Raw genomic sequence first — 56777 nt, 5'->3', positions numbered from 1 at the left:
GGCGAGTTCCAGGATGCGGCGCGGCTGGCCGTTCCAGTGCGCGGTGCGCACCGTGACCCGGTGCCGGTCGCCGTACGCCCCGAGATGGTCCAGGAACCGCAGTCCGGCGGTGTCCATGAACACGACGCCGCTCATGTCCAGGTCGATCCGGTCGATGCCGGCCGGCAGCCCGCCCAGCGTCGCGGCCAGCGTGTCCGCGCATCCCTGGACGAGTTCCCCGCGGGGCGCGAGCCGTGCCCGGCCCGCCTCCACACGGGCGTCGATGACCAAGGTGTTCAACCGTCCCGCCAGAGGGGTCCGTGCCGCTGAGGTCATGCCCTGCCTCGCTGCTTCCGACAGTCGTCACGTTCCGTCGCGTCGCGCCGCCGGTCCCGGCGGGGCGAGTGGGGGCCGGACCCGCGGGGCCCGAGGGTGTTGCCAGTGCGCCTGCCCGGCGCCCGGCGCGCTACACCCGGCAGGCGGAACGGCGCACGCGCACGGGGGGCAAGCGTGCCGTTGTTCCGGGTCGAGACGCGGTGCCGCGGACGGGAACGTGCTGTGCGAGGTGCGAGGTGCGAGGTGCGAGGTGCGAGGTGCGGGGTGCGGGGTGCGGGGTGCGGGGTGCGGGGTGCGGGGCACCTCGCCGATCCGCTCCGGCCGAGAGGACGGCCGAGAGGATGACGGGGGTCTCGGTCAGTCGGACATCGGGTCGAGCACCAGCGGTTCGATCTTGCCCTCCAGCATGTAGCCCAGCCCCTGCACGGCGCACACGTCCGGCCGTTCGGCGATGTGCACCGGGATCCCGGTGAACTGCCGCAGCATGTGGTCCAGCCCCGGCAGCAACGCGCTCCCGCCGACCATCATGATCCCGCGGTCGGCCAGGTCGGCGACCAGATCGGGCGGGCAGTCGCGCAGCACCTTGCCGATGCCGTCGAGCACGGCGGTCAGCGGGGTCTGGATGGCGTCGCGGACGGCGGCGGTGTCCACCCGCACGGAGCGGGCCAGGCCGGTGGCGACGTCCCGCCCGTGGATCTCGGTGGAGGTCGGGCCGTGCGGGGTGAGCCCGTTGCCGGACAGGGCCAGTTGCAGCGGCCGTACGGACTGGCTGGGCAGCATGAGTTCGTGCTGGTGGCGAAGGTGCTGCACGATCGCGTGGTCGACGGCCTCGCCGCCGACGGGGATGCGCTCGGCCGTCACGATGGAGCCGAGGGAGAGCACGGCCACCTGGGTGGCCGCCGCCCCGCACACCATGACCATGGTGGCCTCGGGCTGCTCCACGGGCAGTCCGCAGCCCACGGCGGCGGCGATGAGGGTGTCGACGAGTTCCACCCGCCGGGCGCCGAGCCCGACGAGCGTCTCGATCGCCGCGCGCTGGGCGAGCGGGTCGGCGTCGTACGGGGTGCAGGCCGCCGCCCGCAGCCGGGGTTTGCGGCGCAGTGCGCGGCGGATCTTGTCGCCCAGCAGGTGCCGCAGCATGCGCTGCGCCATCTCGATGTCGACGACGGTGCCGCCGGAGACGGGGCGCACGACACGGATGTAGTTGGGGGTACGGCCGGTCATCTTCTCGGCGAACTCGCCGACCGCGATCAGCGCGCCGGTGCGGGTGTTCACGGCGGCGACGGACGGCTGGTCGACGACGAGGCCGGCGCCCTTGACGTAGACGCGGGTCCGGGCCGCCCCCAGGTCGACGGCGAAATGGCAGCGGCGCAACCGCTCCAGACTGGCGGTCATGGCAGGGTCCTCCCGAGAGCGCAGGCCGTGTCCCGCCGGGCGGCGGGCCTCCCTGGCATCGTGCGGCGGCCGGGGAGCGGGCGCCTTTTGTAGGGGGCCGGGCGGGTCGCCGCTGAATGGGGGTTGTCGCGGCGCGGTGCTTGCGGGGCGGGCGTCTTTGGCGGGAACATGCCAGGCGGTTTCCGTCGCCGCCGGTCAACTCCCCGGCGGCGCAAGTCACATGACGCGCGACGGAAGAGGCCTGGATGAGCAGAGGACCAGTCAGACGCGGGGCGACCCTCCTGTCCGCCGGGCTGGTGCTGGCCCTGTCGCCGACGGCACGGGCAGCCGGGGAGACCGGCACACCGCCCCCCGCGCACCCGGTCCGCCACACGGCCCCTCACACAACCACCCACGCGACTACCCACTCGGCCCCTCACGCGACCACCCGCTCGGCCACTCACCCGGGCGCCCGCCCGGTCACCCGCGCGGGCTCCGGCCCGGGCTCCCGTGCCGTGGCCCGGACCGTGACCCTGGTGACCGGCGACAAGGTGACCGTCACCGACCTCGGGAACGGCCGCCGGACGGTCGCCGTCGCGCGGCCCAGGGGCGCCGTCGGCGCCGTGCGGACGCGGGTCTCCGACGGGCGGATCACCGTCGTACCGGACGAGGCGCTGCCGTACCTGCGGGCCGGCACCCTCGACCGGCGGCTGTTCGACGTCGACGGGTTGCTGCGGCAGGGGCTCGCCGACGGCCGCACCGGCGAGCTGCCGCTGATCGTGACCTGGGACGAGGGCGCGCGGGCGGTGGTCCCGCGCGGCTCCGAGCGGACGCGGACCCTGCGCAGCGTGCGGGGCATGGCCGTCGCGGCGGAGAAGGGGCGGACGTTCTGGCGAGCCGTCACCCGGCGGGACGACGGCAAGGGCCTCGACGGCGGCAACGCCGCCGGCGGTCCCAAGAGCGCCGGCGGCGCCGAGCGCGTCAACGGGGCAAGCGGCGCCAGCGGCCCCACCGGCGGTCCCACCGGCGTCAAAGGCATCAAGCGCGTCTGGCTCGACGGGCGCGTGCGGGCCGACATGGCCGAGAGCAACGCGCAGATCGGGTCGCAGGCCGCCTGGGACGTCGGACTGACCGGCGAGGGCGTCACCGTCGCCGTGCTGGACAGCGGGGTCGACGCCGGCCATCCCGACCTCGCCGGGCGGATCTCCGTCAGCAAGAGCTTCGTCGGCGGGGAGGACGTCGCCGACCGCTACGGGCACGGTACGCACGTCACCTCGACCGTCGGCGGCAGCGGCGCGGCCTCCGACGGCAGGGAGCGGGGCGTCGCGCCCGGGGCCCGTCTCGCCGTCGGCAAGGTGCTCGGCGACCAGGGCTCGGGCAGCGAGTCGCAGATCATCGCCGGGATGGAGTGGGCCGCCCGTGACGTGCACGCGCGGATCGTGTCGATGAGCCTGGGCACGTCCGAGCCGAGCGACGGCACCGATCCCATGTCCCAGGCCCTCGACACCCTCTCCCGGGAGACCGGGGCCCTCTTCGTCGTCGCCGCAGGCAACACCGGTGCGCCCTCCTCCATCGGCTCGCCCGGCGCCGCCGACGCCGCGCTCACCGTCGGGGCGGTCGACGCGGCGGACCGGCCGGCCTGGTTCACCAGCGCCGGACCGCGCGCCGGCGACAACGCCCTCAAACCCGACCTGTCCGCCCCCGGCGTCGGCATCCTCGCCGCCCGCTCCTCCCTCACCGGCGGCAGCGGCTGGTACACCGCCATGAGCGGTACGTCGATGGCGGTGCCGCACGTCGCCGGCGCGGCCGCCCTGCTCGCCGAGGAGCACCCCGACTGGACCGGAGCCCGGCTCAAGGACGCGCTGATGTCGACCTCCCGGCGGCTCGACGCCGACACCGGCGCCGACGCCTACCGGTCGGGGGCGGGCCGGGTGAGCGTGCCGGACGCGGTCGCCGCGGACATCACCGCCACCGCCGGCGCCGACCTCGGCTTCCGACGCTGGCCCTACGACGCCGGCACGCCGGTCACCCGGACCCTCACCTACACCAACTCCTCCGACCACGACGTCGAGTTGAGCCTCGCCGCGCAGGGCGCCCCGGACGGCGTCGCCCGGCTCGCCGACACCGCCCTGACCGTGCCCGCGCACGGCACCGCCGCCACGACCGTGACCGGGGACGTCTCCAGGGCGCCGGTCGGCGAGACCAGCGGGCAGATCGTCGCCTCCGCCGGCGGGACCCCCGTCGCGCACACCGTGTTCGGGATGGTCAAGGAGGACGAGCGGTACACGCTCACCGTCCACGTGACGGACCGGGACGGCGCCGCGACCGCCGCCGACGTCACCGTGCAGCCGCTCGCGCCGGGCGCCGACGCCCAGCAGGCGCACGCCGACGGCACCGGCACCCTGCGCCTGCGGCTGAAGCCGGGCACGTACAGCCTGACGTCGTTCCTCGACGTGCGCGGCGCGCACGGCGCCGACTCTCTCGGGCTCGGCTTCCTCGCCGCGCCGGAGGTCGTCGTCGACCGGGACCGCGAGGTCACCCTCGACGGACGGCGGCTGCGCGAGATCAGGGCCGAGGTGCACCGGCGCACCGAGACCCGGCAACTGCTCATGGAGTACGACCGCGCCGCCGACGGCGTCGACCTGTCCGGCGCGGTGATGGTCCCCGCCACCTACGACAGCGTCTTCGCCGCGCCCACCGGAGAGGTCACCCGGGGCACCTTCGAGTACCGGACGGTGTGGCGGCTCGGCAAGCCGCAACTGGAGGTGACGGGTGTCGACGACGCCGTCGTCCAGGCCGGCGGCACCCTCATCGAGGGGCGCACCAGCCTTCCCCTGACCGACGTCGGCGACGGCCCCTTCACCGGCGTGCGCGGCAAGGCGGTGCTGGCGCACCTGGCCGACGGCGCCGACCCGGCCGCCCTCGCGCAGGCCGCGCAGGACGCGGGCGTCCGGGCGCTGTTCGTGACGGACGACGCCCCCGGCCGGCTCCAGACGTGGTGGGGCACCGACGACAACACCGACCGGCCGCTGCAGATCGCCACCGTCGGTCTCGCCGACGCGGCCCGGCTGCGCGCGGTGGGCCGCGTCGAGATGACGGGCACCCGCGACACGCCGTACGTGTACGACCTCTCACAGGGGCACGCACAGCGGATCCCGGACGGCGACCTCACCTACCGGCCGGGCGCCCGCGACCTCGCCGTGCTGAGAACCAGGTTCCACGCGGCCGGGCCCATGAGCGGCAGCGAGTTCCGGTACTCGGTCACCGGCACCTTCCCGGTCGGGTTCGGCTTCCAGGAGCGGATCGGCCTCCCCGCCGAGCGGACCGACTACGTGTCGACCGGGCCCGGCCAACTGTGGCAGGAGTCCGCCACGGCCGGCGACGGCGCGCTGGAGGAACGCGGCGGACTCGTCGCCCACCACGGCGGATCGCACCGCACGCTCGACTGGTTCGGGCCCGTGTGGCACCCGTGGCTGGGCGGCGCGACCGGCCAGGGGCAGCAGCGCACCGGCGGCCGGCTGGCGTTCGACCTCCCCGGCTGGGGCGACTCCGGGCCCGACCACACCGGCTTCGGCGACGTGTGGAGCGACGACTCCGGCATGTCCCAGTGGACGGAGGCCGGCCTGGACGGCGTACCGGCCGACCGGCGCAGGGGCTCGGGCGCGTACCTGACGGACGCGCCCGCCGGCGAACACACCTACCGGGTGGTCACCGGCACCGCCCTCGACGCGGGCCGCTGGGGACGGGCCACCGAGGGCCGCTCCGAGTGGACCTTCAGGTCCGCGGCCCCGCCCGACGGCGGCCCGGTCACCCTCCCCCTGATCAACCTCGGCTTCGACGTCCCCACCGACCTCGCGGGCGACGTGCCGGGCGGCGGCCGGGTGCCGGTCGGGATCTTCGCCCGGTACGTGGAGGGCGCGCAGGACACCGGGACCATCGGCGGCGGACGGCTCGAGGTGTCGTACGACGACGGGCGGACCTGGCGGACGGTCGCGCTGAAGCGGTCCGGGACCTCGTGGCGGGGCGTGCTGACCGTGCCGCGCGGTGCCGCCCACGTGTCGCTGCGGGCCTCGGCGCGCGACGACCGGGGCGGCTCGGTGACGCAGCAGGTCGTCCGGGCGGCCGGGGTGAGGCGGTGACCGGGGCGAAGCGGGCCGCGGGACGCCGCCGGCTCACCCGGCCCGGACGTCCGCTCCGCCGGCTCCCTCCGCTCCCTCGCCCGGAAGGGAGACGCCCCGGACCACTCCCAGCTCCACCAGGTCCTGGGGGCGGACGCGGAGCTGGTCCGCCGTCGGCTCCGCCTGCGCCGGCGGCCGCTTGAGGATCGCGGCGGCCGCCTCCGGCGCGATGACGGAGAAGTAACTGTCCGGCGTGGCATACGTGTTGCCCGGCGCGGCCAGCGCCAGCGCCCCGCCGGAGCCGCCCTCGCCGATCACCAGCGTGGTCACCGGCGTGCGGGCGGCCGCCACCGCGCCGAACAGGTCCGCGATCGCCGCGCCCGCGCCCTCCCGCTCCGCCCGGGCGTCGTTGGCCGCGCCCGGCGTGTCCACCAGGGTCAGCACCGGTGTCCCGAGCCGGTCCGCGAGACGGATCAGCCGGGCGGCGGTGCGGTAGCCGGCCGGCCGGGTCGCGGTGCCGGTCTGGGCGGCGTAGGCGACCGTACGGCCCTCGTGCTCGCCGAAACCGCACAGCATGCCCGCGTCGGTGCCGCCGCAGCGGTCGCCGCTGATCGCCGCCCGCCGCGTGAAGTACGCGTCCAGGTAGGCTTCGGCGCGCGGGCGGCCGGGGGAGCGGGCGCGCCGCACCGCCTCCCAGCCGGTGGCGGGCAGGTCACCCGCGCCGAGGGCGGGCGGCACGGGGGCCCGCCGCGCCGGTGACGTCAGCAGCCGCAGCCACAGCCCCAGCGTCTCCCGCAGTTCCCCGGGCCGCACCAGCGCGTCGGCCGCGCCCGCCGCGACCTGCGCCTCGGCCGTGTACGCCGCCGGGTCGGCGTCCGCGGGGCGCACCCGGGAGCCCGCGAAGCCGACCTGGGCGCCGGGCAGCGCGAGGACGACGTCGGCGCCCGCGCCGAGCGTGGCCCAGCCGCCGCCGGTCGTCGGGTCGCGCACCACCGCGATCTGCGCCAGCCCGGCCTGCCCGGTCAGGACCGACTGCCGTGCCACTCGCTGCAGTTGGGTGAGCGCGAGCATGCCCTCCTGCATCCGGCTGCCGCCGGTGGCGACCAACGGCACGACCGGCAGCCGGTGTTCGCGCGCGTAGGTGTACGCCGCCTCCAGCCGGTCGCCGGTCCGCTCGCCGAGCGAGCCGCCGAGGTAGCCGAACTCGAACGCGATCAGCACGGCCCGGGTGCCCGCGACGCTCGCCGTGCCGCACACCACGGACTCCCGCTCGCCGGTGCGCTCGGCGGCGCGGGCGCGGGAGGCGTCGTAGCCCTGCCAGCCGAGCGGGCCGTCGGGCTCCGACCGCCTTGCCGGGTGAGGGAGTTCGGCGAAGCCGGCGTCGTCGGTGACGAGGGCGAGGATCTCGCGCGCGGAGTGCCGCTCAGTCACGGGACAGCGACCGCTTCATGATCTTCCCCATGTCGTTGCGGGGCAGCGTGGCGAGATGGTGCACCACCCGGGGCCGCTTGTGCGGGGCGAGCCGCCGGGCCACGTGATCGGCCAGCTCCTCCGCCCCCGGCGGCGACTGCGGGTCCGCCGGGACGACCCACGCCACGATCCGCTCGCCCAGGTCGGGGTCCGGCTCACCGGTCACCGCGGCCTCCCGCACCCCCGGATGCTCCAGCAGCGCGTTCTCGATCTCACCGGCCCCGATCTTGTAACCGCCGCTCTTGATCAGGTCGGTGGCCTTCCGGCCGACGATGCGCACGTACCCGTCGGGATCCCGCACCGCCATGTCCCCGGTGCGGAACCAGCCGTCCGCGGTGAACGCGGCCGCGGTGGCGTCCGGCCGGTTGAGGTACCCGGTGAACAGGTTCGGCCCGCGCACCTGGATCTCGCCCACGGTCTCCCCGTCCCGCGACGCGATGACCGAACCGTCCTCCTCCACCAGCCGCAGCTCCACGCCCGGCAGCGGCACGCCCACCGTGCCGGCCCGCGGCTCGCCGTCGGCACGGACGCTCGTGTTCATCAGCGTCTCCGTCATGCCGTACCGCTCGATGACCCGGCGCCCGGTCGCGGCCGCGATCCGCTCGTGGTCGTGCACCGGCAGCGCGGCGGAGCCGGAGACGAGCAGCCGCGCCCCGCCCAGCGCCTTGGCCAGCTCCGGGTCGTCGGGCAGCGCCTGCGCGATGCGGTGGTACATCGTCGGCACCCCGAACAGCATGGTCGCGCCGTCGTTCAGCTCCCGCGCCACGCCCTGGGGGCTGAACCGGCCCAGGTGCCGTACGCTGCCGCCGCGCCTGAGCGGCCCCAGGACGCCCAGCACCAGCCCGTGCACGTGGAACAGCGGCAGCCCGTGCACCAGCACGTCGTCGCCGGTCCACCGCCAGGCGTCGGCCAGCGCGTCCAGGGTGGTGGCGAGCGCGCGGCGGGGGATGACGGCGCCCTTGGGCGGACCGGTGGTGCCGGAGGTGTAGACGATCAGCGCCGGGTCCTCCGCGTCGGCGTCGGAAGCGGGGGCGGGGGCGGCGGGCCCGGCGCCCCGCAGGTCCGCGTCGACATCGACGCGGGCAACGCCCCGCAGCGGCGGGGGGAGTTCGTCGCCCGGCGCGGCCAGCACCAGCTCCGGCGCGCTGTCGGCCAGGATGTGCCCGAGTTCCTTCTCCCCCGACTTCGGGTTCAGCGGCACGGCGGCCGCCCCGGCCTGCAGCACCGCCACGACGGCCACGGCGGTCTCCAGCACCGGCGTCGCCCAGACGGCCACCCGCCCGCCGCGCGGCAGCCGCGCCGCCAGGGCGCCGGCCGCTCCGGCGAGCCCGGCGTACGTCAGGGACCGCTCACCGAAGCACAGGGCGGGGCGCTCGGCCGGTCCGCCCGTCAGGGCGGGGAAGAGAGAGGACACGCGGCGCACTCCTTGTCGTCGGGCTGTGGTCGGGGGGCGGAACACCACCACCGTTCCTACACCAGGCGCCCTACCCGCCCGCACCGCCCCTCAGGCCGCCGTCTCCACCACATCCGCCACCACACAGCTCACGTTGTCCGGACCCCCCGCGCTGTTCGCCGCGCCGACCAGGGCGCGTACGGCCATGTCAGGGTCCGGGCAGGAGCCGAGGAGGCCGCGCAGGCGGGCGTCGGGGACGACGGCCGTGAGACCGTCGGAGCAGAGCAGATACCGGTCACCGGGCGCGGCGTCCCGCAGTCCCAGGTCCGGCGTGCCGGTCGTGAGGGCCTTCAGCAGCAGTGCCCGCTGGGGGTGGGCCGCGGCCTCCTCCGGCGTCAGCCGGCCCTCGTCGATCATCGACTGCACCACCGTGTGGTCGTGGGTGACGCGAAAGAGGGCGCCGTCGCGCAGCAGGTAGGCGCGGGAGTCGCCGATGTGCACCAGGGCGAGGCGGGAGCCGGTCAGGAGCAGGGCGGTGAGGGTGGTGCCGGTGTCGCCGGTGTCGTCCGCCGCGTTCCGCGCCGCTTCGGTCGCCTCCCGGACGGCTTCGTCCAGCACGCCGAGGACGCCGCCCGCCGGCAACTCCCGCGTGTCCAGGAAGCGCAGCGCCTCGACCGCCGCGCCGCTGGCCGGTCCGCCCGCCGGGCCGTACCCGTCGGCGACCGCGAGCAGCCGCGCGCCGGCGTACGCGGTGTCCTGGTTGGCGGGGCGGACCCGGCCGGTGTCCGAGTGGGCGGAGTAGCGGAGTTCCAGCATGGTGGTGTCCTTTCCGGACTGTTCGGACTTTCCGAACAGTCCTGGCTGTCCTGGCTGTCCTGGCTGTCCTGGCTGTGCTGGCTGTGCTGGCTCTGGTGGCCGCTCGGCCGATCCGGTGCGTCCTGCCAGGTGGTCGACGAGGAACGCGGCCAGGTCCCGCCGCACCGCCGTCTCCGTCTCGACCCCCGCCCAGTAGGCGCGGATCTCGCGGCCCGCGGCCGCCGGGTCGCCGGAGCACAGATCGCACACCTCACGGATCCGGGCCAGCGGCATCCCGAGCCGCCGCAGCCACGCCACCAGCCGCGCCCGCTCCAACTGCCCGGCCGCGTAGTACCGGTAGCCGGTGTTCGGGTCGACGCGCGCCGGACGCAGCAGGTCCAGTTCGTCGTAGAGCCGCAATGCCTTGGGGGACAGCCGGCACGCCTTGGCGAACGCGCCGATCGTCAGCATCTCCCTGTGCATCCCTGTGCGTCCCTTCCGTGTCCCGCCACCGATGCTGGGGCTTCACCGAAGGGGAGGGTCAAGCGTGCTGGCCCGGTTGCCGGGGCGCTGGTTAGCCTCGGGCGGATCGCGTCCGCAGCAGAACGGAGACCCGCCGTGCCCCGAGTCGCCCTCGTCACCTACGACCCCGGGCCGGAGACCGGCCGGGATAGGGACCTGCCCGTGCTGGTGGGCGCGCTGCGCGCGGCCGGCGCCGGCGCGGACGCCGTCTTCTGGGACGACGCGTCCGTCGACTGGGCCGCGTACGACCTCGCCGTCATCCGCTCCACCTGGGACTACAGCTGGCGGGCCGCCGAGTTCACGGCCTGGGCGGACCGGTGCGCCAAGGCCACGCGGCTCGCCAACCCGGCCGAGGTCGTGCGCTGGAACACCGACAAGCGCTACCTCGGCGACCTCGCGGCGGCCGGTGTGCCCGTCGTGCCCACCCGCTACCTCGCCCCGGGCGACGCCCCCGCCCTCCCGGACGGCCACGAGTACGTCGTCAAGCCCACCTCCGGCGCGGGCGCCCGCTACGCCGCCCGCTACACGCCCGGCGACCACGACACGGCCGTACGGCACCTCGCGCGCCTGCACGCGGAGGGGTTCACGGCGATGGTGCAGCCGTACATGCGCGGCATCGACGCAGGCGGCGAGCGGGCCCTGCAGTTCTTCGGCGGCCGCCTCCTGCACGCCAGCCGCAAGCGCGCCGTGCTCGCCCCCGGCACCGCCTACGACGCCGACAAGGTGCCGCATCCCGGCCTGGAGCCGTGGACCCCGACACCGGCCGAGCGCGCCGTCGCCGAGCGCGCCCTGGCCGCCGTGCCGGACGCGGCCGAGCTGCTGTACGCGCGCGTGGACCTCGTCGACGGGGACGACGGGGAGCCCAGGGTGATGGAGCTGGAACTGGTCGAGCCGAACCTGTTCCTCTTCCTGCACCCCGGCTCGACGGCGGCCGTCCGGGACGCCATCCTGGCGGCCGCGCGGTAGCCGCCGGGGGCGCCGGTTCAGCCGGTGACGGCCGTCCGCTGGAGCAGTCCCCAGGTGAACTCGGCGACGACCTCCCGCCGCGCCCCGCGCCCGTCCGGGGCCGTGAAGGCCAGGCCCCAGCGGGTGGGGGCGGTGCCCTGGAGGGGGCGGGCGGGGGCGAAGGCGCGGGCGGCCTCGTCGACCGTGCAGGACCAGGGGATGAGGTCGTCGAGGGTCCGCAGGTCCGGGCCGGCGGCTCCCGGGGCGCGGATCAGCCACTCGTTCCAGACCGTGCCGTCCGGGGCGAGGAGGACCTCGAAGCGCAGGTCGGGCCAGAGCGGGACGCGCCACAGGCGGGCCTCGCAGTCCAGGTCCCCGACCCGGCGGGTGAGCGTCGCCTCCGGCTCGCCCAGGACGCCGCGGTACCGGGCGGCGGCCCCGCGCGCGCGTGGCGAGTGCAGCATGGCCTGCCAGCGCCGGTTGGCCTCCCGCATGTCGGCGACCGACGCGCCCAGCGCACGGCGGGCGTCCTCGACCGGCCCGGGATTGTGGTCGGCCATACGGCGCAGCAGGACCAGCTGGAAGTCCAGCGGGGTGAACGGGGTGAACGGGGTGAACGGGCTGGCGGGACGCTTTCCGGACGGCATGTGCCCCATGGTGGCCCACGACGGGTCCGCCGGGGGAGGCGGTCCGTGCAGCACCATTGCCCGGTCAAACCGACTGTGACTAGCCTGTGGGCGTTCGCCATGCCGATCGTCTGTTGAAATTTCGAACACAGACGCCCAGATAATCAAGGGAGGGGGCCGGTCGTGGGACGCCTTGTACCTGCCGTGACCCGGGCTCTCGACATTCTCGAGCTCTTCCTCGACGGGGACGGGACGCTCTCCGCCCCCGACATCGTGCGCAGGCTGCAGCTGCCGCGCACCACCGTGCACGAGCTGGTGACCACGCTCGCCGCCCGGTCGTACATCGTGCAGGTGCCGGGTCAGCCCGGACGGTACCGGCTCGGGGTACGGCCGTACCAGCTCGGCAGCCGGTACGCCGAGCAGCTGGACCTCGCCGCCGAGGGCCAGCAGGTGGCCCGGTCCGTCGCCGAGACGTGCGACGAGACCGTGCACGTGGCCATCCTCGAGGGCACCGACGTCATCTACATCGCCAAGGTGGACTCGACCCACGCGGTGCGCATGGTGTCGGCGGCCGGCCGCCGGCTGCCCGCGCACTGCACGTCCGTCGGGAAGATGCTGCTGGCCTCCCTTCCGGAGCAGGAACTCGCCGCCCGCATCCCGGACGGCGCGGAACTCGTCGCGATGACGCCGAACAGCATCACCGACCCGGCCGCCCTGCGCGAGACCCTGGCGGGGATCCGCGAGCGGGGCATCGCCGTCGAGAACCGCGAGTCCAACCCGGACGTGAGCTGCGTCGCCGCCCCGGTGCGGGACCGTGCCGGACAGGTCGTCGCCGCGCTGTCCATCTCCGTGCCCATGATCCGCTGGAGCGACGAGCGCCGCGCCGCGCTGGAGCAGCTCGCCGCCAAGGGCGCGGCCGAACTGTCGGAGCGCCTCGGACACCGGAGCGTCGCATGACGTACACCCATGAGGTCGCCGTACTCGCCGAGGCCGCCCTCGGTGAGGGTCCCACCTGGGACGCCGACGGCGAGCGGCTGATCTGGGTCGACATCCTCGGCTCCCGGGTGCACACCTACCACCCGGCGACCGGTGCCCGTGCCGTGCGGGTCGTCGAGCAGCACGTCGGCGCCGCCAAGCCGCGCGCCGGCGGCGGGCTCGTACTGAACCTGCGGGACGGGGTGGGGCTGGTCGATCCGGACGGCGCCTTCCGCTGGCTGCACCGCGAGGCCGTCCCCGGCCGCCGCGGCAACGACGCCGCCGTCGCCCCCGACGGCTCCCTGTGGGCCGGCACCATGCGCTACGACGAAGCCCCCGGCGGCGGCACGCTGTCCCGGGTCACCGGGGACGGCGCCGTGCGGACGGTGCTCGACGACGTGGCCGTCAGCAACGGCCTGGGCTGGAGCCCCGACGGGCGGCTGATGTACTACATCGACTCGCCGACCCGCCGCGTCGACGTCTTCGACCACGACGGCGACGGCACCCTCACCGGCCGCCGGACGCTGGCCCGGATCGAGGACTCCGCCGGGTTCCCGGACGGGCTCACCGTCGACGCCGACGGATGCGTGTGGGTCGCCCTGTGGGACGGCGCGGCGGTACGCCGGTACACGCCCTCCGGCGAACTGGACCGCGTCGTCGGACTGCCGGTCCCGCGCCCCACCGCGTGCGCCTTCGGCGGCCCGGACCTGACCGACCTGTACATCACCACCGCCCGCACGGGCCTGACCGCGCCCCTGGCGCTGTCCGGCTCCCTGCTGGTGGTGCCGGGCGCGGGCAAGGGCCTCCCGCAGCCGCCCTTCGCGGGCTGAGGCGCGGGGGATGAGGAGGCGCGGGGGTGAGCCGCCCCCGCGTCACCTCGTGGTCCTGCCGCCGTTATCCCGCAGCGCTGCGGCCGTCATCCCGCGGTCCTGCGGCGTCACCCCGCGGCCCTGCCGCCGTCACCCCGTCGTGTGGTCCAGGGCCCGGAGGATCTTGTGCTCGGCCTCCGACAGCGGTGGCCGGGTGGCCGGGGGCAGCAGGGGGCCGTTGAGGGTGGCGAGCAGGGTGCCGGGGCGCAGCAGGCGTGCCGGTCCCGCGGTCAGGCTCGTGACGTCCCACAGGGCGGCCGCCGCCGGGTAGGAGCCGGTGGCCGCCTTCGTCAGGCGGCGCGAGTACGCGGTGACCAGGCGCTCGGCCGGTCCGCGCCGCCCGCCCCGCGAGCCCGGGTACCAGATGTCCTGGCCGACCGCGACGGCCCACGCCGCCTCCACCGGTCCGGCGATCCCCCGCTGCACCCGGCGGGCGAGCCCCGGCGCGGTCGGCCCCGCCTGCCGCAGTTCCTGCCGCAGCACCAGCGCGCCCAGCGCGGCCACCGACATGCCCTGACCGTAGGCCGGGTTGAAGGTGACCAGCGCGTCGCCGAGCACGACCAGGCCCTCCGGCCAGTCCCGCGCCTTCTCCAGGTAGCGCCGCACATTGCTGGTGCTGCGGCTGAGGTGGATGCCGGTGAGGGGTTCCGCGCCGGATATCAGCCGGCCCACGATCGGGTCGGGCAGGTCCAGCGTGTAGCGCAGGAAGCCCTCCGGGTCCGCCGGGGGCTCGCCGCCGCGCGTGCCGCCCAGGCTGACCATCCAGCGGTCGCCCTCGATGGGCATGACCATTCCGCTGCGCCCCGGCCGCCCGACGTACGGATCGGACTGCACCATCGTCAGCGGGAACCGCTCGGCGCCCGCGGGCGTGCGGTAGATCCGGGTGGCGTTGACCAGACCGGCGTCCACGGTCCGCTCGCGGATGCTCGAAACGCCGAGCGGGTCGAGCCACCTGACGATGCGTGAGCCACGCCCGCTCGCGTCCACCACCAGGTCGGCGGTCAGCTCCGCCCCGGTCCCGGCTTGGTCCCCGTCCGCCCCGAGGCGGACGCCGTGGACGCGCCCCGCGCCGCCCAGCAGTCCCACCGCCTGTGCCGTGCGGATGTCGGCCCCGGTGCGCTCCCGCACCACCTCGCGCACCACCCAGTCCAGCAGCGCCCGGCTGCAGCTGATCATGCGGGGCCCCGGATGGCGCCAGCGCCGGAACCAGCCCTCGGGCGTGCGCACCACCATGTCCTGGCCGAGCGAGATCTCCCGGGCGCCGCGGTCGAGCAGGCGCCGCCGCAGGTCCGTGCCCGGCAGCAGTTGCTCCATCGCCGCCAGGCCCCCGGCCATGAGGAGGTGGGCGTGGCGCCCCTGCGGAAGGCCCTTGCGGTGCTCCGGCCCCTCGGGCAGGTCGTCGCGGTCGAGGACGATCACCTCGTCCACGGCGGGGGACACCGCCGCCGCGGCCAGCATGCCGGCCAGTCCGGCACCGATGACGACAGCTCTACGCGACATGGGGCTCCTCGCACTCGGCGACGGGGACACACGGTCCACGGGTTTTCGGCCACCTGGCAATCAGCCGGGGGCGGTCTTCACGGTACCTTCACCCGCCGTACGGACGGCGGGAGTTGCGGCCAGGGCCGGCGCCAGCGCCTGCGCCAGCTCCACCAGCCCGCCCGGGCCGGGGACCTCCGTGGCGTGCAGGCGGTACGCGCTCGGCGTGCCGGGCGGCTCCTCGCGCGCGGCGGCCCGGCGCGCCGCGTCGGCCACCATGGCCGCCTCCGCCGTCACCCGCGCCTCGTGCGGCGGCCGGCCCGCGCGCTCCGCCGCGGCGCGGGCCCGCTCGCGCACCCGGTCGTCGAAGTAGGGGGCCAGCGCCAGCAGGGCGTCGTGAATGGACACCTCCCGCCACTGCAGCCGGGCCAGCGGCGGCTGCCACCAGGAGGCGGGAGGCTCGGGCGCGGTGGACACGGAACGCACCAGGGACCACAGCGGGCCCAGCCGCCGGTGGTCGCCCAGACTGTGCCAGTGGGCGGCGAGCCCGGGCAGCACCCTGGGCAGCACGAAGCCGGCCGCGGTGACCAGACCGCCGAGCGACGCCAGCGGCGGGGCCAGGTCCGTGGACAGGAAGTCCAGGTCGTGGCCCGTCCAACGCGCGGTCACGGCCGTGTACTTGGCGAGCTGGAAGCCCACCCCGTCCAGCAGCGCGCCGACCAGGATCAGCCGCAGCCCGGTCCTGAGCATGCCGGTCACCTCACGGCCCCACCGCACGCACACCACGCACAGCGCGACGACGGCCGCGGTGTGCCCGAGCAGGTACAGCAGGATCATCTCCCGCATGTACGGCGTGTTCGCGTAGTAGGTGTCCAGGTCCCGCAGCCGTTCGGCGGGCGCGTCGGCCCGGGCGAACAGCACCACGATGGCGGCGACCAGCACCCCGTAGGCGGCGACGCAGCTGAGCGCCGTGCGCCGGACGCGGGCGGGCGGGCCGCCGCGCCAGTTGACCAGCAGGATGAACAGCGAACAGCTGTACGCGCAGAGCATGCCGTACGTCAGCGGGGCACCGAAGTTGGCGACGCCGGTCAGGTCGTTGACGGCGGCCAGGGTCAGCGGCGCCGAGCAGACGAAGACCAGCGCGCCGAGCACCACGGCCGCGCAGGTGGACACGGTCAGGCCGTCGAACGCGGCGCTGCGCGGGCGGCGGCACAGCAGCGCGGAGGAGACGGCGAGGGCGCAGGCCGCCAGGTACACCACGAGGCTCATGCGGTGCCCGTCGGCGTGGCCCCGCGGCGCACCCGGGCCGCGGAGACGAGCGGCGAGCCGGCCAGCGCGTCGGCGATGCGGACCAGGGCGGCCGGTTCGGGAGCCGCGCCCGGCAGCCACCCGGCGGCGTCCGGCAGCAACCGGTCGGACTCGTCGCGGACGGCGGCGGCGACGACCGCCGCCCACGCGGTGGCCTCGGCGCGCGCCGGGTCGCCGGTGGCCTGCAGCGCGGTGTCGTGCGTACGGTCGTACAGGGACCGGTCGAAGTAGGGGTCCAGGTGGCTCAGGCCGTTGTGGATGCTGGTCTGCCGCCACACCAGCAGGGTGGTGGGGGAGGCCCGGCGCGGGCGCGGCAGCCGCAGCGCCCGGCGGGTGAGGACGCCGTCCAGCTCCCGTTCGAGCGGTTCGAGACGCACGTACGTCTGCCAGGACCGCTGCCACTCCGTCAGCCGGGGCCCGGCCAGCGGGATCAGCACGCCGACCACCGTCAGCAGGGCGCCGAGCCCGGCGGCGGCCGGGGCGATCCGGGTGCCGATCACCGACCAGTCCCGCCCGCCCCAGCGGGCCGCCACGGCCACCAGCTTGGACACGCTGTACCCGGCGTTGCCCAGCGTCCCCACGCCCAGTGTCAGCAGGCTGACGCGCAGCCAGCCGTCCACCTCGCGGGCCCAGCGCAGCGACGACACCAGGGTGACGCCGGCGGCGGCGAGATGGCCGGCCAGGTACAGGACGATCATCTCGGCGATGTAGGGGGTCGTCGCGTAGTAGGTGTCCAGGTCGGTGCGGCGCTCCACGGGGGCGTCGCCGAGGGCGAACGTCACGGCGATGCCGAGCAGGACGAAGGCGTAGCAGACGACCCAGCGCCGCGCGGTGCGGTGCACGTGCGGCCCGCCGCGCCAGTAGACGATCAGGACCTGCGCGGCGGCGCCGTAGGCGGTGATGGACGCGTAGGTCAGCGGCGCGGCGAGGTTGGGCACGCCGCTGACGCCGTTGACGCAGGCGACCGTGGGCGGCGCGCCGAGGAAGAAGCACAGGCCGGCCAGGCCCAGCACCCAGCAGATCGCCCGCAGGTACGGGTCGTGCCGGTGGCGCACCAGGTCCGGGGCCTTGACCACCAGGCCGAGCCAGAGCGCGCCGCAGCTGATGTAGTTGATCGTGCCGTTCACCGGCGCCTCCCCCGGTGGTTGAGCGCGGCCCCGATACGGCCGGCCAGGTCCGGGGGGCCGTCGCCGCGGGCGGCGAACACGGAGTCCTCCGAGGCCTCCAGCCAGGTGCGCAGCCGACGGCCCATCAGCATGCCGAACAGGTCGGCCTCCTGCTCCTCGGCCAGGCTGAAGTCGGTGCGGGCCGCGCTCGCGGCGCCGCGGTTCATGTGCCACACCTCGTGGCAGAAGATCACGAGCTGGTGCCAGGGCGCGGCCCGCCGGTCGACGACGACGTCGTCGTGCGTCTCGCGTTCCAGCCACAGCCCGCTGGCGGTGTGCGGCGGGAAGACGGCCCGGTGGACGACGACCTCACGGCCGCGCCAGGCGCTGACGGAGGCGACGAGTGCGGCGAGCAGGACCTCGGGGTCGGCGGGGACCGGAACGCGTATGGGGTCGACGAGGGCGTCGGCGAGGCGACGCATCTCCCTGTTGGTCCGCACCACGACAGACTCTCAGATGTCCCCGTGATCCGTGCAGTCCTTCGCGCGTTCCGCCTTCTCAGGGCGGGGTCGGGCCGCCGGCCACGCGCACGCCGGCGTCCCGGGCACCGGCGCGCAGCGCCAGGAGGTCGTCGGTGCGGCGCAGGGCCCGGGAGACGGCGCCGATCTCGCGCAGCAGGTCCGTGGTGTCGGGGTCGCAGCCGGGTTCGCAGCCGCCCGCGCCGTCGTCCGGCCGGCGGCGCGCCTCGACGGCGTCCTGGATGGCCAGCGCGGACGCGAGCGCCTTGGCCCGGCCCGGCTCGTGACCGAGGGCGAGCGCGGCCTCGTACGACCGCTGCCGCCGGTCGTCGTCGATGTGGCGGGCCAGCGGGAGCAGCACGTCGCGGATGAACGTCTCCCGGCGGATCAGCCGCAGCTCCGCAGTGGAGCGCAGCACGAACGGGACGCCGCTGCCGTTGGCGGTCCGCATCAGCAGGTACAGGGGCCGCAGTTCGTGGTGGGCGAGCCGCACCCGCCAGCGGTCGTGCAGGTACTGGCCGGCGTGCGGGAGGATGAACCCGACCGCGATGAGGATGGCGGACAGGCAGGCGATGGGCGGTGCGACGCCGGTGCTGAGCCAGTCGAGCCGGCGCCCGCCCCAACGCGCCGCAACGGCGGTCAGTTTGGCGGCGTCGAACAGCAACTGGATGGCGTAGCCCACGCCGAGGAACTTCAGGCCCCAGCGCAGCCAGGCGTCGAGCCCGTCGGTGCGCACCCAGTTCCAGATCAGGCCCGAGGTGATCACGGTGGCCACGGTGTGCGCGAGGAGATAGAGCAGGATCATCTCGCGCATGTACGGCGTGTCGGCGTAGTAGGTGTCCAGGTCGCGCAGCCGCTCCACGGGCGCGTCGGCGAGGGCGAACAGCACCCACAGCGCGGCGATCACGCCCGAGTAGACGGCGACGACCCAGCGCGTGGCGCGCACCGTCTGCGCGGAGCGGTCGGACAGTCCGTTGCGCCAGGCGATGATGAGCAGCAGACACGATCCGCCGAACGCGGTCAGCAGCGAGTACACCCAGGGCGCCGAGATGTTCGGCACGCCCGTGACCCGGTTGACCAGGGCGATGGTCGAGGGCGCCACGAACACGAACACCGCGCAGGCCAGCACCAGCAGGCCGCCGACGGCGCGCAGCATCGGGTCGGCCCACAGGCGGATGATGGTGGGCAGCTTGATCGCCAGGGCGGCGGTCAGCACCCCGGCCGGGATCCACCAGAAGGACGGGTAGAACTCGCTCACGAACCCCGTCGGCGTCAGCGCCAACTGGGCCTGGGCGGGGGCGAACGCGGTGGTGGCGAGGGCCACGGGGGCGAGTACGGCGGTCACCGCGCCGGTCCTGCCGGCCCGCGCGGGTCGCGGTAGCCGAGGGACCGCTGGAGCGGACCGGGGGGAGGGCCGGCGGGGCGCGGGGACAGCAGCGGCCGCAGCGCGGCGGCGAGCCGGTGGCCGAAGTCGTCGGCGGCGGCCTCGTCGGCCGCGCGGGAGCCGTCGCGCGCGGCGACCGACAGCGCGACGTCCTGCCAGTCGGACCGCTCGGTCAGTGCGCCGTCCTGCCAGTCGCTCCGCTCGGCCAGCGCGCCGGCCGCCGCCGCGCCGGCCGGGTGATGGTGGTCGTGACCGGCGTGCATGTGCCACAACTCATGGCCGAGGATGACGAGTTGCTGGACCGCCTCGGCCCGCTCCTCGACGATGACCAGGTCGAAGTCCGGCAGTTCCACCCACAGGCCGGTCACCTCGATCTCGTCGGGGAACCGCTCGAAGCGCAGTTCGATGGGGCGCCCGCCCCGGCGCGCGCTCATCTCCGCGCACAGCGCCCGGCACAGCCCGCGCGCGTCGGCGGGCGGCCGGGGTCCGGCCCACAGCGCGGATGCGAGGCCGTCGGTCAGCTCGCGCATCCTGGAGAACTCCCGCGAGCGGTGCCGCCAGGCGGAGATCCGGGCCGCCTTCCTCCGTGCGCCCGCGATGTCCATGACTCCCCCTCTCGCCGCCGCACAGCAGGCCGTTCGAGATTACGCGGCCGGTCGGGCCCCCGTCATGTGAACGTGTGGCGTCGGCCACTCCGCCAACGGTGCCGTGGCTGGAAAGTCCCGTCCGGACCATTGACTGGGGGGCGCCCACTCCTTACGGTCCCGTTCGAAGTTACGGGTGTATTTCGATATGTCGAACGGTAGGGGTGGGGGCATGGGGCGATCCGACCCGAACCGCAGGCCCCTCACGGGCGGACGCGGAGGACCGCTCGTCGCGGACGGCTTCGGCGTCCCCGCACCGGGCACCGGCCCCGGTGCCGCCGCCGTGGACGCCGCGGGAGGCCGGTCCAGCGCCGGGGACGCGCGCTCCGCCGACGCCGGGTCCGACTACGGCGCGATTCCGCTCCCGCCCGCAGCCGGCGGACAGACCCCCCGCGCGCAGTCCCGCTCCTTTGTCCGCTCCTTCGTCCACTCCTTCTCCCAGCCGCACCGCCACCAGCACGTCCTCCAGGCAACTCCCGTCCCGAAAGGCACCCATGACCGAGAGCACCGCCCGCTTCACCCTCGACCCCGCCTTCACCGTCGGCGAGGTCGACCCCCGACTCTTCGGATCCTTCGTCGAACACCTCGGCCGCTGCGTCTACACCGGAATCTTCGAACCGGGTCACCCCACCGCGGACGAGGCGGGGCTGCGTGCGGACGTGCTCGGCCTGGTCCGCGAACTCGGCGTCACCGTCGTGCGCTACCCCGGCGGCAACTTCGTCTCCGGCTACAAGTGGGAGGACTCCGTCGGCCCGGCCGACAGCCGCCCCCGCCGCCTCGACCTCGCCTGGCACTCGACGGAGACCAACCGCTTCGGCCTGTCCGAGTACATCGGCTTCCTGCGCAAGGCCGGCCCGCGGACCGAGCCGATGATGGCCGTCAACCTGGGCACCCGCGGCGTCGCAGAGGCGCTCGAACTCCAGGAGTACGCCAACCACCCCGGCGGCACCGCCCTGTCCGACCTGCGGGTCGCGCACGGTGACAAGGACCCCTTCGGCATCCGCCTGTGGTGCCTGGGCAACGAGATGGACGGCCCCTGGCAGACCGGCCACAAGACCGCCGGGGAGTACGGCCGGGCCGCCGCCGAGACCGCCCGCGCCATGCGCCAGCAGGACCCCGGCGTCGAACTGGTCGCCTGCGGTTCCTCCAGCCGGTCCATGCCCACCTTCGCCGCCTGGGAGGCGACGGTGCTGCAGGAGACGTACGACCTCGTCGACTACATCTCCCTGCACGCCTACTACGAGCCCGTCGGCGGGGACGTGGACTCCTTCCTCGCCTCCGCCGTCGACATGGAATCCTTCATCGAGAACGTGATCGCTACCTGCGACCACGTCGGCGCCCGCCTGAAGTCGAAGAAGCGGATCAACCTCTCCTTCGACGAGTGGAACGTCTGGTACCTCTCCCGCCGGCAGGAGCAGGCGACCACGATCGAGCAGGACGACTGGCCCGAGGCGCCGCGCCTGCTGGAGGACGACTACAGCGTCACCGACGCCGTCGTCTTCGGCTCGCTGCTGATCGCGCTGCTCCGGCACGCCGACCGGGTCAGGGTCGCCTGCCTCGCCCAGCTCGTCAACGTCATCGCCCCGATCATGACCGAGCCCGGCGGCCCCGCCTGGCGCCAGACCACCTTCTTCCCCTTCGCCCAGGCCTCCCGGTACGGCCGCGGGCAGGTCCTCGACGTCCGCGTGGACTCGCCGACGTACGAGACGGAGAAGTACGGCGAGACCGCCCTGCTGCACGCCACCGCGGTGCGCGCCGAGGACGGCACGGTCACCGTCTTCGCCGTCAACCGCGGCCGCACCGGACCGCTCCCGCTCGAAGTCGCCCTGGGCGGACTCGGCCTGACGTCCGTCGTCGAACACAGCGCCCTCGCGGACGACGACCCGGACGCGCGCAACACCCTCGACGACCCCGAGCGCGTCACCCCGCACACGGTCCAGGGCACCACTCTGCGGGACGGCACGCTCACCGCCGTACTGGAACCGCTGTCCTGGAACGTGATCCGCCTGGCCTGAGACCCTCACGACGAAGGCACGAGATCCCGCACGACTTCCTGCAGGGCATCCGCGGAGACATCCGCGGACACCTCCGCCGCGCCGGCGCCGTCGACAGCGGGCGCGGCGGAGGCGGGGGTTACCCCCTCGTTCCGGCAGGGACGGGGTCAGTCCTGCGCGCCCCCCAGGGCCAGCGTTCCGGCGTAGCCGGAGGAGGCCGAACCACCCAGCGCGGTCGTGGTCAGGAGGCCGGAGGAGGCGCCTGCGTCGTCGTAGACCCCGTCCTCGGCGAGGGTGGTGCGCGGGACGGTGTTGGCCGAGTACGGCGAGATCGCGGCGACCTCGGCCCTGATCGACTCGTCGACGAACAACTGCCCGGTGTGGATCTCCTGGCCGCCGGTGAACGAGCCGTCGGAGGTGAGCATGACGTTCGTGTGCACCTTGACGTGGATGTGCACGCAGCGGCCGCGGTACCAGCCGGGGTAGATCGCGGTGATGCCCGCGACGCCGCCGACGTCGGTCAGCACGCCGCCGCGCAGGAAGTGCCGAGGGACGGGCGCTGTCGATGAGCTGTCAGTCAGGACCGTCGGGTTGGGTGTGCACGACGGGCGTGTCTGGGGTTGCCGGAGATCTCCTCGCATCTGTCTCAGTGGGCTCATGAAGTCCGGGATGGTGAGCCTGCGAACACGTCCTCACCTCAGCGACTTTCGAACTGCGTCGACCAGTGAAGCCGCCCGCACATCGTCGGTTCCCCCGATGATGTTGTTCATCACGTAGCCGAAGGCGACGCCGTGCTCCGGATCCGCGAAGCCGAGTGAGCCGCCTCGTCCGGTATGGCCGAAGGAGCTTGGACCAGTCATGACGGTGGTCTCGGTAGGGAGCATGTATCCGGAGCTGAATCGGCTCGGGATCAGCATTACTCGGTCCTTCCCCCCGGCCTGCTCCTTCGTCGCCGATGCCAGGCTTTCCGGAGTGAGCAGGCGCACACCGTCCACCTCGTCGATCAATGCGGCGTACAAGCGTGCCACTGCGTGTGCGGTGCCGATGCCGTTGGAGGCGGGGAGTTCCGCGGCCTGTACCTCGGGCGCGCCGAAGTCGATCTCCGCGGGGTGGGTGACCGCGTACGCCCTGTTGGTCAACGAGGCCGGGTCGCGCCAGGCGGCGGCCAGTTCGCGGAGTTCTTCGGGAACCGACTCGGTGGGTACGGTGGTCAGGTCGATGTCGGGCCGCTGATACACCATGCGGCTCACCCGGTCACGCTCGTGTGTCGGCAACCCGATGAAGAAGTCCAACCCGAGAGGGGCGGCGATCTCGTCGGCGAAGAAGCCGCCGGGCGTCCGGCCGGACACCCGGCGGATGACCTCGCCCACGAGCCAGCCCCAGGTCCGGCCGTGGTATCCATGGGCCTCACCCGGAGTCCACAGGGGACGCTGAGCGGCCAGCGCGGCAGTCATGGGGTGCCAGGCCAAGGCCTCCTTCAGAGGGACCGGTCGGTCCAGAGCGACCAAGCCGGCCTGGTGGGACAGCAGCCAGCGCACGGGGATGTCGGCCTTGCCGTTCGCCGCGAACTCCGGCCAGTACTCCGTCACCGGTGCGTCCAAGTCCAGCGCGCCGCGTTCGGCCAGCATGTGCGCCGCGGTCGCGGTCGCGCCCTTGGTGGCCGAGTAGACGAGTTGCAGCGTTTCCCGCGTCCACGGACGACCCGTCTCGGGATCAGCGACGCCACCCCACAGGTCCACGACCGGTCGGCCGTACCGGTACACGCACACCGCCGCGCCTATGTCCCCATGCTCGGAGAAATTCGCCGCGAAAGCTTCACGAACCAGTTCAAAACCGGTCGCAACCTCGCCGTCGATCGTCGTCATGCCGTCCATCCTGGCACCGGGGCTGTCGGCTCCGGCGGGACGGGCCGCTCGCGGAGCGCCAGACAGTGGCTGTCAGGCCGTGGCACGCAGCGCCTGAAGGCGTTCCCGGAACTCACGCACAGTGGGGACGGACTTGCGCGGTTCGAGCCGTGCGGAGAACTCCTTCAAGCGGTCCAGAGCCCGTACGGAGCTGACGCTGTTCTCCAGGAGCTGAGCGCCGTAGTTCGCGGCATCGAGCGCCCCTTCCAGGTCGCCACCAGCGAGCCGCGCCTCGGCCAGGCGACTGGACCGTACGGCCTTGTCCCGAGGAGCCGCGCTCGTCACAGAAGCCTCCAGGGAACCTGTCGCGCGCTCCACCTGCCCGGAACGCAACAAAACCTTGCCCTCGGTCGAATTCAGCTGGGCGTCGCCGAACCAGCCGAGCCAGTCCGGGTTCTCTTCCGGCGTGTGGCGCTCCCAGAGAGATATTGCACGGTTGAGAGCCGCTCCGGCATTCCGGTGGTCACCGTCGCGCGACAGTGCCTCGGCCTTGTGCAGATACAGGAAGGACTGGGTGTACGGCGACAGCGTTCGCGGGGCGTTGTCGATGGCGGTCGGCATGAGGTCGACACGCTCGGTGGTTCGTCCGGCCTCGGAGACGTGGACGCCCATCTCCGCGAGGACGAAGGCTCCGAACGCGTCGTCTCCTGCGGTACGAGCGCTGCGCAGGGCCCCGATGTAGTAACGCTGGCCGGCGGACCGTAGCCCTGCGTCGTAGGCCATCCACCCGGTCAGGTGTGCCACCCGGGCTGCCAGGCCGTAGAGGCGGACGCGCACTTTGTCGGTGTACCGGCCGGTGCTCAGGAGACCGGTCACCAGGGCGAGATCACCTCGCGCTTGCTCCAGGAGCGTGACGCCTCCGAGTGCATCGTCGAGAGTGCGGAGCGTGCTGATGCGCTTCTCGAGCGTCGAGACCATCGTGTCTGTGACCTGATCCCCGTTGAAGGCCGCGGATAACGCCGAGGGCGCGTCCACCCAGCTCTCCGCGAGGCCCGTCAGAGCGGCGCCGGTGATGGTGAGAAAGCCCCGGCGATCCATGCGGCCACTTCCCACGAGTTCGCACAACGCTTCGACGGTACCGGCCTCGGTCCACGGAGCGGTGAGCCCCGTGACCTCCCAGACAGGGAGCCACCGGGGCCATCGCTCCTTCCGAGCCTGCTCGTACGGGACGCGCAGCAGGTCGGCGAGTACGCGTTGGGCGTCCGCGTCCGGTTCCTGCCCCTGCTCCCACTTCCAAACAGTCGTCCGGTTGGTCGCGAGCGGGACTCCCAGTAACCGCCCGTGTGCCTGCATGAGCCGGGCGAACTCGGCCTTCCCCCATCCGCGCGTCTGGCGGAGGAAGCTCAGCGGATGGACCGCCAACGGCTCACCAAGCACGTCACCACTCCCGTCATCCCTTCAGAGCGTAGTTGGGAAGCTACTGCACGTTGCGACCTGGTGGGAGGGCGCCCCCATGAGAAACCCCCTGGAAACGTGCCGGCCTGCTCACTGAGGCCGTTGACTGAGTATCAGCCGTCCACGGAGCACGCTCGGGGTGTCTCCCGGAACGGTTCCCAGAACGGCGGTTCCGTCCCCGTTCCCCGTCGGGGACGGAGCCGCTCTCCAGTTCTTCGGAGGCCCCCGCCATGTCCAGGCTCGTCCATGTATTCGTCCTCGCGAGTGAGGAGAGGGAGGTGTCCCTCGCCCGGCGCAACGTCGTCGACAAGGTGCGCGCGTGGGGCGTGCTGTTGGACGACGAGACAGCTGACGCCATCGGCCTTGTCGCCTCCGAGCTCATCACCAACGCCGTGATCCATGGGGAGGGACCCGTCACGGTCGCGCTGTACCACCGGCCCGGTCGCCTGGTGATCGAAGTCCTCGATCACAATCCTTCCACTCCTCGGCCTAGTTGGGCCCAGGTCGATGAGGAGAGCGGGCGTGGCCTGGCACTGGTCGGACTTCTTGCTTCGCGGTGTGCCTGGGAGTCCACCGGTCGCGGGAAGCGCGTATGGGCGGAGATCGTGCTCCCCATGGCGGCACCCGCTGCTCGATCCGGCGTCCTGCGCCAGTTGGTCGTGCCACGGCCGAAGCACGGGGCCGGATCCGAGCTTGGGCTGCTTGCCGAAGGCCGAGGAGAGCTCGACCGCGGGCGTCCGGCCGATGAATCGCGGACCTGCCGCCTGCCGGTGTAGGACCACGGCTCATATCGCGACTCCCGATGACCGCGGCTCCACGGCAGCCCTCTCCCACGGCCGTGAGGCAGGCCATCGACCTCCCGCCAGAGCCCTGGCGGGAGAACCGAAGAAGAAGGAGTACGAGGTGACGGAGCGCAAGGCACCACCTCCGGCCCGAAGTGGCCTCCTGGTGGCCGTTGAGGAACTGACCGCTGTTCACGACCGGTACGACAGCCTCCGGTCGGACAACGCCGGGAGTTCCGGCGACGCGCCGTGGCCGGGCGGCGACGGCAACCTGCACGAAAGCGAGTAGGCACCGAGCGGTGGGGGCAGGCGCAGTTGGTCGTGCCGGCCCCCGCCGCGTCCCAATCAGATGGCCGAACCCGTGGAGGACGCAGCGGTGGAACATCGGTTGATCAGCGCCATTGAGACAGCACTCGGATGGAGCGGAGCGGAGGCGTTGGGCAAGGGCTTCGTCCGCGGGAGCATGGACGACCCCGCACTCGCCTCCCGCATCATGACTCCGAACCGCCTGCTCGACATCGTGATGCGCAGGAGCCTGAACCGTCCGCAGTTCCGGTGTTTCCGGGAGGGCGAGGAGGTTCATCCGGCCATCTACTACACCGACAGCGTCAGCCCCCGGGGCCAAAGCATTCCTGCGGTCAATATGCGCAGCCTGGGCAGGCTCCTGCGGGAGGGCGCGACGGTGATCCTGGACCAGGCCAACGTCTTCGATCCGACGATGGAGGTCGCGTGCCGGGCCATGCAGTGGTGGTCCCGTGAGCGGGTGCAGGTCAACGCCTATCTGACGACGAACGACGCCGCAGGTTTCCCCCTGCACTGGGACGACCACGATGTCTTGATCGTCCAGCTTGCCGGAGAGAAGGAGTGGGAGGTGCGCGCGGCCTCTCGCAACGTCCCGATGTACCGGGACTCTGACCCCAACAACACTCCGAGCGAAGAAACCATCTGGTCCGGTGTCATGCGGACCGGTGACGTCATGCACATTCCCCGAGGCCACTGGCACCAGGCGACACGGACCGGCAGCGGCGTCGGCAAGAGTCTTCACGTCACGTTCGGCATCACCAAGCGCACGGGTGCGAGCTGGCTGGCATGGCTGGCCGACTGGTGCCGCGAGCGCGAGGTCTTCCGTCATGACCTGGACCGCTGGCACGGAAGCGGTGGCCAAGCCCTGACAACGGCTGCCGCCCAACTGGTCGGCGATCGTCCCCCGGCCGACTTCCTGGCCGCGTACGAGCAGGAGACGACGCTGCCGCGGCATGTGCCGTTCCTCGACATACTGGGGCCGTTGGAGGCAGTGGTGTGCGCCACCCACTTCCCTCCTCGCATACAGGAAAGCGAGGCGACCGTCGACGTCGTGGCCTCCGGGAAGAGGCTCACCCTCGCGGCCAAGGCGCTGCCCGCACTGCGTCTGCTGCTGAGCGGCAGGCCGGTCCATCTGGAGCGTGCCGAGGTCGTCGTCGGGGCCGAAGTGACGGAGGTCGCCGAGATCCTGGTGAAGGAGGAGCTGTGTGCGGTGCTGACCCCCGAGTTGTCCTCGGGTTACACCGGTCTCGTCACGAGCGCCGTCTCCTGACCGGGGCGCTGGACCTTGGCGTCACCATGCTCGACACCAGCACCAACTACCTCGGCTTCCGCTCGCATCAGACTTTGGCGCGGACAGCTGGTGACCTGCTGCCGAAGTTCACGGTCTCCACCAAAGTCGGCTACTTCCCGGGGCCGGACGGGGCGGAGCACTCCCTGGATCCCGTACGGCTGCAGCGGGCTGTCGAACGGGCGGCCATGAATCTCGGTCGTGAGCCGGACCTCGTGTTCCTGCACAACCCGGAGCATTCACTGCGCGAAGCCACCCTTCACGACCGGGATGCGTTGGCGCAGGCGTGCACTGCCATGGATGCCGCTGCGGCGAACGGACTGTGCGCCGCCTGGGGCGTCGCGTCCTGGGACCCGTCGCCGCTATTGAGCCTGATCGACCAGACCGCACCTAGGCCATCGGTCCTCATGGTCCGCGCCGGCTTGCTTGTCGGAGCCGGAACCCTGGATGCCACGGATGCCCTCACCAAGGCGTGGGACCTGTACGACGGTGGGGTATGGGGGATGAGCCCTTTCGGAGGCAGCACCACCGCCCCGGTGTGGGACAGGATCGACCCGCGCGTCTTCGTCCGGGACAGCACCCGACTTTCCCGTGTGCAGGCGGCGTTCAGAACGGCCTACCACCTCCCGGAGGTCGAGTCCGTTGCCGTGGGCACCGATGACCTCGCCCATCTGAGTGAGCTTGTCGGTGCCCTGGCCGGCGAGGTCGAGAAGCGGACCATCCAGGAGTACCGCCGCCTCCTGCGGGACCGCTCCAGCAGTCAGCCCGACTGAAGCTCCTTGATGACCTGCTCGGACGTGCGCCGCGCGGGTTCCAGTCGAGGGTCCTCCGGGTGCGCGTCCGGCCCGAGGATCTTCGAGCAGACGAACAACGTCATCAACTTGCCGTCCCGGCTCTCGAAGTCGGACCGGCGCTCGTGCCGTACGCGATCGGCCAGAGCCGGAACGGCGAGGGAACTCGCCCACAGCGAAGCGGAATCCAGGCCGAGCGGTGCGTTCCCCCAATCTTCCCAGTCGAAGAGACTGAACACCGGAGCGGTCACATTCGCCCAATTCAGATCCGCGTGGGCCGGCACCCACCGCTCGACGGACGTATCGAAGTCGTCGGCGAAGACGCCGCGGATGGACTCGGTGACAAGGGCTTGGGTGATCGTGACGGTGTCCGGCGTGGCGACCCGCCCGGTGTCCTGTGCCGCCAGAGCGTCCAATGAGGCGTTCAACGCGTCCCACCAGTCGTCCGGCAACTCCGGGGCTTCACTGACAACGGCGCTTCCGACGGGATTCCCCGGCAGGAGTTCGGTTTCGTCGGCCCGCCACATCACAGGCCCGTCCGTGTCTCGCCAGACCACGCATCCGTGCCATTCGGGCCGTGCGATGCCTGCCAGGCGCGCGGCGCTTTCAGTGCCGTTCCACCCCTGATCGGGGATCTTGTCGATCAAGCGCCGCTCGATCCGCACCCACGTGTCGAGGTCAGTTCTGGCCCCCACGGACCGGCGCTTGCGGACCACCGTGTCCGGGAGCAGGCGCACCTGCAGAGACCGCTTGACGCGATCAAGAACCTCGTCAACCGGCTGCACCCGTAGATCAACAGCCTGACTCGTGGAGACCGAGAGCGTCATGGACGTGACCGTAGCAGCGGTGCGGATGTCCTGTTCCCGCCTGATGCAGCCGGTGGATTCCAGTACTCCGAGCGGGTGGGCGACGGCGTTGCGCGGGCGCTCCAGGGCGGCGCCGATCTTGCTGGGGGTGGTGGCGCCCCGCGCGATCGCGGTGAGGATGTCGTAGTACAGCGTGTGCTGTGTGATCCTCGGGTCCTCACGCAGCAGGTACTCCGTCTCGGTACGCGAGTACACCGCCCGCCCCGGGTCGAGCAGGGTTCGGGCGAGCCAGGTGTCGAAGCCGTCGTCCGGATGCGGTCGGGCGGCCACCGGCCGGTAGCCGGGGGCCCCGCCGAGGACCGCGTGCACCTTCAGCGCGGTCAGCGGGTCGGCGATCTGCCAGAAAGCCCTGCTGCTCCGGTAGTCGAAGGCGCCCAGCCGCAGATCGACCACGGCACGGCCTCGCAGTGGCTTCGTCCCCGGGAGCAGTTCGTGCATGACGCTCATCGCCGAGCCGCACAGGATCAGCCGTGGTCCCGGCCCGGCGCCGGGCCGGGCACCCCGCTGGCGTTCGTCGTAGAGCTGTTGCAGCAGGCCCGGGATCTCCAGTGAGTGCTGGAGCAGGTACGGCAACTCGTCGATGACCAGGAGCGGATGCGACGAGCGGGCGGTCACGTCGAGAGCGCTGGACAGGACGTCACGCCAGTCGGTCAGGCGCAGGCTTCCCGGCCGCAGGCCGGCGTGGGCCGCGACCGCGTCACTGAACCGCTGGATCGCGGGCAGCCGCCCCTCCTCCCGGACCGCCGTGACGTACAGACCGCCGACCCGCTCGGACAGGGCCTGCAGCAGGTACGACTTGCCGTGCCGCCGCCCCGACACGATACCCAGCCGCATGGCCGGATCCGGATCGGTGAGGAACTCCCCGAGGAGATCCCACTCCCGGTCCCGGTCGACCACGTCGTCCGGTTTGGTCGGCAGGCTCTTCCTCACTCGCCCTCCTCCACGTCGACCGACTGATCCTGTCTGAGTCGATAGGAATCCTCGTACTGGAGTTGACGGCAGGAAGGAGAGGCGGCCGTTGCGGCGGGGGTGGGGCTAGCCGGTGATGTCGAGGGCCGTGCCGTACAGGCGGCCGACCTTCAGCCGGATGACCACCCGGCGCTCGGCGACCATCTGCTCCAGGAACGCGCCTTCGTCCTCCGGCTTCGCGGCTCGCGGGATCATCTCGAGCAGTTCCCGGCCGACGGCGTCTCCGGGAGCGGTCGTGCTCTCGGAGACCTCGGCCTCGCCTTCGGCGACGGCGAACGACCAGACGTCGCCGCCCTGGACGTGCAGCGCCGCGCGCGGGTTGTTGCGCAGGTGGCCGACCTTGACCCGGTCGGCGGTCGTCGAGAACCGCACCGTACGGGTTTCCGGGTCCCACCTGTACAGCATGGTGGTCAGGTGGGGGTGGCCGCTGCGCCTGACGGTGGCGAGCGTGCCGAACTGCTGCCCTGCGAGCAGGCCGGAGAGGGCTTCGTCGGACAGGGGGCGAGGTGCTGGTCCTTGGCTCATGACGGGATCAACGACTCCGGCGGCACGGCGTTTCGTGGCCTGAGCCGCATTCGTCGGAGACGCCGTCGGTCGGCCGGGGCGCAGCCGCGGCCGGGGCACCCCGTGACCGGGGTATCCCGTGACCGGGTCACCCCCGGCCCGGGTCAGCCCGCCTGCCCCATCCCGGCCGCGTTCGGCCAGTTCTGGGCGCTGGGCCAGCCGGCCGCCGGGGCCGGGGCGAGGCCCGGGCCGGTGGTGCCGCGGACCTGGGCGGCGGTGAGGCCGCCGCGGGCCGGGACGCCGGGCGGGGTCGGGCCCGTCATCGGGGCCGGGGCGGGTACCGGGGCCGGTACCGGGGCCGGGAACGGGCCGCTCATCGGCGCCGGGGCAGGCGTCGCGGCGGGGGCCGGGGCGGCCGGGGCCGGAGTCGGGAAGGGGGCCGGGAAGGGGGCCGGGGCCGGGGGCTGGGGTGGGGCGGCGAGTGGCTGCGGGCCCAGCCGCGCCGCCGCCGGCATCGGCATCCCGGCGCCGTTCGACGGCCCCGCCGGGACCGCGGCGTTCGACGGCCCTGCCTGGGCCGCGGCGTTCGACGGCCCTGCCTGGGCCGCGGCGGGCAGCGGCATGCCGGGGCCGACGGCCGGGGCGGCCGGGGCGGCCGGGAGCCCTGGCGTCCCGGCGCCGACGGCCTGGGCGGCGAGGCCCCGCACGCCGGCCCCGTTGGTGGCGCTGACCAGCCGGTCCACGGCCGCCGTGCCCGAGCTGTAGCCGGTCCCGGTGCCCGGCTCGGGCACGGCGGCTCCCCTCCTGGTTGCGTAGAGCACCTGCTCCAGGCCGGACACCAGGCGACGCACGTCCACCTGGGGGCGCACCACGAGTCGCAGGAAGCGACTGGACGAACCGATCTTGTTGCCGCACTCGCGGACCAGGATCCGGTGCTCGGTGAGCATCCGGTCCCGGACCACGGTGCCCTCGGCGCCCACGGGGAGGCGCACGAAGAGGAAGTTCCCCTGCGAGGGGTAGACCGTCAGGCCGGGCAGCGTGGCGAGCTGGGTCGCCATGTCGAGGCGGTCGCGGCGGACCTGCCGCAGGCTCCGCGCGTACTCGGCGCCGTGCTCCTTCAGCATGAACACCACGTGCTCGGCGAGAGAGTTGAGGTTCCACTTGGGCAGCATGGAGCGGACGCGGCCCGCCAGCGCCGGGTTGGCGACGAGGTAGCCGAAGCGGATGCCGTGCAGGCCGAAGTTCTTGCCCAGGCTGCGCAGCACGACCACGTTCGGGCGGAGCATCGCCTCCTGGACGACGGACGGTTCCACCTCGGCGTCCGCGAACTCCAGGAACGACTCGTCGATCACCACCAGGTCCAGGTCCGCCATCGCGTCCATGAACTGCACGACCGCCTGCCGGTGCAGGAAGCCGCCGTCGGGGTTGTTGGGGTTGCAGACGACCGCGACGCGGGTGCCGCGGGCCCGGATGAACTCGGCGTACTGCGCGAGGTCCAGGGCGAAGCCGCCGGCCTCCTGAAGCGGGAACATGTCGACCCGCTTGCCGGTCTCCATCGGCTGGTCGGTCCAGCGGCCGAAGGCGGGGACGGGGACGGCGAGGGACTCGCGGACCAGCAGGTGGTCGATCCAGGTGATCAGCTCGGTCGAGCCGTTGCCCATCGCCACGCACTGCGGCGGAAGCCGGAGCAGGTCGCACAGCTCGGCCGTGATCGTGTCGGCGCTGCTCGGGTAGTACGTGATGATGTCGCGCAGCCGCGCCGCCAGCTCCTCGAACATGGCCGGGGTGGGGAAGTACGGATTGCAGGGGATGCAGAAGTCGACCGGCCCGGCCCCGTCGCCGCCCTCCCGCGCCGGCGCCGCCATCGACGGGCTGTGAGCCGCGGTGCTGCGGAACAACGAGGTGACGTTGTCGGCCATGGAACCTCCGTACCGGGCGGGCCCTGGCGGGGACTTCAGGGTCCGTCGTCCTTGGGTGGCCCGCGCGGGGGAGCGCGGGCCACCCATACATACGGGGCCTCAGCGGGTGTTGTTCAACCCGTGTGAAGAGATGGTGCGCGACGGTCCGGACCGGTCAGCGGCCGAACGAGTGGACCGTGGTCGTCCGGTACGTCTGCCCGGGCCGCAGCACCGTCGACGGGAAGTCCGCGTGGTTCGGCGCGTCCGGGAAGTGCTGCGTCTCCAGGCACAGCGCGTCGCCCTGCCGGTAGGTGCGGCCGGAGGTGCCGGTCAGGGTGCCGTCGAGGAAGTTGCCCGAGTAGAACTGCAGGCCCGGCTGGTCGGTGGCGATCCGCAGGGTGCGGCCGGAGCGCGGGTCGCGCAGCGTCGCGACGTGCTCGGGCCGCTGCGTGATCCCCTTGTCGAGGACCCAGTTGTGGTCGTAGCCCTTCGCCATGACCTGCTGCTCGTGGCCCGCGCGGATGTCCCGGCCGATCGGCTTGCCCTTGCGGAAGTCGAAGGGGGTGCCGGAGACCTTCGCCAGCTCGCCCGTGGGGATCAGCCCCGAGTCGGTGGGCGTGTAGCGGGAGGCGGCGATCGTGAGCTCGTGGTCCTCGATCGTGCCGCTGCCCTCGCCGGCCAGGTTCCAGTACACGTGGCTGGTGAGGTTGACGACCGTGGCCTTGTCGGTGGTGGCCTCGTAGTCGATGCGCCAGTCGCCGTGCCGGGTGAGGGTGTACGTCACCGTCGCCCGCAGCGTGCCCGGGTAGCCCATCTCGCCGTCGACGCTGGTGTAGTGCAGGCGCAGGCCGACATCGGAGCCCTGGGCGAACGGCTCCACGTCCCACACGCGCTTGTCGAAGCCCTTGGCGCCGCCGTGCAGGCTGTTGTCGCCGTCGTTCACCGACAGCTGGTAGGCGGTGCCGTCCAGGGTGAACCGCCCCTTGGCGATGCGGTTGCCGTACCGTCCGACGATGGCGCCGAAGTACGGGCTGGAGGCGACGTAGTCGTCGATGCTGTCGAAGCCGAGGGAGACGTTGGCGTAGCGGCCGCGGTGGTCGGGGATCTCCAGGGAGTGGACGATGCCGCCGTAGGAGAGGACCCCCAGCCTGGTGCCGCCGTTCTCCAGCGACCAGAGGTGGACCTTGGTGCCGTCGGCGAGCTTGCCGAAGAGCGTCCTCACGGGCTTCCTGCCTCCCGGGGCGGCCTGTGCCGTTCCGCCGAGGGCGGTCGCGGCGACGCCCGCCGCCGCCGCGCCCGCGATGACCGTGCGTCTGTTCAGTTCCATGTGCGGCTCCCGTAATGGGTGGGGCCCCGCCTTCCGGCGGGGCCCGAGCTGACTTACGAACCGGACTTGCGCTTGTTCCACACGTCGAAGCCGACGGCCGCGAGCAGGGCCAGGCCCTTGATGACCTGCTGCCAGTCGGTGCCGACGCTCAGGAGGTTCATGCCGTTGTTCAGCACGCCGAGGACGAGACCGCCGATGATCGCGCCGAGGACGGTGCCCACACCGCCGCTCATGGACGCGCCACCGATGAACGACGAGGCGATGGCCTCGAGTTCGAAGTTCAGGCCCGCCTTCGGAGATGCCGCGTTCAGGCGGGCGGCGACCACCAGACCCGCCAGGGCCGCGAGCACGCCCATGTTCAGGAAGACGTGGAAGGTGACCTTCTTGTCCTTCACGCCGGACAGCTTGGCCGCCGGCAGGTTGCCGCCGATGGCGTAGATGTGGCGGCCGAAGACGGCGTTGCGCATGACGTAGCCGTAGCCGACCACCAGCACGCCCAGGACGATCAGGATGATCGGCGCGCCCTGGTAGCTGGCGAGCAGCATCGTGACGGCGAGGATCGCCGCCGCGATGGCGGCCAGCTTCAGCAGGAAGGCGTTGCGCGGCAGCACGTCCAGTGAGAACTCCTGCTCCCGCCTGCGGTCCCGGATCTCCTGGTAGAGCGCGAAGGCCAGCAGCACGATGCCGAGGAGCAGGGTCAGGTTGTGGTAGTTGGTGTTCGGGCCGACCTCCGGCAGGAAGCCGTTGCCGAGCTTCTGCAGGCCCTCCGGGAACGGGCCGAGGGTCTGGCCCTCCAGGAGGATCTCCGTCAGACCGCGGAAGAGCAGCATGCCCGCCAGGGTCACGATGAACGACGGTATGCCCAGATACGCGATCAGGAAGCCCTGCACCGAGCCCGCGACCGCGCCCACCACCAGGCACAGCACCAGCGCGACGGGCCAGGCCACGTCGTGCTGGACGGTCAGCACCGCCGCGAACGCGCCCACGAACGCGGTCAGCGAGCCGACCGACAGGTCGATGTGCCCCGCGATGATCACCAGCATCATGCCGATCGCGAGGATCAGGATGTAGCTGTTCTGCAGCACCAGGTTGGAGACGTTGCGCGGCAGCAGCAGGTCGCCGCCGGTCCACACCTGGAACAGTACGACGATCAGGCCGAGCGCGATCAGCATGCCGTACTGGCGCATGTTGCGGCGCAGGCCGTTCAGCATCAGGTGCAGCAGGCCCTCGCCGGAGGCCGCGCCCCCGTTCTTCCTGGGCGGCGCCGAGGCCGGGACCTTGTCCGTCACATCCGTGCTCATCGGGTTACCTCTTTGTCCTTCGTCATCTGACGCATCAGCACTTCCTGCGTGGCCTCCGCCCGCGGAACCTCACCCGTGAGCCGTCCGGCGGCCATGGTGTAGATGCGGTCGCACATGCCGAGCAGCTCCGGCAGCTCGGAGGAGATGAAGACGACCGCCTTGCCCTCGGCCGCCAACTGGTCGATGACCGTGTAGATCTCGTACTTCGCGCCCACGTCGATGCCGCGGGTGGGCTCGTCGAGGATCAGCACGTCCGGACCCGCGAAGATCCACTTGCTGAGGACGACCTTCTGCTGGTTGCCGCCGGACAGCTTGCCCACCGGCTCGAACACGGTCGGCGCCTTGATGTTCATGGACTTGCGGAAACGCTCGGCGACCTGCCGCTCCTCGTGCTCGTCGACCACCCCGCGCCGGGCCACCTTGCCCAGGGCGGTCAGCGAGATGTTGCGGTTGATGGTGTCGATGAGGTTCAGGCCGTAGTGCTTGCGGTCCTCGGTGACGTACGCGATGCCGTGCCCGACCGCCTCCGAGACGGTCTTCGTACGGATCTCACGGCCGTCCTTGAGGACCGTGCCGCCCGCGTGCCGGCCGTAGGCGCGCCCGAAGACGCTCATCGCCAACTCGGTGCGGCCGGCGCCCATCAGGCCCGCGATGCCGACGATCTCCCCGCGTCGCACGGTGATCGACACGTCGTCGACGACCTTGCGGTGCTGGTCGATGGGGTGCAGCACGGTCCAGTTGCGGATCTCCAGCGCCGGTGCCGCGCCCACCTCGGCATGGTGCGGCGTGCGGTCGGGGAAGCGGTGGTCGAGGTCGCGGCCGACCATGCCGGAGATGATGCGGTCCTCGGTGGTCTCCGGCGCGTTGACGTCGAGGGTCTCGATGGACCGGCCGTCGCGCAGGATCGTCACCGAGTCGGCGACCCGCCGGATCTCGTTCAGCTTGTGGGAGATGATGATCGAGGTGATGCCCTGCTTCTTCAACTCCAGGATGAGATCGAGGAGTTTGCCGCTGTCCTCGTCGTTGAGCGCCGCGGTCGGCTCGTCGAGGATGAGCAGCTTCACCTTCTTCGACAGCGCCTTGGCGATCTCCACCAGCTGCTGCTTGCCCACGCCGATGTCGGCGATCCGGGTCTCCGGGTGGTCGGTCAGACCGACCCGGCGCAGCACCTCGGTGGCGTGCCTGAGCGTCTCGTTCCAGTCGATGAACCCCGCGGAGGCGTGTTCGTTGCCGAGGAAGATGTTCTCCGCGATCGACAGGAACGGCACCAGCGCCAGCTCCTGGTGGATGATCACGATGCCCCGGTGCTCGCTCGCCCGGATGTCCTTGAACTCGCAGACCCCTCCATCGAAGAGGATCTCGCCCTCGTAACTGCCGTGCGGATGGACGCCGGAGAGCACCTTCATCAAGGTGGACTTCCCGGCGCCGTTCTCACCGCAGATGGCATGGACCTCGCCCTGACGGACGGTCAGAGTGACGTTCGACAGCGCCTTCACACCGGGAAAGGTCTTGACGATCGAGCGCATTTCCAGGACGGGTCCCGCCATGGTCGTGCCCTTTCGGTCCGTAGGAATGGCCGTAGGAACGGCTGTAGGAACGGCTGTAGGAATGACCGTAGGAACGGCTGTAGGGATGGCCGGGGGGCGGCCGTAGGAACGGCCGGGGAATGGCCGGCCTCCGGCGACGAGGGCTACTTGAGCTCGTCCGCCGTGTAGTAGCCGGTGTCGACGAGTTCCTTGGTGTAGTTGCTCTTGTCGACGCTCACCGGCTGCAGCAGGTAGGCGGGCACGGTCCTGACGCCGTTGCTGTACGTCTTGGTGTCGTTGACCTCGGGCTTCTTGCCGTTGAGCACGTCGTCGACCATGGTCGCGGCGACCTCGGCGAGCTTGCGGAGGTCCTTGTAGACGGTCTGCGTCTGCTCGCCGGCGATGATCGACTTCACCGAGGCCAGCTCCGCGTCCTGGCCGGTGATGACCGGCAGCGGCTTGCTCTTGGAGCCGTAGCCGTCCGACTTCAGCGCGGACAGGATGCCGATGGAGATGCCGTCGTAGGGCGAGAGCACCGCGTCGACCCGGCCGGTCTTGTACGAGGAGGTCAGGATGTCCTCCATGCGCTTCTGCGCGGTGGTGCCGTCCCAGCGCAGGGTGGTGACCTGGGTGAGCTGGGTCTGGCCGGACTTGACGACCAGCTTCTTCTTGTCGATGTACGGCTGCAGCACGCTCATCGCGCCGTTGAAGAAGTACTTGGTGTTGTTGTCGTCGTTGGAGCCGGCGAACAGCTCGATGTTGAAGGGGCCCTTGCCGTCCTTCAGTCCGAGCCTGTCGACGATGAAGCCGGCCTGCAGCTCGCCGACCTCGGTGTTGTCGAAGGAGGCGTAGTAGTCGACGTTCTTCGTGCCGAGGATCAGCCGGTCGTAGGAGATCACCGGGATCTTGGCGTCCGCGGCCTGCTGCAGCACGTTGTTCAGCGACTTGTTGTCGATGGCCGCGATGATCAGGCCCTTCACGCCCTGCGTGATCAGGTTCTCGATCTGCGACACCTGCTGGTCGGGGTCGTCCTCGCCGTAGACCAGCTTGGTCTTGTAGCCCTTGGCCTCCAGGTCCTTGACGACGTTCTTGCCGTCCGAGATCCAGCGCTCGGAGGACTTGGTGGGCATCGCGATGCCGATGGTGCCCCCTTTGGCGCTGCCCTTGTCCTCCTTGCTGCCGCCCTCGCTGTTCTGCCCGCAGGCGGTCAGGGTGAGGGCGAGGGAGGCGGCTCCGGCCATGGCGGCGAGTGCGGCTCTGCGAGTACGCATGGCGATCAGTCCTTGTTCTTCTCGTCGTGGAGAGCGGTCAGGCTTCGGTGGGGAAGCGGTTCAGCGGGCCGGGCAGCCGGGAGCCGAGCGGCGCCATGGCGCCGTCCGCGCCGTGCCGGGCGAGCAGGTCGAGAGCGAGCCGGCCGCGCCGCACCCGCTCCCGGGCGGTGTCCAGGGTCAGATCCCTCAAGTGGGTGCCGTAGGGGTAGATGCCGGGCGATCTGGACAGGCCGAACTTCAGGTAGAGCGGTGCGCCGCGCCGGATCAGCTCGGCGACCTCGTACATCCGGATGTAGCCGCCGAGGTCGTCGGGCGCCTCGATGTACATGTCCATCGGAGCGGCTGAGATCCGGCGGATCTCGGTGAGGTGATCGAGCGTCAGGTCGCTGGGCACGTTGAGGGAATCGGCGCCCAGCCGCTCGTAGACCGCGTAACTGGCCGGGTTGACCGGCCCGATGAGCGCGGAGACCTTCAGGGTGGTGTCCGCCGGGATGACCCCGGCGGCGCGCGCCCGGTGCAGCGTCCACAGCACGCCCTCGTCGGCGACGAGCAGGCACTTGACGCCCAGCTCCGTCGCCCGTACGGCGTCCTCGACGCAGCCGGCGACGGCGTCGTGCCCGCGTGCGCGCAGTCCGGCCCCCCGCGAGTCGGAGCGCACCGAGCCGCCGATGTCCCAGGTGCCGCGCGGGCCGGTGAACAGGCACAGCTCGATGTCCCGTTCGCCGGTGGCCTCGACCATCTCGGTGATCTCGGCGTCGGTCAGCATCCACACGCCGCTGCCCTGGCTGATCCGGTGGATCGGCACGTCGAGGCGCGAGGACTCCTTGAGCACGACGGCCAGCGCCTCCGGTCCCTCGCAGGAGGGGATCTCGGTGCGCCAGCGGCCGCCGCCGGGGAAGGTGTGCGGCGAGGCGTCGGCGGGGTCGAGGGCGGGCGCGCCCAGGCCGAGGGTGGTGAGCGCCGGCTCACCCGGCCTGCGGGCTGCCGTGGCGGAAGCGTCGGTGGTCACAAGCTGTCCTTAGTGTTCGGTATTTCGGACGGAGTTCGCGGCTCAGGGCGTGCCTCGGTACGACCGGGTGCGGGGAAGGGGCCAGGTGTGCGCCGGTACGGGGGCCGTCAGGTCGCCCCCGTACCGGCGTACGGCTAGGGACGGAGCAGTACCTTGCCGACCTTCGGATCGCCGGACCCGACCAGCTCGATGGCCTCCGGGAACCGCTCCAGCGGCAGCTCGTGGGTGACCAGCGGCAGTGGATCGAGCAGTCCGGCCCCGAACACCCGCACCGCGTGCGCCCAGGCGTCCGGCGGCGCGCCGAAGACGGTCGCCACCTCCAGCTGCCGTACCACCAGGTCCGTCGGGTCCAGCCCGTCGGCGCCCGGCGCCGGGATGCCGGTCAGCACCAGACGGCCGCCGCGCCGGAGCAGCCCGGCGGCGGTGCGTGCCGCGGACGCCGATCCGGCGGTCTCGACGACGACGTCGAAGTCGTCGGGCAGGTGCTGGTCGCGGGTGCGGAAGTCGGTGGCCCCGAACCGCCGCGACAGCTCGGCCCGGTCGGTCCGGGTGCCGACCACCAGCAGCTCGGCCGGCGAGTTCGCCTTCAGGAACTGCACGGCGAACATCCCGAGCGTGCCGGTGCCGACCACCGCGACCCGTTCGCCGGGCAGCGCGTTCGCCTTGATCGCGGCGGCCGCGATGCAGGCGGCGGGCTCCAGCAGGGCGGCCGCCGTCAGATCGGCGTCGTCCGGCAGGAGGTGCAGCAGACGGGCCGGCAGGGTGAGCGTGGTGGCCATGGCCCCCGGCTGGGTGAACCCGGTCTCCTCGTACCCGGCCGTGCACAGGGTGGTCTCGCCCGCGTGGCAGCGGTCGCACACCTGGCAGTTGCGGAAGCCCTCGCCGACGACCTTCCGGCCGACCAGCGCCTCGGGGACGCCGGCGCCGACCGAGCGCACCGTCCCGGACCACTCGTGGCCGGGCGTGAGCGGGTAACGGACGTACCCTTCGGGCCGGTTGCCCTGGTAGACCTCGCGGTCGCTGCCGCAGATGCCGACCGCGTGGACGCGCACCAGCGCCTCGCCGGGCTCCGGCTGCCGTGGCTCCAGCGAGGTCAGCCGGTGCTCGCCCGGCCCCTCGACGACGACCGCGGTGCTCACTTGGAGCCCTTGGGCCTGCGCTGCTCCCAGCCCTCGGCCCACAGGTCGAAGCGGGCCTGCTGCTGCGGGAACTCGGCCGCCGCGTCGACGTCCAGCTCCACGCCGAGGCCGGGCGCGTCGGAGAGGTGGAAGCAGCCGTCCTCCGGGTCCACCTGCGGGGCGCCCTTGACCACCTTCTTGATCTCCGCGTCCGCGAAGTCGTTGAAGTGCTCCAGGATCTTGAAGTTGGGGGAGGTGAAGCCGACCTGCAGGGAGGCGGCGGTCAGCACGGATCCGCCCACGTTGTGCGGGGCGATGAGCATGTAGTGCGTCTCGGCGGTCGCCGCGAGCTTCCGGGTCTCCCAGATGCCGCCGAGGTGGCCGACGTCGGGCTGGATGATGTCGACGGCCTGGCTGTCGAACAGCTCGCGGAACTCGATGCGGTCGTGGATGCGCTCACCCGTGGCGACGGGTACGTCGACCTTCGCGGCGACCTTCTCCAGCGCCTTGAGGTTCTCCGGCGGGCACGGCTCCTCCAGCCAGGCGGGGTTGAAGGGCGCCAGCTCCCTGGCCAGGCGCACGGCGGTGGCGGGGGAGAAGCGGCCGTGCATCTCCAGCATCAGCTCCGCCTCGGGCCCGATGGCGTCGCGGACGGCCTCGATGAGGGAGACGGCGTACAGGGTCTGCTGGTGGTCGAGTTCGAAGTGCCCGGTGCCGAAGGGGTCGATCTTGAGTGCCCGGTACCCGCGCTCCATCACGCCCTGGGCCGCCTTGTGGTACGCCTCCGGGGTCCGCTCGGTCGTGTACCAGCCGTTGGCGTACGCCTTGACCTTGTCCGTCACCTTCCCGCCCAGCAACTGCCAGACGGGAACCCCGAGCGCCTTGCCCTTGATGTCCCAGCAGGCCATCTCGACGACCGCGATACCGGACATCACGATCTCGCCGGCCCGGCCGTAGTCGCCGTACTTCATGCGGCGCACGAGGTCTTCCACCGCGAACGGGTCGGAGCCGAGAATGTGATTGGCCTCCGCCTCCCGCAGATAGCCGATCAGCGCGTCGGTGTGGCCCAGCATCCGGGTCTCGCCGACTCCCGTGATCCCTTCGTCGGTGTGCACCTGGACGTAGGTCAGGTTGCGCCACGGCGTCCCGACCACGTGGGTGCTGATTCCGGTGATACGCACGGCAGTTGCCCCTTGCTGCGTCGTTGGTCCCATGGGCTCGATACAGTGTGTTCGATATTTCGTCACACGTTCGAAATGCTGGCGTGACAGTAAGGACGGGGTGCGGGGAGTGTCAATGGGTCGAACGCATAACGGTTTCGACACCGTTTTCGACACGGATTCGGGGGCCGGTTTCGGTGGGATCGGCGGACTTGCCCGGCGTACGCTCCCGGCCCGGCGCAACGGAACGGCCGGTTCGCCACACAATTTTCACAGCGGTGACTAGGAAAGCTACCCGGGAGGAACTTAGTCTTCCCGCGTCATGGACTACTGCCACCCGTGCCGACGGCACCTCAACGGCGCGCTCGCCTGTCCGGGGTGCGGCACTCCCGTCGAAGAGCTCCGCGCGCACGCGGAGCGGGGCGGGGTGTCCGGGGCCGCGTCCGGCGTCTCCGGCCACGCCGGCGGGCCGACGGCCGCCTACGACGGCTACGACGCCTACCGCGCCTACGGGGACGAGGGCGACGGGACGTACGAGGGGACGCACGGCGGCGCGCACGACGAGACGCACGAGGGCGCGTACGACGGAGCGTACGAGGGTGCCTTCGGCGACCGGGGCGACCGGGGCGACCGGGGCGACCGGGGTGACTGGGGAGACGGCATCGGTGACGGCGTTCCGGCCGGCCGGGCGGCGCGGCGCGCGCGGCAGCCCGGCCGCGGTGGGCACGGCCGCGGCGGCCGTACCGCGGCGGGTGCGGGTGCGGGTGCGGGTGCGGGTTCGGGTGAGGCCGGGGCGGGCGCCGGACGCCGACGCGACCGCAAAGCCGCGGCGCACCGCAGGCGCCGACGCCGGACCGCGCTGATCGCAGCCGGCTTCGTCCTGGCGGCCGGCGGGCTGAGCCTCGCCGAGCTGGGCATGGACGCGCCCTTCTCCACCTCGGAGCCGGCCGCGAAGGACGCGTCCGCCGAGGGCGGCACGTCGTCGGCGACCGATGGGACGGCCCGGCCCCTGGACGGCACGGCGCCGGGCACGGCGGCCGGCTCGGCGGCGCCGGGCGCCTCCGCCTCGCCGTCGGCCTCGAAGTCCGCCAAGGACGCCAAGGACGCCAAGGGACAGGACGGCGGGGCGTCACCGGACGCGGGCACGTCCTCCGCCGCCACCGGGGCGACCCCGGACCCCTCCGCGCCGGACCCCACGACGAGCGCCCCGGCCTCGACGCAGGCCCCCTCCGCCGATCCGGCACCGTCGTCGCCGGACCCCGGCCCGGACCCGCAACCGTCGCCGACGAAGACGTGCGACCGGTTCCTGTGGTGGTGCACCTAGGTCTTGCCGGGGCCGCGACGCCGGGGTGATCCGGACGGCGGGTCAGTACACCTGGCGGCCGGAATCCAGCATCCGCCGCAGCAAACCGCGCAAAGCGAGCCGTTCCTCGTCCGACAGGCCCGACAGCGGTTCGCGGGCGAAGCGCAGGCCCTCGCGGAGCTCGCGGGCGACCCGGAGACCCTCGTCCGTGGCCGCCGCCAGCTTCACCCGGCGGTCCGCCGGGTCGGGGCGGCGCTCCACCAGACCGCGGGCCTCCAGCCGGTCCACGATCCCCGTGACGTTCGACGGCTCGCACTTCAGCCTGCGCGCCAGCTTCCGCATCGCCAGCGGTTCCAGGGACAGCAGGCTCAGCAGCCGCGCCTGGGCGCCGGTCAGCGCGTGCTCGCCCGCCGCCTCCTCGTAGTCCGCGTAGAAGCGGGCCACCACGTCGCCGATCAGTTCGACGACCTCCAGGGTCACCGGGTCGGGACGGCGGGTCTCGTGTGAGGTGGGCATGCTTCAGGATACCCCTTTACTTGACAACGTGAAATATTCAGGCGCATCGTTGTTTCAGGTACTGAAATAAATCGGAAGGGCTTCCCTCATGATCAACCGCGAATGGCATCTGCTCAGCCGGCCCGTCGGCTGGCCGAAGCCCGAGGACTTCGCCCTGGTCGAGGCGGAGGTCCGGCAGCCGCGCGAGGGGCAGGTACTCGTCCGCAACAAGTACCTCTCGGTCGACCCCTACATGCGCGGCCGGATGAGCGCCGCGAAGTCCTACGTCGCCCCCTTCGAGCTCGGCAAGACCATGCAGGGCGGCGCGGTGGGCGAGGTCGTCGCCTCCGAGGCCGAGGGCATCGCCGTCGGCGACCACGTCCTGCACTTCCTCGGCTGGCGCGAGTACGCCACGCTGGACGCCAAGAACGCGGTCAAGGTCGACGCGGACGCCGCGCCCCTCTCGGCCTACCTCGGCGTGCTGGGCATGACCGGCCTCACCGCCTACGCCGGCCTGCTGCGCACCGCCGCCTTCAAGGAGGGCGACGCCGTCTTCGTGTCGGGCGCCGCGGGTGCCGTCGGCAGCCAGGTGGGCCAGATCGCCAAGCTCAAGGGCGCCTCGCGGGTCATCGGGTCGGCCGGGTCCGACGAGAAGGTCAGGCTGCTCGTCGAGGAGTACGGCTTCGACGCCGCGTTCAACTACAAGAACGGCCCGGTGGCCGAGCAGTTGCGCGCCGCCGCCCCCGACGGCGTCGACGTCTACTTCGACAACGTCGGCGGCGACCACCTGGAGGCGGCCGTCGGCTCGCTCAACCACGGGGGCCGGATCGCCGTCTGCGGCATGATCTCCGTCTACAACAACACCGAGCCCGCGCCCGGCCCGAAGAACCTCGCCCGCCTCATCCAGACCCGCGGCCGCATCGAGGGCTTCCTCGTCGGCGACCACTACGACCTCCAGCCGCAGTTCGTCCGGGAGGTCGGTCCCTGGGTCGCCTCCGGCGCGCTCAAGTACCGCGAGACCGTGGTCGAGGGCATCGAGAACAACCTGGAGGCGTTCCTCGGCGTCCTGCGCGGCGACAACACCGGGAAGATGATCGTCAAGCTGTAGTGACGGCTTGCGGGCGCGGCCTCCCCGGACGGATCGCGCCGGAAAGCGGCGCGCGAGCCCCCAGGTCCCGGACCCGGGGGCTCGCGGCCGTCACCGACAACCAACCGTCGGGTTCCTCGTCCTGACGCCACAGCTCCGGCAGGTCACAGCTCCGGCAGGTCACAGCTCCGGCAGGTCACAGCTCCGGGACGTCACAGCTCCGGGAAGACCGCCGCGAAGAAGAACCACAGCAGCCCGGCCCAGAACAGTGCGGCCGTGAGGGAGACCAGCAGGGAACTGCGCCACCTCAGCACCAGGAACGGGAACATGGTCAGGACCGCGAACAGGCCGCCGACACGCGTGTACAGCCGCGCGGCCTCGCTCAGCGTGCCGGCCCGGCCCTCCGCGAGGGCGCGGACGAGGCGCTGCGAGACGAAGCCGTACAGACCGAAGACGACAGGGAAGAACCACAGCGGCGTGTACCCCACCAGCTGGTCTTCCGACAGATCGTTGAACTTCACCACGTAGATCACCGCCGCCGTGCCGAGGCCGACGAGCAGGGACACGATGTACAGGGCGGTGAGGCCCACCGCGCTCCCCGAGCGTGCCGGCGGCCCGCCGGGCACGAACGGCATGGGCGCGCGCGTCACCTGGTGACAGGACGGGCATGAGACACCGGTGCCGCTCAGGGAAGCCGGGACGGACATGAGGTGCCCGCAGACCCCGAGGAACTCGACCTGCTGTGGGTTCATGGAATTCTTTCTCGTGAGGCGTCTCGGGACCGGAACCGACCGCAGCCAGGCCCGAGCCGTGACCGATCGTCGCCGCCGGCTCTGCAGAGCCGCTGGCAATCGGCTGGAAGGAACTCCGGGCGCCTCCCCGTCGATCCGTTGCCGGGCGGGTCCCGCGCCGGTCAGCGGGCCAGGGCCGCCGTGTGCACCGCCCGGGCCAGCCGGTCGTTCTCCGGGGCCGCTCCGCCGGGGAAGGCGTGACGGCGGCGGGTGTAACCGTAGGCCAGGCCGCTGCGGGGGTCCGCGAACGCCTGGCAGCCGCCCGCGCCGCTGTGGCCGATCGTCCCGGCGCCCAGGAACGGGTGCCAGACGTCCGCCGTCGTCTGGAAGCCCAGGCCGAACGATCTGTGCGAGCGGGCCACCAGGTCGTGGCCCACGGAGTGGAACTGGCCGAACTCGGCCACCGTGTCCGGCTTCAGCAGCGGGGCCTTCTCGTCCACCTCGCTGATCGCCGCCGCGTACAGCGCGGCCAGCCCGCGCGCGGAGGCCACCGCGCCCACCGAGGCCGGTCCCCTGGCGCGCACGCCCGGGTCGTTGGGCAGGGTCGCCAGGTCGGTGGGTTCGGGGGCGTGCTGGTTGAAGGCGATGGCGGCGAGCGTGTGCGGGCCGGAGGGGAGCGAGTCGAGCAGCGCCCGCTGTTCGGGGGTGGGGGCCATCGGCCGCGCGGTACGGAACCGGGGCTCGTGGGCGGCGGGCAGGCCGAGGAAGAAGTCCAGCCCGTAGGGGGCGCGGATCCGCTCCTCGTAGACCTCCTGGAGCGTACGGCCGGTCGCGCGGCGCACGACCTCGCCGGTGAGCGCGCCGATGACCAGCGCGTGGTAGCCGAAGGCGGTGCCCGGCCGCCAGAACGGCCGCTGGTCGGCGAGCCGTTCGGCCAGCTGGCGGTCGTCGGCCAGCTCGGCGAGGGTGAACCCGGTGTCGGTGCCGACCACGCCCGCCCGGTGCGCGATCAGCTCGCGCAGCGTCACGCCCGCCTTGCCCTCGGCCGCGAACTCCGGCCAGTAGTAGGTCACCTTGCGGTCCAGCTCCAGCGTCCCCTCCTGCACGAGCAGCGCCACCACGAGGTGCGCGGCGCCCTTCGTGGACGAGTACACGCCGTACAGGGAGCCGGCGTCGCCGCCCGCCCACAGGTCGACGACCTTGCGGCCGTGCACGTACGCGCACAACTGGCCCTCGTAGTCCGGCAGTTCTTCCGCGACGAACGCGGCGAACTCCTCGCGCACGGCCTCGAAGCCGTCGGCGACGGTGCCGTGGATCTCCCGAGTCATCCCGCTCTCCTCACCTCAACCGCTGCGGCCTGCTGAGATCGGTACGGGGAGACGTACCCGTTCGACTCAACCACGTCACCGGACGGTGCCGCTCAGGGGGCCGGTAAGGTTCCCCCCATGCGTGATCTCGGGGTGGGGTTCGGGTACCTGTTGAAGGGCCAGCGGTGGGCGGCCCGCAACGGCAGGCAGTACGGGTTCGGGCTGCTGCCCGGCCTGATCACCCTCGTCCTGTACGCGGCGGCGCTCGTCGCGCTCGCACTGTGGGGCGACGACGTGGTGGCGTGGGCGACGCCGTTCGCCGACGACTGGGACAGCCCCTGGGGCGGCCTGTTCCGCGGCTTCCTCACCGCCGTGCTGTTCGCCCTCGCCCTGCTCCTCGCCGTCGTCACCTTCACCGCGGTCACGCTCCTGGTCGGCCAGCCCTTCTACGAGAGCCTCTCCGAACGGGTCGACCGCGACGTCTCCCCGGACGGCAGCGCACCGGAGTCGGGCCTGCCGCTGTGGCGGGAGCTGTGGATCTCCGCCCGCGACAGCCTGCGGATCGTGGTCCGGGCGGCGCTGTGGGGGATCCTGTTGTTCGGCCTCGGCTTCGTCCCGTTCGTCGGGCAGACGGTCGTCCCGGTGATCGGGTTCTTCGTCACCGGCTTCTTCCTCACCGAGGAACTGGCCGCCGTGGCCCTCCAGCGCCGCGGCGTCGAACTCCGCGAGCGCCTCACCCTGCTCCGCTCCCGCAAGACCCTGGTCTGGGGCTTCGGCACGCCTCTCGGCCTGTCCTTCCTGGTGCCGTTCGTCGCGGTCTTCCTGATGCCGGGCGCGGTGGCGGGCGCGACCCTCCTGGCCCGCGACCTCCTGGGCGAGGAGATCACCGAGGAACGCGACGACGACACCCCCGAGGCCAAGCGGCTCACCCCCTGAGTCCGGCGCACCGCCGGTCCGCTCCGCGGGAGCGGGCGTGCTGGTGCGCGGTCCAGCGTGCGGGCGTGCGGGCGTCCTGGTGCACGGTCCAGCCGTCATGGCATGCGGCCGGCCCCGGGCGGTCGCGGAAGGGCCCGGACCCTTCCCCTCCCGGAAGTCCGTCCGGGAATCCGTCCGGCATTCCGTACCCGGGAGCCGCCCGTTCCGCCCGCAGCCGCGCGCCCCGGAGCGGTCGTGACGAGATTGCGAATCATCGGTTATCACGTAACAGTTGGCTTGAAAGTCTTCCTAAAGGTTCGCCGGGGCCGTACACCTCAGGGGAAAGGTCGCACACGAGACAAGCAGGACGATGACGAACCAACCTCCCGGCTACGGCTACCCGTCAGACCAGAACCCCTACGGCCAGCAGCCTGCGCCCGGCTACGGTGCCCCGCAGGGCCCTTACGACCAGCAGTCCGGCCAGGGCTACCCGCCCCCGCCGCCGCCCGGTTACCCGCAGGGCGCCGGCCAGCTCCCGCAGTGGCTCGGCCAGCCCGGCCCGTACGGCCCGCAGCCCGGCAACCGGACCCTGGCCAATCCCGCCGACCGCTTCCTGGCCCGCCTGATCGACTTCGGCATCCTGCTGATCCCGTTGATCTTGGTCCAGTTCACCATCGCGCTCGCGGTCGGCTCGATCGTGGCCGGCGTCATCGGCGCCGCGATCGTCTTCGGCTACGAGGGTGTCATGATGCTCACCCAGAGCCAGCAGTCCATCGGCAAGAAGGTCATGAAGCTGCGGGTGGTCTCGGCGGCGAACGGTGGCCGCCCCTCCGACAACGAGCTCTGGATCCGCAGCGCGGTCTTCGGTCTGCCCCAGGCGATCTACCTGATCGGCTCGTTGTTCTCCCTGGTGAACGTGCTGTCGCTGCTCTGGGACAAGCCGCTGCAGCAGTGCTTCCACGACAAGGCGGCCAAGACCGTGGTGGTCAAGGAGGCCTGAACGGTGGCCGCTTGACCCCTGCGAGTCCGGCGAAGCCCGGTTGCCCCGATCATCCTCGGCGGCGACCGGGCTTCGGGTTCCGTGCGGTGGCAGCCCGTCCCCTCGGCACGGCCCGGCGCGCGGACGTCACCAGGGCAGCATGAGCGCGACGAGCGCGAGCAGCGGGACCGCCTGGAACGCGGCGGCGCCGCGCAGGCGGGCCCACCACAGCAACGCTCCGGCGGCCGCCACGACGGCGCACGCGCCGCCCAGTTCGGCCAGGGGCGGATGGTAGGGCCGCCCGTCCTGGCCGGCCGCCCACGCGGTCATCCCGGCCGCCAGCCAGCCGTAGCCCACGGCCAGGGCGTCGAGGGGCAGCAGCGCGAGGACCGCGATCGTGTTCCTCCATCTCATGCTCATGACGGACAGGGTGGACCGGCGCGGCGGCCGGGCGCATGAGCACCCGTACCCGGTTTCACGAAGTGCTACCGGCCCGGAACGCGGGCCGCCGCCTCCCGCAGTGCCGCGAGGAAGGCGAGCGCGGCCGGGGACGGCGCGCGGCCGCGGACCGTGGCGGCGTACACCGCGCGGGCGGGGGCGTCCTCGTCGAGCACCCGCAGCAGGGCGACGTCCGGCCGCACCGACGCGGCGGCCAGGGCGGGGACGAGGGCGACGCCCAGACCGGCGGCGACGTAGCCCTGCTTGGCGGTCCACTCAGCGACGACGTGCGCGACGCGGGGCCGGAAGCCCTGGCGGGACGCCGTGTCCAGCAGCGTGCCCCCGGGGCGGGCACTGCCGGATATCCAGTCGGCGTCGGCCAGTTCCCCGAGCCGGACCGGGCCGTCGCGGCCGGCCAGCGGGTGCCCGGCGGCGACGGCGACGTACAGCGACTCGTCGAGGAGGTGGTGCAGTTCGTACGCCTCCAGCGGCGCGCGGCCCGTCGTGGAGACCACCGCCAGGTCCAGCCGGCCCGCGTCCAGCAGGCCGAGGAGCGCGGGCGTGAGCCCCTCCTCGCGGGAGACCCGCACGCGGGGGTGGCGGGCCCGGAACGCGGCGAGGGCGTGCGGCACCAGAGCCGCGTCGGCCGTGGCGAACGCCCCGAACCGCAGCCGCCCGTCCGCCGCCTCGCGCAGCGCCGCCAGTTCCCGCCCCGCCCCGTGCAGCGCCTCGGTGACCGCCTCCGCGTGCGGTACGAGGATCCGCCCGGCCTCGGTCGGCCGCACCCCGCGCGGCAGCCGGTCGAACAGCGGCCCGCCGCCGAGCGCCGCCTCCAGCGAGGAGATCTGCCGCGAGACCGCCGACTGGGTCCAGCCCAGCGTCCGTGCCGCGAGCGTGAACGAGCCGTGCCGGGCGACCTCGAGGAAGACGCGCAGCCAGACGGTCGAGACGTCCGGAACGCCGTCCGGGGCATGCGAGTTCGGCATGGCGGCCATGCTGGACATTCGCTTGTCGCATCACACGGGCCCGCCTAGCGTCGACGCCATGGAGAAGCAGTCGAAAGGCGGGGCGCCGTGAAGGTCACCCTGGACAGCCCCGCGTCCGCGCCCCAGCCCCTGAGCCCCTACTACTCCCAGGTCGCCCGCATCGAACAGGCCGACGGCAGCGCCCTGTTGTTCGTCTCCGGGCAGATCGCCGACGGCGCCGGCCTCGCCGAGCAGAGCCGGGGCGTGTTCGAGACGCTCGGCGCGCTGCTGGCGGCGCACGGAGCGACCCTGGCGGACGTCGTCAACATCCGCACCTACCTCACGGACATCGGCGGACTGGAGGAATACGGCGCCGTACGCCGGCGGTTCCTCACCGGCACGCCCCCGACGAGCATGACCTTCGAGGTCCCGCGCCTGTTCCGACCGGAGGCGCTGATCGAGGTGGAAATCGTGGCGGCGGTCCCGGCGAGCAGGTGATACTGCCGCCCATGAAGGCAGCGAACCTGGGCGTCCTGTTCCTCATCGAGCTCGGCGCTCTCGCCGCCGTCGGCTACTGGGGCTTCACCCGCGACGTGGCGGCGCCCCTGGCGTGGCTGCTGGGCCTGGGCGCCCCGGCCCTGCTCATCGTGGTGTGGGGGAGGTTCGGTTCGCGCAAGGCGCCGCAGGCGACGCACGGCGCGGTCCGCGTCGGCTTCGAACTGCTCTGGTTCGGCGCCGGGGTGGCCGCGCTGCTCGCCGCCGGGGCCGCAGCCTGGGCGATCGCCTTCGCCCTGGTCTGCGCGGTCAGCAAGACGCTGGCCGTGATCTGGCGTCAGTAGCACGAGCGTTGCCGGAGTTCAGGTCTCGCCCAGCAGCGCCAGGAAGTCCCGGAACGCGCCCGGCATGTCCACCGACTCCGGGTCCAGGAGCCACTGGTACTGCAGGCCGTCCATCACCGCGACCAGCAGCGGCGCGGTGCGTTCCGGGGTGAGGCCGTTCGGGAGGCGCTCGCCGTACTCGGCGCGCAGGACGGCGGCCATGCTCTCGCGCACCCTGCGGTACCGCTCGGTGAAGTACTCGCGCGCCGGATGCCCCTCCGTCACGCTCTCGCCGAGCAGCGCCGAGAAGGTCTGGATGATGCCGGGCCGCATCACGTTGTACTCCACCAGCGCGGCCAGCAGATCGACCCGCCACCGGGTGTCCGGCAGCGCGTCCCACCGGTCCCGCTCCTTCAGGACCGCGACCAGCAGCGCGTCCTTGGTCGGGAAGTAGTGCAGCAGACCCTGCTGGGTGAGCCCGACGCGCTCGGCGACCGCGGCCAGGCTCGCGCCCCGGTAGCCGCGCTCGGCGATCACTTCCAGCGCCGCCCGCACGATCTCGGTGCGCCGCTCCTCGCTCCTGACCCTGGCGTTCATGGGGTCACGGTATGTCATCCCTCCACCCTGAAAATAACGGCAGGATGACGAAACCTACCGCCCTACAGGGAGCCGATGCACGATTGGGGGCACTGCACGGACTTCGACGAGGAGGCACCGCGATGGCGGGAACCCCAGGAACCCCTCCGGCCGACGAGCCCAGCGAGGCCAGCGAGGCCAGCGAGGCCAGCGAGGCCAGCGAGCCCCGCAAGGCTCGCGAGGCCCGCAAGGCTCGCAAGGCCCGCAAGGCCCGCAAGGCTCGCGAGGCTCGCGAGGTCGACGAGGCCCGCGAGGCGGTCGTCGAGGCGGCCCTCGGCAGGCTGGACCTGGACGCGAAGGCCCGGCTGCTGTCCGGCCAGGACATGTGGTCCCTGCCCGCCCTGCCGGAGATCGGCCTGAGGTCCCTGGTCATGTCCGACGGCCCGATCGGCGTCCGCGGCGTGCGCTGGACCGCCGACGACCCCTCCGTCGCCCTGCCCTCCCCGACCGCCCTCGCCGCCACCTGGGACCCGGGGCTCGCCCGCCGCGCGGGCGTCCTGCTCGCCCAGGAGGCCCGCCGCAAGGGCGTCCACGTGCTGCTCGCCCCCACCGTCAACCTGCACCGCTCCCCGCTCGGCGGCCGCCACTTCGAGGCCTACAGCGAGGACCCGTACCTCACCGGCCTGATCGGCGCGGGCTATGTGGCCGGCGTCCAGTCGGGCGGCGTCGGCACCACCGTCAAGCACTACGTCGCCAACGACGCCGAGACCGACCGCTTCACGGTGAACAACCTGGTGAGCGAACGCGCCCTGCGCGAGCTGTACCTGGCCCCCTTCGAGATCATCGTCGAGAACGCCCGCCCCTGGGGCATCATGACCGCCTACAACACGGTCAACGGCACCACGATGACCGAGCACCACCACCTGGTGAACGAGGTCCTGCGCGGCGAATGGGGCTTCGACGGCTACAACGTCTCCGACTGGACGGCCGCCCGCTCCACCAAGGACGCCATCGAAGGCGGCCTCGACGTCGCCATGCCCGGCCCGCGGACCGTCTACGGCGCACCGCTCGCCCAGGCCGTGCGCGGCGGCGACGTCGAGGAGTCCGCGGTCGACGACGCCGTCCGCAACGTGCTGCGGCTGGCCGCCCGCGTCGGCGCCCTGGAGGGCGTCGCACCCGCGGTGACCGAACTGCCGGAGACCGTCGACGGCGGCGCGCTGGCCCGCGAGATCGCCCGCCGCTCCTTCGTCCTGGTCCGCAACGAACGCGGCACCCTGCCCCTGAAGCCGGGCACCGTGGCGCTGATCGGCGCCGCCGCCCGCGAAGCCCGCGTCCTCGGCGGCGGCTCCGCCACCGTCTTCCCGCCCCGGATCGTCTCGCCCCTCGACGGCCTCACCGCCGCCCTCCCCGACGGCGCCGTCGGCTACGCGGTGGGCGCCGACCCCGACACCGAACTCGCCGTCGCCGACCAGGGGTTCGAGCTGCGCGCGGTGTGCCGGGACGCGGACGGCAACGTCGTCGGCACCGGCTCGGCCCCGAGCGGCCTGATCCAGTGGATGGGTTCGGACCTCCCCGACGGCGTCACCCACGACAACCTGCACACCGTGGAGCTGACCGGCACCTTCACCCCCCGCGGCACCGGCACGCACACCTTCGGCGTCAAGGGCGTGGGCGCCTTCCGGCTGACCGTCGACGGCACGACGTACTACGACGACGTCCAGCGCCCCGCCGACGACGACGGCCCCTTCGAGGCGCTCCTCCGCGCCCCCGTGCCCCGCGCCGAGGCCGAACTCACCGCCGGCGAGACGGTCGAGGTCTCCCTCACCCACGTCGTCGCCCATCCCGAGAACGCCCCCATGAAGGTCGTCGGCTTCACCCTCGCCCACCGGGAGCCGCAGCGTGACCCCGACGAACTGATCGCCGAGGCGGTCGAGGCGGCCCGCCGCGCCGACACGGCCGTCGTCGTGGTCGCCACCACCGACCGCGTCGAGTCGGAGGGCTTCGACCGCAAGGACCTGGTCCTGCCCGGCCGCCAGGACGACCTCGTCCGCGCGGTGGCCGCCGCCAACCCCGACACCGTCGTGGTCGTCAACTCCGGCTCCCCGGTGGAGATGCCGTGGCGCGAGGAGGTCGCCGCGGTGCTGCTGACCTGGTTCCCCGGCCAGGAGGGCGGCGCTGCCCTGGCGGACGTGCTCACCGGCGCCCACGAGCCGGGCGGCCGGCTGCCCACCACCTGGGGCTCCCTGGCCGACGCCCCGGTCACCCAGGTGACCCCCGCCGACGGCGAACTGCACTACTCCGAGGGCGTCTTCATCGGCTACCGGGCCTGGGAGAAGGCCGGCCGCACCCCGTCGTACCCCTTCGGCCACGGCCTCGGCTACACCGACTGGGCGTACGAGTCCGTCGACGTGGACGGGACGGCGGACGGTACGACGGCCACGGTCCGCGTCCGCAACACCGGCGAGCGCCCCGGCCGCGAGGTCGTGCAGGTCTACCTGGCCCCGGTCGAGCCCGACGCCGGCCGGCCCGCGCGCCGGCTGGCCGGGTTCGCGGACGTCACGGCCGCTCCCGGCGAGACGGCCGAGGCGGTCGTCACGCTCCCGCGCCGCGCCTTCGAGGTCTGGGACGAGGAGACCGGGGCCTGGACAATTGTGAAGGGTTCGTACGAGATCCAGGTCGGACGCTCGATAGCGGACCGCAGGATCACGGCGACGATTAACGTCTGATCCGGGACAAGTCTCCCCACCAGCAGCCCCGGCCCGGGACCTGACCCCCGGGCCGGGGCTCGTACCGTCCCGGCCCCCCCTCCGCGGGCCACGCGTCAGCGCACCCCGAACCCGTACACCGTCTCGGAACGGAACACCTCGCCGGGCCGCAGCACCGTCGTCGGGAAGTCCGGGCGGTTGGGGGAGTCCGGGAAGTGCTGGGTCTCCAGCGCGACGCCCGCGCCGGGGGAGAAGGGCTCACCCAGGTGGTCCGCGGTGTACACCTGGAGGCCGGGCTCGGTGGTGGCGACGGTCAGCACCCGCCCGGACACCGGGTCGTACAGCTCGGCGACCTCCCGGGCGGCCCCGGTCACCCCGCCGTCCAGCACGAAGTTGTGGTCGTAGCCGGAGCCGACCTCACGCGCCCGCCGGAAGTCGAAGCGGGTGCCGGCCACCTCGCGCGGCGGCCCGGCGGGGATCAGGTGTACGTCGACGGGCGTGAACCGGGAGGCGGCGACCCGCAGTTCGTGACCGCCCGCGTGCCCCGAGCCGCCGAGGTCGAAGTAGCTGTGGTTCGTCAGGTTCACCACGGTCGGCGCGTCCGTCACCGCCTCGTAGGCGATCCGCAGGGCGCCGGACGCGTCCAGCGTGTACGTCGCGGACACCTCCAGCCGGCCCGGGAAGCCCTCCTCGCCGTCCGCGCTGACCCGGCTCAGCCGCACCCCGTGCTCCACCGGCACGACGTCCCACACACGCTTGTCGAAGCCGCGCTCGCCACCGTGCAGGGAGTCGGGCGGGGGGTTGAGCGCGAGCGTGTACGTCACCCCGTCCAGCGGGAAACGGCCGCCGGCTATCCGGTTGGCGTACCGCCCGATCAGAGCGCCGAGGTACGGCTCCGGGTGCGCGAGGTAGCCGTCCAGGCCGGCGAACCCCAGCACCACGTTCCCGGCGTGCCCGTCCCGGTCCGGGACCTCCACCGACTGCACGATCCCGCCGTACGACAGCACCCGCACCCGTACGCCCGACCGCTCCAGGGTCCAGCGGTGCACCGGCGTGCCGTCGGGAAGTGTGCCGAAGTGTTCGTTCATGAGCGAATCCTAGGCGGGCCGGCGCGGTGCGCCGCGGCCGGGCGGCGCCCTGAAGGGGCGCGGGGAACCGCGCGACCAGCCACGACGGCGCCGCAGTCGGCGCACAGGCGCGACGCGGCACATCCGGCTGAGCGCTCAGCGCCGGGCACCGGTCACCGCTTCTTCGGTCACCGCTGCTTCGCCGTGACCGTCCGGTAGGCGATCTCCGCCAGCCGGGCCTGGCCGTCCACGCTCGGGTGGAACCAGTCCCAGTGACTCAGCTGGCCGGTGCCGAACCGGTACGCGTACACCGCGCCCCCGTCGAAGCGGCAGCGGCGGTCCTTCGCGCACACCTCGCCCAGCACCGCGTTGTAGGCCTCCACCCGCTTCTGCACCGTGTCCCGGCGCAGCGTCGCCGCCGAGTCCAGCGCGTCCGCGTCGCCCAGCATCGACGGGCACAGGCCCAGCTTCCAGATCTGCTTGCCCAGCGCGTTGGTGCGCCCCTCGGACCACAGCCGCTTCAGGTCCGGCACGCTCGACACGTACACCTGTGCCTTCGGCAGGGCCTTGCGCAGCGTGGCCATCGCCTCCTCGAAGTCGGCGCGGAAGTCGGCCACCGGCGTCATCGCCGCGGTGGAGGTTCGGCAGGCGTCGTTGGCGCCCGCCATCACCGTCACCAGCTGCGGCCTGCGCGTCACCGCCCGCGCCAGCTGCCCGGGCAGGTCCGCCATCCGCGCCCCGGTCACCGCGTAGTTCCAGCTCCGCTCGGCCGCCTTCGCCTTTCCCAGCAGCCGCACGGCCAGACTGTCCACCTGCGGACTGGTCCCGGTCGCCCACGAGACCTCCGGGCAGTCCGTCAGCACCGCGCAGGCGTCGAAACCGCGGGTGATGGAGTCGCCGACGGCCGCGATCGAGGCGGGGCTGACGTCCCACACCGGCGCGGGCCGCGCGGACGGCTTCGCGGCCCGCGCCTTCGTCCCGTCCTGCCCGGCGGAGCCGCCACCGACGGCGTCGCACCCGGTGACGCCGAGGACGGCCGCCGTCACGGCGGCGAGCACGGTCCGTGACCGGCGGCTGGGCTTGCGCATCCGCTGCTGCTCCCCTCGGTCGACGTCAGAGATGTCCCCCTCCATGACAACGCGCGCGGGTTCCCGGCCTCCACCCGGGGCGGCCACCGGCACCCGTACAGGCGTCCTGCCGGGTGAATGGCGGACGTTTCCCGGCACCGGCTCCGACGGTACGTCACACTCCTCGCGCCGTCGCACGGTAGCCTCGCCATCAACGTGGTCCGTCCGGCCACGTGTCCGCCAGTTCGCAAGATGTCCCGCTCTGCCCGGAGGTCCCGGTGACGACACGTGGAGTCCTGTACGTGCACTCCGCGCCGCGCGCGATGTGCCCGCACGTCGAGTGGGCCGTCGCCGGGGTGCTCGGCACGCGCGTCAGCCTCGACTGGATCCGGCAGCCCGCCGCGCCGGGCACCTGGCGTTCGGAGTTCTCCTGGCAGGGCCAGCCGGGCACCGCGTCCAAGCTGGCCTCCGCGCTGCGCGGCTGGCAGATGCTCCGCTTCGAGGTGACCGCCGAGCCCTGCCCGACCGCCGAGGGCGAGCGCTACAGCTGCACCCCCGACCTGGGCATCTTCCACGCCGTCACCGGCATCCACGGCGACATCCTGATCCCCGAGGACCGTCTGCGCGCGGCCCTGACCCGCTCCCGGGACGGCGAGACGGACCTGGAGGCGGAGATCGCCAGGCTCCTGGGCAAGCCCTGGGACGACGAACTCGAGCCCTTCCGGTACGCGGGCGAGGGCGCACCGGTGCGCTGGCTGCACCAGGTCGTCTGACACACCCCCAGCGCCAGGCTCCGGACCCCCTGCCAGGCTCCCACGCCAACCCCCGCCACTTCCCGCGCCACCCCCTGCCAGGCTCCCGCGTCGTCTCCGGCGCGGCCTCCCGATCGCACGCGAAGGGCCCCCACCGACCCTCAGGTTCTAGTGGTCGTTGCAACACCCCAGCTCAGGGGTGGCAATGGACTTCAGGATCCGGGAGGACCGGAGGCCGCAGGGACCCGGGAAGCTGGTCCAGGAGCGGGAGGCATACTTCCGGCTTGTGGATCAAGGAATGGGCTATTCCGAGGCTGCCGCAGTC

At 72.7% G+C, this 56777-nt stretch carries 49 protein-coding genes and 2 pseudogenes (1 of these 51 running past the window's edge); 17 read left to right on the top strand and 34 right to left on the bottom strand.

Features of this window, described 5'->3' with window-relative positions; translation table 11 throughout:
• Together VKA29_RS33500 and VKA29_RS33495 are read right to left on the bottom strand one after the other, a co-directional pair.
• On the bottom strand, nt 1-315 hold the 5' end (the start) of the coding sequence (locus tag VKA29_RS33500; protein WP_324789807.1) for an ANTAR domain-containing protein. 402 nt of this gene lie to the left of the window's left edge; the window shows 315 of its 717 coding nt (coding positions 1-315); the start codon lies at nt 313-315; its stop codon lies off the left edge, out of view.
• 357 nt (nt 316-672) lie between these two features.
• Nucleotides 673-1710 carry a rod shape-determining protein gene (locus VKA29_RS33495; protein ID WP_324789806.1) on the bottom strand — a complete coding sequence of 346 codons (1038 nt, stop codon included), beginning with the start codon at nt 1708-1710 and terminating at the stop codon, nt 673-675.
• Nucleotides 1711-1955: 245 nt separating this feature from the next.
• Here VKA29_RS33495 and VKA29_RS33490 point away from each other — a divergent pair, with 245 nt between their 5' ends.
• Nucleotides 1956-5828 carry a S8 family serine peptidase gene (locus tag VKA29_RS33490; protein ID WP_324789805.1) on the top strand — a complete coding sequence of 1291 codons (3873 nt, stop codon included), beginning with the start codon at nt 1956-1958 and terminating at the stop codon, nt 5826-5828.
• A 33-nt stretch (nt 5829-5861) separates the two neighbouring features.
• On the opposite strand, the gene VKA29_RS33485 is transcribed toward VKA29_RS33490, so the two are convergent.
• From VKA29_RS33485 to VKA29_RS33475, 3 genes are all read right to left on the bottom strand, one after another.
• Nucleotides 5862-7238 carry a carboxyl transferase domain-containing protein gene (locus VKA29_RS33485; RefSeq protein WP_324789804.1) on the bottom strand — a complete coding sequence of 459 codons (1377 nt, stop codon included), beginning with the start codon at nt 7236-7238 and terminating at the stop codon, nt 5862-5864.
• On the bottom strand, nt 7231-8691 hold the full coding sequence (locus VKA29_RS33480) for an acyl-CoA synthetase (RefSeq protein WP_324789803.1): 1461 nt from the start codon (nt 8689-8691) through the stop codon (nt 7231-7233). Before VKA29_RS33480 ends, VKA29_RS33485 begins: the two co-directional genes overlap by 8 nt.
• Nucleotides 8692-8781: 90 nt before the next feature.
• Entirely contained in the window at nt 8782-9948 is a 1167-nt protein-coding gene (locus VKA29_RS33475) for a MerR family transcriptional regulator (protein ID WP_324789802.1), read from the bottom strand.
• Between the two features lie 135 nt (nt 9949-10083).
• Between VKA29_RS33475 and VKA29_RS33470 the strand changes: the two genes are divergently transcribed.
• The gene (locus VKA29_RS33470; protein WP_324789801.1) at nt 10084-10953 is read left to right on the top strand and encodes a hypothetical protein; all 870 of its coding nucleotides are present in this window, start codon (nt 10084-10086) and stop codon (nt 10951-10953) included.
• A 17-nt stretch (nt 10954-10970) separates the two neighbouring features.
• Here VKA29_RS33470 and VKA29_RS33465 read toward each other — a convergent pair whose 3' ends face one another.
• Nucleotides 10971-11588 (bottom strand): hypothetical protein, encoded by a 618-nt coding sequence (locus VKA29_RS33465; RefSeq protein WP_324789832.1) that lies wholly within the window; start codon nt 11586-11588, stop codon nt 10971-10973.
• A gap of 153 nt (nt 11589-11741) precedes the next feature.
• On the opposite strand from VKA29_RS33465, the gene VKA29_RS33460 reads away from it, so the two are divergent.
• Both VKA29_RS33460 and VKA29_RS33455 read left to right on the top strand, forming a co-directional pair.
• Nucleotides 11742-12515 carry an IclR family transcriptional regulator gene (locus tag VKA29_RS33460; protein WP_324789800.1) on the top strand — a complete coding sequence of 258 codons (774 nt, stop codon included), beginning with the start codon at nt 11742-11744 and terminating at the stop codon, nt 12513-12515.
• Nucleotides 12512-13363, top strand: a complete 852-nt coding sequence (locus VKA29_RS33455; RefSeq protein WP_324789799.1) for an SMP-30/gluconolactonase/LRE family protein — start codon at nt 12512-12514, stop codon at nt 13361-13363. Before VKA29_RS33460 ends, VKA29_RS33455 begins: the two co-directional genes overlap by 4 nt.
• 129 nt (nt 13364-13492) lie before the next feature.
• Here VKA29_RS33455 and VKA29_RS33450 read toward each other — a convergent pair whose 3' ends face one another.
• From VKA29_RS33450 to VKA29_RS33425, 6 genes are all read right to left on the bottom strand, one after another.
• Nucleotides 13493-14902 (bottom strand): pyridine nucleotide-disulfide oxidoreductase, encoded by a 1410-nt coding sequence (locus VKA29_RS33450; protein ID WP_324789798.1) that lies wholly within the window; start codon nt 14900-14902, stop codon nt 13493-13495.
• Nucleotides 14903-14962: 60 nt separating this feature from the next.
• Nucleotides 14963-16150 carry an MAB_1171c family putative transporter gene (locus VKA29_RS33445; RefSeq protein ID WP_324789797.1) on the bottom strand — a complete coding sequence of 396 codons (1188 nt, stop codon included), beginning with the start codon at nt 16148-16150 and terminating at the stop codon, nt 14963-14965.
• Nucleotides 16147-17316, bottom strand: a complete 1170-nt coding sequence (locus tag VKA29_RS33440; protein WP_324789796.1) for an MAB_1171c family putative transporter — start codon at nt 17314-17316, stop codon at nt 16147-16149. Before VKA29_RS33440 ends, VKA29_RS33445 begins: the two co-directional genes overlap by 4 nt.
• Nucleotides 17313-17795: a toxin gene (locus tag VKA29_RS33435; protein ID WP_324789795.1), complete on the bottom strand. Its 483-nt coding sequence runs from the start codon at nt 17793-17795 to the stop codon at nt 17313-17315. The genes VKA29_RS33440 and VKA29_RS33435 overlap by 4 nt, the downstream gene beginning before the upstream one ends.
• A 58-nt stretch (nt 17796-17853) precedes the next feature.
• Nucleotides 17854-19089 carry an MAB_1171c family putative transporter gene (locus VKA29_RS33430; RefSeq protein WP_324789831.1) on the bottom strand — a complete coding sequence of 412 codons (1236 nt, stop codon included), beginning with the start codon at nt 19087-19089 and terminating at the stop codon, nt 17854-17856.
• Between the two features lie 65 nt (nt 19090-19154).
• The gene (locus tag VKA29_RS33425) at nt 19155-19802 is read right to left on the bottom strand and encodes a toxin-antitoxin system, toxin component family protein (RefSeq protein WP_324789794.1); all 648 of its coding nucleotides are present in this window, start codon (nt 19800-19802) and stop codon (nt 19155-19157) included.
• A 533-nt stretch (nt 19803-20335) separates the two neighbouring features.
• On the opposite strand from VKA29_RS33425, the gene VKA29_RS33420 reads away from it, so the two are divergent.
• On the top strand, nt 20336-21856 hold the full coding sequence (locus VKA29_RS33420; RefSeq protein WP_324789793.1) for an alpha-N-arabinofuranosidase: 1521 nt from the start codon (nt 20336-20338) through the stop codon (nt 21854-21856).
• 146 nt (nt 21857-22002) lie between these two features.
• On the opposite strand, the pseudogene VKA29_RS33415 reads toward VKA29_RS33420, so the two are convergent.
• The 3 genes and pseudogenes from VKA29_RS33415 to VKA29_RS33405 form a co-directional block, all read right to left on the bottom strand.
• Nucleotides 22003-22377, bottom strand: a pseudogene (locus tag VKA29_RS33415) (protocatechuate dioxygenase); the annotation flags it as partial.
• A gap of 150 nt (nt 22378-22527) precedes the next feature.
• Entirely contained in the window at nt 22528-23700 is a 1173-nt protein-coding gene (locus VKA29_RS33410) for a serine hydrolase domain-containing protein (RefSeq protein ID WP_324789792.1), read from the bottom strand.
• Between the two features lie 72 nt (nt 23701-23772).
• Entirely contained in the window at nt 23773-25116 is a 1344-nt protein-coding gene (locus tag VKA29_RS33405) for a transcriptional regulator (protein WP_324789791.1), read from the bottom strand.
• A 296-nt stretch (nt 25117-25412) separates the two neighbouring features.
• Between VKA29_RS33405 and VKA29_RS33400 the strand changes: the two genes are divergently transcribed.
• The 4 genes from VKA29_RS33400 to VKA29_RS33385 all read left to right on the top strand — a co-directional run bounded on the left by VKA29_RS33400 (nt 25413) and on the right by VKA29_RS33385 (nt 28280).
• Complete coding sequence (locus VKA29_RS33400) at nt 25413-25910, top strand: ATP-binding protein (RefSeq protein WP_324789790.1); 498 nt, start codon at nt 25413-25415, stop codon at nt 25908-25910.
• 127 nt (nt 25911-26037) lie between these two features.
• Complete coding sequence (locus VKA29_RS33395; RefSeq protein WP_324789789.1) at nt 26038-26205, top strand: hypothetical protein; 168 nt, start codon at nt 26038-26040, stop codon at nt 26203-26205.
• 87 nt (nt 26206-26292) lie between these two features.
• Nucleotides 26293-27489, top strand: a complete 1197-nt coding sequence (locus VKA29_RS33390) for a JmjC domain-containing protein (protein WP_324789830.1) — start codon at nt 26293-26295, stop codon at nt 27487-27489.
• A 26-nt stretch (nt 27490-27515) separates the two neighbouring features.
• Entirely contained in the window at nt 27516-28280 is a 765-nt protein-coding gene (locus tag VKA29_RS33385; protein ID WP_420718624.1) for an aldo/keto reductase, read from the top strand.
• On the opposite strand, the gene VKA29_RS33380 is transcribed toward VKA29_RS33385, so the two are convergent.
• The 11 genes and pseudogenes from VKA29_RS33380 to VKA29_RS33330 form a co-directional block, all read right to left on the bottom strand.
• Nucleotides 28268-29125, bottom strand: coding sequence for a hypothetical protein (locus VKA29_RS33380; RefSeq protein WP_324789829.1), 858 nt, complete (start codon nt 29123-29125; stop codon nt 28268-28270). The two genes, VKA29_RS33385 and VKA29_RS33380, sit on opposite strands and share 13 nt — an antisense overlap.
• A gap of 24 nt (nt 29126-29149) precedes the next feature.
• Nucleotides 29150-30094, bottom strand: a pseudogene (locus VKA29_RS33375) (AAA family ATPase); the annotation flags it as partial.
• A 105-nt stretch (nt 30095-30199) separates the two neighbouring features.
• Nucleotides 30200-30658, bottom strand: coding sequence for a PPOX class F420-dependent oxidoreductase (locus tag VKA29_RS33370; RefSeq protein ID WP_324789787.1), 459 nt, complete (start codon nt 30656-30658; stop codon nt 30200-30202).
• A 143-nt stretch (nt 30659-30801) separates the two neighbouring features.
• Complete coding sequence (locus VKA29_RS33365; RefSeq protein WP_324789786.1) at nt 30802-32556, bottom strand: histidinol-phosphate transaminase; 1755 nt, start codon at nt 32554-32556, stop codon at nt 30802-30804.
• 154 nt (nt 32557-32710) lie between these two features.
• Entirely contained in the window at nt 32711-33862 is a 1152-nt protein-coding gene (locus VKA29_RS33360; RefSeq protein WP_324789785.1) for an aldose epimerase family protein, read from the bottom strand.
• A gap of 53 nt (nt 33863-33915) precedes the next feature.
• A complete protein-coding gene (gene mmsB / locus VKA29_RS33355) occupies nt 33916-35163 on the bottom strand; it encodes a multiple monosaccharide ABC transporter permease (RefSeq protein WP_324789784.1) in 1248 nt (415 codons plus the stop codon).
• Complete coding sequence (mmsA, locus tag VKA29_RS33350) at nt 35160-36710, bottom strand: multiple monosaccharide ABC transporter ATP-binding protein (RefSeq protein ID WP_324789783.1); 1551 nt, start codon at nt 36708-36710, stop codon at nt 35160-35162. The genes mmsB and mmsA overlap by 4 nt, the downstream gene beginning before the upstream one ends.
• A gap of 143 nt (nt 36711-36853) precedes the next feature.
• Nucleotides 36854-37960 (bottom strand): multiple monosaccharide ABC transporter substrate-binding protein, encoded by a 1107-nt coding sequence (chvE, locus tag VKA29_RS33345; protein WP_324789782.1) that lies wholly within the window; start codon nt 37958-37960, stop codon nt 36854-36856.
• A 37-nt stretch (nt 37961-37997) separates the two neighbouring features.
• Complete coding sequence (locus VKA29_RS33340) at nt 37998-38969, bottom strand: hypothetical protein (RefSeq protein ID WP_324789781.1); 972 nt, start codon at nt 38967-38969, stop codon at nt 37998-38000.
• Between the two features lie 134 nt (nt 38970-39103).
• Nucleotides 39104-40108: a zinc-dependent alcohol dehydrogenase gene (locus VKA29_RS33335; protein ID WP_324789780.1), complete on the bottom strand. Its 1005-nt coding sequence runs from the start codon at nt 40106-40108 to the stop codon at nt 39104-39106.
• Nucleotides 40105-41268: a mandelate racemase/muconate lactonizing enzyme family protein gene (locus tag VKA29_RS33330; RefSeq protein ID WP_324789779.1), complete on the bottom strand. Its 1164-nt coding sequence runs from the start codon at nt 41266-41268 to the stop codon at nt 40105-40107. Before VKA29_RS33330 ends, VKA29_RS33335 begins: the two co-directional genes overlap by 4 nt.
• A 301-nt stretch (nt 41269-41569) precedes the next feature.
• On the opposite strand from VKA29_RS33330, the gene VKA29_RS33325 reads away from it, so the two are divergent.
• Entirely contained in the window at nt 41570-42571 is a 1002-nt protein-coding gene (locus tag VKA29_RS33325; protein ID WP_324789778.1) for an SCO2400 family protein, read from the top strand.
• Between the two features lie 42 nt (nt 42572-42613).
• Here the strand turns inward: VKA29_RS33325 and VKA29_RS33320 are convergent, their stop codons facing one another.
• On the bottom strand, nt 42614-43066 hold the full coding sequence (locus tag VKA29_RS33320; protein WP_324789777.1) for a MarR family winged helix-turn-helix transcriptional regulator: 453 nt from the start codon (nt 43064-43066) through the stop codon (nt 42614-42616).
• An 88-nt stretch (nt 43067-43154) separates the two neighbouring features.
• Between VKA29_RS33320 and VKA29_RS33315 the strand changes: the two genes are divergently transcribed.
• Nucleotides 43155-44153 (top strand): NADP-dependent oxidoreductase, encoded by a 999-nt coding sequence (locus VKA29_RS33315; RefSeq protein ID WP_324789776.1) that lies wholly within the window; start codon nt 43155-43157, stop codon nt 44151-44153.
• Between the two features lie 191 nt (nt 44154-44344).
• Here VKA29_RS33315 and VKA29_RS33310 read toward each other — a convergent pair whose 3' ends face one another.
• Together VKA29_RS33310 and VKA29_RS33305 are read right to left on the bottom strand one after the other, a co-directional pair.
• Nucleotides 44345-44884, bottom strand: coding sequence for a hypothetical protein (locus VKA29_RS33310; protein ID WP_324789775.1), 540 nt, complete (start codon nt 44882-44884; stop codon nt 44345-44347).
• Between the two features lie 161 nt (nt 44885-45045).
• Complete coding sequence (locus VKA29_RS33305) at nt 45046-46191, bottom strand: serine hydrolase domain-containing protein (RefSeq protein ID WP_324789774.1); 1146 nt, start codon at nt 46189-46191, stop codon at nt 45046-45048.
• 117 nt (nt 46192-46308) lie between these two features.
• On the opposite strand from VKA29_RS33305, the gene VKA29_RS33300 reads away from it, so the two are divergent.
• The gene (locus VKA29_RS33300) at nt 46309-47106 is read left to right on the top strand and encodes an EI24 domain-containing protein (protein WP_324789773.1); all 798 of its coding nucleotides are present in this window, start codon (nt 46309-46311) and stop codon (nt 47104-47106) included.
• 349 nt (nt 47107-47455) lie between these two features.
• Entirely contained in the window at nt 47456-48085 is a 630-nt protein-coding gene (locus tag VKA29_RS33295) for an RDD family protein (protein WP_324789772.1), read from the top strand.
• Nucleotides 48086-48211: 126 nt separating this feature from the next.
• Here the strand turns inward: VKA29_RS33295 and VKA29_RS33290 are convergent, their stop codons facing one another.
• Nucleotides 48212-48484 (bottom strand): hypothetical protein, encoded by a 273-nt coding sequence (locus tag VKA29_RS33290; protein WP_324789771.1) that lies wholly within the window; start codon nt 48482-48484, stop codon nt 48212-48214.
• A 65-nt stretch (nt 48485-48549) separates the two neighbouring features.
• Nucleotides 48550-49497, bottom strand: coding sequence for a LysR family transcriptional regulator (locus tag VKA29_RS33285; RefSeq protein WP_420718625.1), 948 nt, complete (start codon nt 49495-49497; stop codon nt 48550-48552).
• A gap of 78 nt (nt 49498-49575) precedes the next feature.
• Between VKA29_RS33285 and VKA29_RS33280 the strand changes: the two genes are divergently transcribed.
• Both VKA29_RS33280 and VKA29_RS33275 read left to right on the top strand, forming a co-directional pair.
• Entirely contained in the window at nt 49576-49965 is a 390-nt protein-coding gene (locus VKA29_RS33280; protein WP_420718623.1) for a RidA family protein, read from the top strand.
• An 11-nt stretch (nt 49966-49976) separates the two neighbouring features.
• A complete protein-coding gene (locus tag VKA29_RS33275) occupies nt 49977-50306 on the top strand; it encodes a YrdB family protein (RefSeq protein WP_324789769.1) in 330 nt (109 codons plus the stop codon).
• 18 nt (nt 50307-50324) lie between these two features.
• On the opposite strand, the gene VKA29_RS33270 is transcribed toward VKA29_RS33275, so the two are convergent.
• Nucleotides 50325-50900 (bottom strand): TetR/AcrR family transcriptional regulator, encoded by a 576-nt coding sequence (locus VKA29_RS33270; RefSeq protein WP_324789768.1) that lies wholly within the window; start codon nt 50898-50900, stop codon nt 50325-50327.
• Between the two features lie 104 nt (nt 50901-51004).
• On the opposite strand from VKA29_RS33270, the gene VKA29_RS33265 reads away from it, so the two are divergent.
• Nucleotides 51005-53587 (top strand): beta-glucosidase, encoded by a 2583-nt coding sequence (locus VKA29_RS33265; protein WP_324789767.1) that lies wholly within the window; start codon nt 51005-51007, stop codon nt 53585-53587.
• Nucleotides 53588-53682: 95 nt separating this feature from the next.
• Here VKA29_RS33265 and VKA29_RS33260 read toward each other — a convergent pair whose 3' ends face one another.
• Nucleotides 53683-54654: an aldose epimerase family protein gene (locus tag VKA29_RS33260; protein WP_324789766.1), complete on the bottom strand. Its 972-nt coding sequence runs from the start codon at nt 54652-54654 to the stop codon at nt 53683-53685.
• Nucleotides 54655-54821: 167 nt separating this feature from the next.
• Nucleotides 54822-55721, bottom strand: coding sequence for an SGNH/GDSL hydrolase family protein (locus tag VKA29_RS33255; protein ID WP_324789765.1), 900 nt, complete (start codon nt 55719-55721; stop codon nt 54822-54824).
• 257 nt (nt 55722-55978) lie between these two features.
• On the opposite strand from VKA29_RS33255, the gene VKA29_RS33250 reads away from it, so the two are divergent.
• Complete coding sequence (locus tag VKA29_RS33250; RefSeq protein WP_324789764.1) at nt 55979-56473, top strand: DUF3145 domain-containing protein; 495 nt, start codon at nt 55979-55981, stop codon at nt 56471-56473.
• Nucleotides 56474-56777: the final 304 nt, after the last annotated feature.

It is taken from the genome of Streptomyces sp. H51 (genome assembly GCF_035656535.1).
In the GTDB taxonomy this organism is placed as follows: domain Bacteria; phylum Actinomycetota; class Actinomycetes; order Streptomycetales; family Streptomycetaceae; genus Streptomyces.
The sequence above is the reverse complement of the archived record's forward strand: the minus strand, read 5'-3'. Positions and strand labels throughout refer to the sequence as shown.

Bases quoted from the DNA above. Each gene is read 5' to 3' on its own strand.
- VKA29_RS33495 (WP_324789806.1), bottom strand. From the start codon at position 1,710: ATGACCGCCAGTCTGGAGCGGTTGCGCCGCTGCCATTTCGCCGTCGAC.
- VKA29_RS33490 (WP_324789805.1), top strand. From the start codon at position 1,956: ATGAGCAGAGGACCAGTCAGACGCGGGGCGACCCTCCTGTCCGCCGGG.
- VKA29_RS33475 (WP_324789802.1), bottom strand. From the start codon at position 9,948: ATGCACAGGGAGATGCTGACGATCGGCGCGTTCGCCAAGGCGTGCCGG.
- VKA29_RS33465 (WP_324789832.1), bottom strand. From the start codon at position 11,588: ATGGGGCACATGCCGTCCGGAAAGCGTCCCGCCAGCCCGTTCACCCCG.
- VKA29_RS33455 (WP_324789799.1), top strand. From the start codon at position 12,512: ATGACGTACACCCATGAGGTCGCCGTACTCGCCGAGGCCGCCCTCGGT.
- VKA29_RS33450 (WP_324789798.1), bottom strand. From the start codon at position 14,902: ATGTCGCGTAGAGCTGTCGTCATCGGTGCCGGACTGGCCGGCATGCTG.
- VKA29_RS33445 (WP_324789797.1), bottom strand. From the start codon at position 16,150: ATGAGCCTCGTGGTGTACCTGGCGGCCTGCGCCCTCGCCGTCTCCTCC.
- VKA29_RS33425 (WP_324789794.1), bottom strand. From the start codon at position 19,802: ATGGACATCGCGGGCGCACGGAGGAAGGCGGCCCGGATCTCCGCCTGG.
- VKA29_RS33420 (WP_324789793.1), top strand. From the start codon at position 20,336: ATGACCGAGAGCACCGCCCGCTTCACCCTCGACCCCGCCTTCACCGTC.
- VKA29_RS33410 (WP_324789792.1), bottom strand. From the start codon at position 23,700: ATGACGACGATCGACGGCGAGGTTGCGACCGGTTTTGAACTGGTTCGT.
- VKA29_RS33385 (WP_420718624.1), top strand. From the start codon at position 27,516: ATGCTCGACACCAGCACCAACTACCTCGGCTTCCGCTCGCATCAGACT.
- VKA29_RS33380 (WP_324789829.1), bottom strand. From the start codon at position 29,125: ATGACGCTCTCGGTCTCCACGAGTCAGGCTGTTGATCTACGGGTGCAG.
- VKA29_RS33370 (WP_324789787.1), bottom strand. From the start codon at position 30,658: ATGAGCCAAGGACCAGCACCTCGCCCCCTGTCCGACGAAGCCCTCTCC.
- VKA29_RS33365 (WP_324789786.1), bottom strand. From the start codon at position 32,556: ATGGCCGACAACGTCACCTCGTTGTTCCGCAGCACCGCGGCTCACAGC.
- VKA29_RS33360 (WP_324789785.1), bottom strand. From the start codon at position 33,862: ATGGAACTGAACAGACGCACGGTCATCGCGGGCGCGGCGGCGGCGGGC.
- mmsB (WP_324789784.1), bottom strand. From the start codon at position 35,163: ATGAGCACGGATGTGACGGACAAGGTCCCGGCCTCGGCGCCGCCCAGG.
- mmsA (WP_324789783.1), bottom strand. From the start codon at position 36,710: ATGGCGGGACCCGTCCTGGAAATGCGCTCGATCGTCAAGACCTTTCCC.
- chvE (WP_324789782.1), bottom strand. From the start codon at position 37,960: ATGCGTACTCGCAGAGCCGCACTCGCCGCCATGGCCGGAGCCGCCTCC.
- VKA29_RS33325 (WP_324789778.1), top strand. From the start codon at position 41,570: ATGGACTACTGCCACCCGTGCCGACGGCACCTCAACGGCGCGCTCGCC.
- VKA29_RS33320 (WP_324789777.1), bottom strand. From the start codon at position 43,066: ATGCCCACCTCACACGAGACCCGCCGTCCCGACCCGGTGACCCTGGAG.
- VKA29_RS33315 (WP_324789776.1), top strand. From the start codon at position 43,155: ATGATCAACCGCGAATGGCATCTGCTCAGCCGGCCCGTCGGCTGGCCG.
- VKA29_RS33310 (WP_324789775.1), bottom strand. From the start codon at position 44,884: ATGAACCCACAGCAGGTCGAGTTCCTCGGGGTCTGCGGGCACCTCATG.
- VKA29_RS33305 (WP_324789774.1), bottom strand. From the start codon at position 46,191: ATGACTCGGGAGATCCACGGCACCGTCGCCGACGGCTTCGAGGCCGTG.
- VKA29_RS33300 (WP_324789773.1), top strand. From the start codon at position 46,309: ATGCGTGATCTCGGGGTGGGGTTCGGGTACCTGTTGAAGGGCCAGCGG.
- VKA29_RS33295 (WP_324789772.1), top strand. From the start codon at position 47,456: ATGACGAACCAACCTCCCGGCTACGGCTACCCGTCAGACCAGAACCCC.
- VKA29_RS33290 (WP_324789771.1), bottom strand. From the start codon at position 48,484: ATGAGCATGAGATGGAGGAACACGATCGCGGTCCTCGCGCTGCTGCCC.
- VKA29_RS33285 (WP_420718625.1), bottom strand. From the start codon at position 49,497: ATGGCCGCCATGCCGAACTCGCATGCCCCGGACGGCGTTCCGGACGTC.
- VKA29_RS33275 (WP_324789769.1), top strand. From the start codon at position 49,977: ATGAAGGCAGCGAACCTGGGCGTCCTGTTCCTCATCGAGCTCGGCGCT.
- VKA29_RS33270 (WP_324789768.1), bottom strand. From the start codon at position 50,900: ATGACATACCGTGACCCCATGAACGCCAGGGTCAGGAGCGAGGAGCGG.
- VKA29_RS33265 (WP_324789767.1), top strand. From the start codon at position 51,005: ATGGCGGGAACCCCAGGAACCCCTCCGGCCGACGAGCCCAGCGAGGCC.
- VKA29_RS33260 (WP_324789766.1), bottom strand. From the start codon at position 54,654: ATGAACGAACACTTCGGCACACTTCCCGACGGCACGCCGGTGCACCGC.
- VKA29_RS33255 (WP_324789765.1), bottom strand. From the start codon at position 55,721: ATGCGCAAGCCCAGCCGCCGGTCACGGACCGTGCTCGCCGCCGTGACG.